This window comes from Variovorax sp. (genome assembly GCF_965279555.1).
Taxonomy (GTDB): domain Bacteria; phylum Pseudomonadota; class Gammaproteobacteria; order Burkholderiales; family Burkholderiaceae_C; genus Variovorax.
Genome location: NZ_OZ257247.1, coordinates 167,170 through 224,840 on the forward strand (window position 1 = coordinate 167,170; position 57,671 = coordinate 224,840).

The window sequence follows — 57,671 nt, forward strand, 5'->3', positions numbered from 1 at the left end:
TCGGCGACGCCGCCTGGTCGCTGGAGCAGGTGCTCAACACCTGGCTGGCCGACCAGCGCGCGGCCACGCCCGAGCTGCTGTCCGGCACCGAAAGAACCCTGCGCGAATTCAGCGAATGGGTCGAGGCCATCGCGTCCGGCCAGCCGCATTCGTGGCAGGCCGCTCCGTTCAGCCGCGTAGCCAACGCACTGCTGGCCGGAGAGCCCGTGCCGCCGCCGGTGCGCGTGGCCGATGCCGAGGCCCTGGCGGTCGCGGCGCGTCACATTGCCGCCGAGACGCCCGTGGTGGCGCCGGCCGTGGCGCCGCTGCCGATGCCGGCGCTGCCGGACCTGCCCGACCTGTCGCTGACGCCGGAGCCGGTGTCGCCCGCAGCCCATGCCGCCCCCGAACCCGCACCGGAACCCGCGCTGGAGCCCCTCGACTGGGCCGAGCCCGTGTCCGCGCAGCCTCCCGAGGCCGACGACGATTTCGCGTCGACCGACTTCATTGATTTCGAAGCCAAGCAGAACACCGAACCCGCACCGTTGCTGAGCCTGCCCAGCGGCGACGAGTTCGACTTCCTCGCGCCAGCAAAGACGCAGGCACGCGCCGAGCCCGAACCGGAGGTGCAGCCGCCCGCCAAGCCCGAGGTGCCGGCCGAACCCGTGGCCAGCGTCGAGCCCCAATCGCCTGAGGCGCCCAGCCTGCCCGACCTGGCCTGGGAGCCCGAGCTGGAGCCAGTGCCCGTTCAGGCTCACGAGCCCGAAGTCATCGAAGCGGCACAGCCGCCGTACGAAGAAGAAGAGCCGGAACTGCAGCTGGCGGCCGAGCCCGAGCATGAGCCTGCCGCTGTGGTTGAGCCGGAGCTGGAGCCCGTTGCCATCGAGCTCGAAGTCGAGCCGGAGCCCGAACCCGCGCCGGTCATCGCCGAAGTGCTCGCACCCATCGTCGAAGCGCCTGCCGCGCCCGTCGAGCCGCAGATCCTCGTCGCAGACGAGCTGCCGGAGCCGGTCGAGGCCCAGGCTGCCCACCAGGTGCAACAGCCGCAGCAGGCAGTCGAGGAAATCGCCGTTTCCTCCAGCGCCGAAGACCAGGTCAAGGTGATCGGTCCGCTGCGCATCGGCATTGCGCTCTACAACGTCTACCTCAACGAAGCCGACGAATGGTCCCGCCAACTGGCGACCGATGTCGGCGAATGGGCGCTCGAATCGCATGAGCGCCTGCCCGACTCGACCGTCGCGCTGGCCCACTCGCTGGCCGGCAGCTCGGCCACCGTCGGCTTCCACAGCCTGTCGGGCATGGCCCGCCTGTTCGAATCCGCGCTGCAGCACCTGCAGATGCAAGGCGGCGGCACGCGCGAGCAGGGCATGGTGCTGGTGGCCGCGGCCGACGAGCTGCGCCGCCTGCTGCACCAGTTCGCGGTCGGCTTCCTGCGCGACCCGGCCGAGGGCACGCTGCAGGCGCTGCGCGACATCGCCAATTCGCCGATGCCGACCGAAGTCGCCATGCGCGCCGAAGCCCGGCCGCTGCAGCAGGTGGTGTCCACCGAAAGCATCGCCGACGTGGCGCTCGACGACTCCGAGGACGCCATCGACCTGGCCGACGCGGTCGACGTCGACCTGTTCCCGATCTTCGAGGAAGAGGCGGCGGAACTGCTGCCCCAGCTCGGCGAATCGCTGCGCCAGTGGGCGCACCACCCGGACGACAGCGCGCCGCGCGCCTCGGTGCTGCGCACGCTGCACACGCTCAAGGGCAGCGCGCGACTGGCCGGCGCCATGCGCCTGGGCGAACGCGCGCACCGCATGGAGTCCGAGATCGAACTCCTGGGCTCGCAAGGCGCCGAGCGTGCCGACATCGAAAAACTGCTCGGCCGCCTCGACGCGCTGCAGGCCACCTTCGACGCGCTGCGCGCGGCCGACGACGCCACGCAGGTCGAGCTGGCCCAGCTCGTGGCGAGCGCCAGCGCTTCCGCGCCCGCCGCCCAGCTGGTGCAGGTCGCGCCCGAAGCCGGCGTGCCGGCCAACGACGAAAACGCGGCTCCCGTGCCGGGCGACGAAGACGACACGGCCGGAGACATCGCACCGGCCACGGCATACGCGCTGCAACCGCGCCCGGCGCCCACGCTGCTCGCACCGCTGCGCGCCGTGTCGAGCCAGGCCGTGCGCATCCGCACCCAACTGCTCGACCGCCTGGTCGCGCAGACCGGCGAGGTCATCATCACGCGTTCGCGCCTGGAGGCCGAACTGGGCCAGCTGCGCGGCTCGCTGTCCGACCTCACGGGCAACCTGGACCGCCTGCGCCAGCAGCTGCGCGACATCGAGGTGCAGGCCGAAAGCCAGATGCAGTCGCGCCTCGCGCAGGCCAAGGATTCGCAGCAGAGCTTCGACCCGCTGGAGTTCGACCGCTTCACCCGCGTGCAGGAACTCACGCGCATGATGGCCGAGTCGGTGAACGACGTGGCCACCGTGCAGCGCACGCTGCAGAAGACGGTGCAGGCGACGGAAGACGACCTCAGCGTGCAGGCGCGCCAGACGCGCGAACTGCAGCGCGGCCTGCTGCGCACGCGCATGGTGGAGTTCGAAGGCATTTCCGACCGCCTCTACCGCGTGGTGCGCCAGGCTTCCAAGGACACCGGCAAGCAGGTGCGCCTGGACATCGTCGGCGGCTCCATCGAAATGGACCGCGGCGTGCTGGACCGCATGACGCCCGCCTTCGAGCACCTGCTGCGCAACTGCGTGGCCCACGGCATCGAGGACGCGGCGGCACGCGAGAAGGCCGGCAAGGACGCCAGCGGCCTGATCGTCATCGACCTGCACCATGAAGGCAACGACGTCTCGGTGAGCTTCCGCGACGACGGCGCCGGCCTGGACAACAAGCGCATTGCCGAGCGCGCCCGCGTGCTGGGCCTGATCGGCGCCGACCAGGAGCTGTCCGCCGAGGAAGCCACCGAGCTGATCTTCAAGCCCGGCTTCTCGACGGCAGGGCAGGTTTCCGAGCTGGCCGGCCGGGGCATCGGCATGGACGTGGTGCGCGCGCAGATCGCGGCGCTCGGCGGCCGCATCGAAACCCACAGCAAGCCGGGCCAGGGCACCACCTTCAAGCTGGTGCTGCCGCTGACCACCGCCGTGACGCACGTGGTGATGCTGCGCGCGGGCGAGGTGTCGATCGGCGTGCCGTCCAACCTGGTGGAACTGGTGCAGCGCGTGAGCGGCACCGACCTGGAAGCCGCCTACCTGCACAACAGCCATGCCTTCGGCAGCGAGCAGGTGCCTTTCTACTGGGCCGGCGCGCTGCTGCAGGCTTCTGCCCGCAGCGAGCAGGCGGCGGCCAAGAACAACACGCTCGTGGTCGTGCGAAGCGCGGCGCAGCGCGTGGCACTGCACGTGGACGAAGTGCTGGGCAACCAGGAAGTCGTGGTGAAGAACCTCGGCCCGCAGCTGGCACGGCTGCCGGGCCTGGCCGGCATCTCGGTGCTGGCCTCGGGCGCGGTGGCGCTGATCTACAACCCGGTGGCGCTGGCGGCGGTGCACGGCGAGCAGGCGCGCGAGCGCCAGGCTGCCGCGCTGGCGGCGGCGCCGGCCCGCACTGCATCGGCCGAGGCGGAGCAGGGCGTGCCGCAGGAGCCGGCGCTGCTGGCCCCGGTGGCGCCGCAGATTCCGCTGGTGCTGGTGGTGGACGACTCCATCACCGTGCGCCGCGTCACGCAGCGCCTGCTGCAGCGCGAAGGCTATCGGGTGTCGCTCGCGGCCGACGGCCTGCAGGCACTCGAACGGCTGCAGCAGGAGCGCCCGGCGGTGGTGCTGTCGGACATCGAGATGCCGCGCATGGACGGCTTCGACCTGGCCCGCAACATCCGCGCCGACGCCGGCCTGGCCGAGCTGCCGATCATCATGATCACCTCGCGCATCGCCGAAAAGCACCGCGACTACGCGCGCACGCTGGGCGTGAACCACTACCTGGGCAAGCCGTATTCGGAAGAAGAGCTGCTGCGCCTGGTGCGTGCGTACACGAGCGAGCCGGCGCTGGTGGCGGCTGCCGCCTGAGGTTCGCGCCTGCCCGGAAACGGAAAGGGGCCTCGCGGCCCCTTTTTCATTTCTGCAGCGCCTTGGTCCGCGCCACGCCGTAGCGCTGCAGCGTCTTCTCGCGCGCCTCGGCATGGTCGACCACCGGCCTCGGGTACGTTTCGCCGAGCTTGATGCCGGCGGCTTCCAGCTCCACCGGCGACGCCATCCACGGCGCGTGGATCGCCGCGTTCGACAGACCCGCCAGCTGCGGCAGGTAGCGGCGGATGAACTTGCCTTCGGGGTCGAAGCGTTCGCTCTGCGTCACCGGGTTGAAGATGCGGAAGTAGGGCTGGGCGTCGCAGCCGCTCGAGCTGGCCCATTGCCAGCCGCCGTTGTTGGAGGCCAGCTCGAAGTCGTTCAGGTGCAGCGCGAAATAGGCTTCGCCGCGCCGCCAGTCCAGCCCCAGGTCCTTGCACAGGAAGCTCGCCACCACCATGCGCAGGCGGTTGTGCATGTAGCCGCTCTGGTTGATCTGCAGCATGGCCGCGTCCACCAGCGGGTAGCCGGTGCGGCCCTGGCACCAGGCGTCGAACAGCTGGTCGGCGTGCTTGCCGTGGTGCCACTGGATCTTGTCGTACTCGGGGCGGAAGCTCTTCGACTCGCCGCCCGTGTGCACGTACGGGAAGTGCGCCAGGATCTGGAAGTAGAAGTCGCGCCAGATCAGCTCGCTCAGCCAGGTTGCCGCCCCGGCATTGCCCTGCAGCGAAAGCTGGTGCGCCAGGCTCGCCATCTGCCGGATCGACACCGTGCCGAAGCGCAGGTGCACACCCATGTAGCTGGGGCCGCGCACCGCCGGGAAGTTGCGCGCGTCGTCGTAGCGGTCGATGCGCTCGAAGAAATCTTCGAACAGCGCGCCGGCGCCCTTGGTGCCGGTCGGTATTCCCAGCGTCGACAGGTTGCTTTTCTCGAAGCCGAGTTCGCCCAGCGAGGGCACCGGCTCGCGGTAGGCCTCGGGCGGCGGCGCCAGCGCGTCGGCGTGGCCGCGCACCGGGTACGACTTGAGGAAGAAGGAATCGACCTTGGCCAGCCAGGCCCGCTTGTAGGGCGTGAACACCGTGTACGGCTGGCCGGTCTTGGTCATGACCTCGTCGCGGTCGAAGACGGTCGAGTCCTTGTAGGTGTGGAAGGTGACGCCCGCGTTGGCCAGCGCGCCGAACACCTTGGCGTCGCGCTCCAGCGCGTCGGGCTCGTCGTCGCGGTTGGCGAACACGGCCTGCACGTCGAGGTCGCGGGCCAGCGCCGGGATTTCCTGCACCGCCAGGCCGTGCCGCACGATCAGCCCTCCGCCCAGCGCGCGCAGCTCGGCTTCGAGCTCCACCAGCGATTCGCGTATGAACTCCACCCGCCGGTCGACCGTGGGCAGCGGGTCCAGGATCGCCTTGTCGAAGATGAAAACGCAGACCACCTGGCGGCAGGCCCGCAGCGCGCGGTAGAGGGCGGCGTTGTCGTCCACGCGAAGGTCGCGGCGGAACCACATGAGCCCTTTGGGATAGGTCTTGTCGACGGCCAGTAAAATCGGAGGCATATGGCTGCCGATTCTGCCCCGATGAACCTCACGCATCACTTTTTGATAGCGATGCCCGGGATGGAAGACAAAACTTTCAACCGCAGCGTCGTGTACCTCTGCGAACACAGCGAGCGCGGCGCGCTCGGGCTGGTGATAAACAAACCCAGCGACATCAACCTCAAGGTGCTTTTCGAGAAGATCGAACTGCACCTGGCCCGCCCGGAGCTGGGCGAGGCCCCCGTCTTCCAGGGCGGCCCGGTGCAGACCGAGCGCGGCTTCGTGCTGCACGAGCCGGTCTTCACCCAGGCCGAAAAGCCCGAGGAATCGGTCTACGCCTCGACCATGACCATCCCCGGCGGGCTCGAGATGACCACTTCCAAGGACGTGCTGGAGGCCCTGGCCACCGGCGCCGGCCCGCGCAAGGTGCTGGTCTCGCTGGGCTATTCGGCCTGGGGCGAGGGCCAGCTCGAGTCGGAACTTGCCGAGAACAGCTGGCTTACCGTAGGCGCCGACCCGGCCGTGATCTTCGACACCCCGGTCGACCAGCGCTACGACAAGGCGCTGCTGCTGCTGGGCCTGGAGGCCTGGAAGCTCTCGCCGCTGGCCGGACACGCTTGAGCGCCGTCATGCCAGACGCTCCTGCTCCCGGCGCTTCCGCTTCCCCTTCCGTTCCCGCTGCCGTTCCTGCCCATTTCCAGACCTTCCTGGCCTTCGACTACGGCCTGAAGCGCACCGGCGTGGCCAGCGGCAACCGGCTGCTGGGCACCGCCACCCCGCAAGCGACCATCAAGGCCGAGGGTGCCGACGCCCGCTTCGCACAGGTCGAGGCGCGCATCAAGGAATGGCAGCCCGACGCACTGGTGGTCGGCGTTCCTTATCACCCCGACGGCGCCCCGCACGAGAACACGCGCCGCGCGCAGAAGTTCGCGCGGCAGCTGCGGGGCCGTTTCAATCTCCAGGTGTTCGAGGTCGACGAGCGCTACAGCACCACGGAGGCCCTGTCGTCAGGCGCCCGCGATGCCGATGCCGCCTCCGCCTGCATCATCCTGGAGCAATTCCTGAGGAGTCTCACGTGAGTTCAATTCCCGATGCCGAAGCGCTTTACAAGACGCTGCTTGCCGGCGTAAAGACGCTGATGCGCCCTGAAACCAGGCTGGTCGGCATCACCTCCGGCGGCGCCTGGCTGGTCGAGCGGCTGCAGAAAGACCTGGGCCTGCCCGGCGCGCCCGGCGTCATCTCGTCGGCCATGCACCGCGACGACTTTGCGCGGCGCGGCCTCTCGGCCAGCGCGCAGACGGCGCTGCCCTTCGACGTGAACGGCACCGACGTGCTGCTGCTCGACGACGTGCTCTACACCGGCCGCACCATCCGCGCGGTGCTCAACGAGCTGTTCGACTTCGGCCGCCCGGCCTGCGTGCGGCTCGCGGTGCTGGTCGATCGCGGCGGGCGCGAGCTGCCGGTGGCCGCGGACTTCGCCGCCACCACGCTCACGCTGCCTGCAACTCAACTGCTGGCACTCGCGCGAGCCGACGACGGCGCCTTCAGCCTGAAGGTAGAGGAGAACCGCTGATGCTCTACAAGCGAAACCCCCAGCTCAACAAGCACGGCGAGCTGATCCACCTGCTGTCGATCGAGGGCCTGCCCAAGGACATCGTCACGCACATCCTCGACACGGCCGCCAACTTCACGAGCGTGAGCGACCGCGAGGTGAAGAAGGTGCCGCTGCTGCGCGGCAAGAGCGTGTTCAACCTGTTCTTCGAGAACAGCACGCGCACGCGCACCACCTTCGAGATCGCGGCCAAGCGCCTCTCCGCCGACGTCATCAACCTCGACATCGCGCGCTCCTCGGCCACCAAGGGCGAGTCGCTGCTCGACACCATCGCCAACCTGAGCGCGATGGCGGCCGACCTGTTCGTGGTGCGCCACAGCGAGTCGGGCGCGCCGTACCTGATCGCGCAGCATGTGGCGCCGCACGTGCACGTGGTGAACGCCGGCGACGGCCGCCATGCGCACCCGACGCAGGGGCTGCTCGACATGTACACGATCCGCCACTACAAGAAAGACTTCTCGAACCTCACGGTCGCGATCGTTGGCGACGTGCTTCATTCGCGCGTGGCGCGCTCCGACATCCATGCGCTCACCACGCTGGGCTGCGCCGAGGTGCGCGTTGTCGGCCCCAAGACACTGGTGCCCGCCGACATGGCCGGCATGGGCGTGCGCGTGTTCCACACGCTCGAAGAGGGCATCAGGGACTGCGATGTCGTCATCATGCTGCGCCTGCAGAACGAGCGCATGAGCGGCGCGCTGCTGCCGTCGTCGCAGGAGTTCTTCAAGACCTTCGGCCTCACGCCGGAGAAGCTGCAACTGGCCAAGCCCGACGCCATCGTGATGCACCCGGGGCCGATCAACCGGGGCGTGGAGATCGACTCCGCCGTGGTCGACGGCAAGCAGAGCGTGATCCTTCCGCAGGTCACCTTCGGCATCGCCGTTCGTATGGCGGTAATGAGCATCGTCGCAGGTAACGAAGCATAGACATGTCGCTCGCCCCCAGTCTTCGCGCACTTCGTGTCGCTTCGCCAACCCCCTGCCGGGGGCAACACCAGCGGCCCGGCAAAGCCGGTTCCACGGTGTTTCCCGAAAAGGCCATGACTGTCACCGGAAGTACAGACGCATGAACATCCACATCACCAACGGCCGCGTCGTCGACCCCGCATCGCGCACCGACAAAAAAGCCGACATCGCCATCGCCGACGGAAAGATCGCCGGCATCGGCGCCAGCATTCCCGCCGGCTTCAAGGCCGAGCGCACCATCGACGCCACCGGCTGCATCGTCGCGCCCGGCCTGGTCGATCTGGCCGCACGCCTGCGCGAGCCCGGCTACGAGCACGAAGGCATGCTCGAAAGCGAAATGGCCGCGGCCATTGCCGGCGGCGTGACCAGCCTCGTGTGCCCTCCCGACACCGACCCGGTGCTCGACGAGCCCGGCCTGGTCGAGATGCTCAAGTTTCGCGCCGAGAAGCTGCAAGGTGCCCGCCTGTTCCCGCTGGGCGCGCTCACGCGCAACCTTGCCGGCGGCGTCCTGACCGAGATGGCCGAACTCACCGAGGCCGGCTGCATCGGCTTCGGCCAGGCCGACGTGCCGCTGACCGACACGCAGGTGCTGCAGCGCGCGCTGTCGTACGCCAGCACCTTCGGCTACACCGTGTGGCTGCGCCCGCAGGACCGCGACCTGGGCAAGGGCGTCGCCGCCAGCGGCCCGCTGGCCACGCGGCTGGGCCTGGCCGGCGTGCCGGTGTCGGCCGAGACCATCGCCATCTTCACCATCGTCGAGCTGATGAAGGCCACCGGCGCCCGGGTGCACCTTTGCCGCATTTCCAGCGCGCGCGGCGTGGCGCTGGTGCGCGACGCCAAGGCGCAGGGGCTGCCGCTGACCTGCGACGTCAGCATCAACTCGCTGCACCTGGCCGACACCGACATCGGCTACTTCGACAGCCGCGCCCGCCTGAACCCGCCGCTGCGCCAGCAAGGCGACCGCGATGCGCTCTCGGCCGCGCTGGCCGACGGCACCATCGACGCGCTGGTGTCCGACCACACGCCGGTCGAGGCCGACGCCAAGACGCTGCCGTTCGCCGAAGCCGAAGCGGGCGCCACCGGGCTCGAACTGCTGCTGCCGCTCGCGCTGCTGTGGAGCGTGCGCAGCGGTGCCGGCATTGCGCGCGCCATCGAGGTCGTGACCTCGGCACCCGCCCGCCTGCTGGCCTCAGCCGACGCGGACACCGGCATCGGCCGCATCGTGGAAGGCGGCGTGGCCGACCTGTGCATCGTCGACCCGGCACTCGAATGGCAGGTGCGGCCCGACGCGCTCAAGAGCCAGGGCAAGCACACGCCGTTCGCCGGCTATCCGATGCAGGGCCGCGCGCGCCATACGCTGGTGGCGGGCCGCGTAGTCCACGGCTAGAAATGAAGCTCACCCCCAGTCTTCGCGCACTTCGTGTCGCTACGCCAACCCCCTTGCAGGGGGCAACACCGGCGGCCCGGCAAAGCCGGCTCCGCGGTGTTCCGCGATCACGCATTGAAAGCTGAGAGGACGCACGCCCTATGCTTCATTCTCTGAAGGCCTGCTCGCGTCTGCTGCACGCGGTGGGGCACGCGGTGGTGGGTTGGTGGACCATTCGCCACAAGTTCCCCAGCCTTCCGCAGGAAGAGCGCAATGCGCGCGTGCAGGCGTGGTCCAGACGCATGCTGCAGATCATGGGCATCACGCTCAAGGTGCAGGGCACGCCGCCGGCGCAAGGGCCGGTGCTGCTCATCTGCAATCACCTGTCGTGGCTCGACATCACCTGCCTGCACGCGGCGCGCCATGTGCGCTTCGTGTCGAAGTCGGACGTCAAGAGCTGGCCGCTGATCGGCACGCTTTCCACCGGCTCCGGCACGCTCTACATCGAGCGTGAGCGCCGCCGCGACGCGCTGCGCGTGGTGCATCACATGACCGAGGCGCTGCGCCAGGGCGACCTGATCGGCGTGTTTCCCGAAGGCACCACCAGCGACGGGCGCGGGCTGCTGCCGTTCCATGCCAACCTGCTGCAGGCGGCCATTTCTTCGGGTGCGCCGGTGCTGCCCGCCGCGCTGCGCTTTGCCGATGCCGCCACCGGCGAGACCAGCCAGGCGCCGCGCTACATCGGCGACGACAACCTGCTCGCCTCGCTGTGGAACACGCTGCGCGCGCCGCCACTGCTGGCCATCGTGCGCTACGGCGAGCCGCAGGAGTCGCACGGCCGCGACCGGCGCGAATGGGCGCTGTCGCTGCATGAAGACGTGCAGCAGCTGCGCCGCGAAACCCACTGACCCGCTCACCGGGCGCGGCCCAAAAAAAACGCTCCCGAAGGAGCGCTTAACGACGCGGATGCGCCGTGAGGAGGAACCGTCTCTCGAGCAACCGGGGGATGTTTCCTGTGAGGGTCAGAGAATGCCGAAGATCTTCAGGCCGATGATCACGATCAGGGGCACGCCGCAAAGCCAGAGGATGATGCTTTTCATAGTTCAGGTCTCCAAAGCCAACTAAGTAAGACTCAAGATTCGCCGCAGCGGCGGCCGGCGCATGCGGGAGAAAGCTAGTCAAGCGCGTGGGCGAGTGCCTACAACTGTCCCGATTCGCTCTGCGGTGGCGCGCCGGATTTCCTCTTGGGCCTGAAGGCGCCGGGCTGCTGGTCGGTCCAGCGCCTGAAGGCCTGGCGGAAGTTGGAGCCGTCGCTGAACCCCAGCCGGGCTGCGATTTCTTCCTGCGTCAGGTCGGTGTCGCGAAGGTAGGCAATGGCCTGGTCCATCAGCACGTTGGAGCGCAGCCCGCGAAAGGACGTGCCGGCCTCCTTGAGCCTGCGCCGCAAAGTGCGGGGATTCATCTCCAGTTCGCCGGCGATGTCCTCGATGTCTGGCGCGGGCCTTTCCGCATGCTGCGCCGCAAGCAATTCGCGCACGCGCGCTTCGATGCTGCCTCGGGCGGAGAGCTTCTTCAGCAGCAATTCGCAGCCGGCGCGCACCATCGCCATGCTCAGCGCATTGGCGTGCGGAAGCTTGCGCTCGAGCAGGGCCGGATCGAAATGGAAGCTGTCGACCTGCTGGCCGAAGCTCACGGGAATGCCGAAGAAGCGCTCGTACAGGTGCGCATGCGCGGGCGCGGCATAGCGCAGCGAAACCTCGAGCGGCTTGAAGTCCGGACCGAAGGCGGCTTCGGACAGCCGGTAGCCCATGCAGATGGCGAATTCCATGGACAACTGGTATTCGGTACTGCGCGGATCCGAGACCAGCAGCGGCGTGTAGGTCCACCAAGCCTTTCCGTCCGCCTCATGGATATCGAACGCGACCATGGGGCCCAGCACCCACTGATACTTGACCACGAACTCGGCCAGCTCCCGGTAGGTTCGGGCACTGGTCATGCCCAGGCCCCAGACACCCAGCGAGGCCAGGCTGACACGTCGGCCCGCCTCGAACGCTGCTTCCGGCCCGGGCGACAGCGCCACCGCATTGCGAAGAATCGTCTGCATCTGCGCATAGGAAACCTTCTTCGAATGCGACAGCAACTCGCTTTCGTCGAGGCCCGTGCCGCACAACAGCGCGGATGCCGACGCGCCGCTTTGCGTCAGCGCCATGACGCAGGCGGCAGTGCCGTGCATGGGGTAGCAGCGATCTTCAGGCGGGGCAATCAGATTGCGACGGCTTCCGAACCTCATATGTGCATGAACGGTTTCGCTGGTGTGGATCGGGAGCTCGCATTGTCGCTGCCAATTGCAACGAATTGGCACCAAAAGTTGAGCTTTGGTCGTTAACAGGGGGTTAACTTCAACCAGCTTCTTAGGTCGGCACGAAGCCCAGCCTGCGCGAGATCTCCAATGCACAAGCCTTCAGCGGCACGGCCACGCGGCCGTTCCAGTCGCGGTCGAAGGTGGCTTCCGGGCCCATGGCCGTGATGCCCAGCACCAGGTTGTTGGTGGAGTCGAACACCGGCGCGCAGAAGGCGTCGATGCCCGGAATCGGCTGGCCCAGCGTGCGCGACATGCCGTGCAGGCGGGTTTCGACCAGCAGCGCCTCGATCTGCGAGTGCGACAGCTCGGTGGTGGAGCCGCGGCCGTCCGCCGGGCGGGTGCGCGCCAGGTCCTCGAGCATCATCTTCTCGACTACCTTGGGCGGCAGGTAGGCCGCGAACAGACGCCCCGTGGCCGTGTAGGCGAGTGACATGACGGTGCCGGTGCGCAGGTTCACGTGCAGCGGGTGGATGGGCTCCTCGAGCCGCACGACGGTCGGGCCGAAGTTGCCCCACACGGCCACCGCGATGCTCTGTTCGGTCTCCGAGGCCAGCGCCTCGATGAGCGGCGACGCCTCCTTGATCGGGTCGAGCCGCTGCAGCTTGGCCAGCCCCAGCTGCAGGGCCAGCGGCCCCAGTTCGTAGCGGCCCGCGCCGTCCTGAACGACGAAGCCGACCTTCAGAAAACTGACGAGGTAGGGGTGCGCCTTGCCCACGGGCACGCCCGCGGCCTTGCCCAGGTCGCGCAGCGCCATAGGCGCAACGTGCCGACCCAGCGCCACGAGCAACTGCGTTCCGATTTCGACTGACTGAATGCCACGTCTTGGCTTTTCCATGGGGCGCCCGGCGTGGGGAATGAGGGTGGGGGCGAGTATATCCATCAGGGTTTCTACTGATATTGTCACAGTCAATCGATGATGACTGATCATCTGATAGTAACTAAACGACTTGACCATATCAATCTCGCTACCTAAACTCCGCCGCAACTTAAGTCGTACACAAACAGGCGAAACAGGCAGAGATGGAACAGAACACTTTTGAATGCGACGTCCTCGTCGTCGGCAGCGGCGCTTCGGGCATGTCCACCGCCATCACGGCGGCTTCGCAGGGGCTGAAGGTGCTGGTGGTCGACAAGGAGCCGCGCTTCGGCGGCACCACCGCGCGTTCGGGCGGCTGGCTGTGGATTCCGGGCACGCGCCTGGCCACGGAGCAGGGCATCCACGAGCCCGAGGGCGCCGCGCTCGCCTACATGAAGCACGAGACCACCACGCACTTCGATGCGGCGCGCGTCGGTGCCTTCCTGGACATGGGCCCCAAGGCCATCGACTTCTTCACGCGCAACACCTGCGTGCAGTTCGACATGCCGCCCGTGTTCCCCGACTACCACGCCGAAGCACCCGGCGGCCAGCAGGGCGGCCGCTCGATGGTCACGCGTCCGTTCGACGGCCGTGAACTCGGCAAGCGCGTCAAGCTGCTGGCGCCGCCGCTGCCCGAGCTGACCGTGTTCGGGATGATGTTGGGCTCGGGCCCCGAGATCAAACACTTCATGCGGGCCTTCAAGTCGCCCACCTCGTTCTGGTACGTCACCAAGCGCCTGACCCGGCACTTCCTGGACGTGCTGGGCCACGGCCGCGGCATGACGCTGACCAACGGCAACGCGCTGGCCGGCCGCCTCGCCAAGGCCGCGATGGACCTGGACATTCCCGTGTGGCTGTCGTCGCCGGTGAAGAAGCTGGTGGTCGAGTACGACGGCGTCTCCGGTGCGGTGGTGCAGCACGAAGGCAAGAGCGTGCGCATCGTCGCGAAGCGCGGCGTGGTGCTGGCCTGCGGCGGCTTCCCATACGACGTGGAGCGCCGCAAGCAGCTGTTCCCGCACGCGCCGACCGGCAAGGAGCACTACTCGCCATCGCCTTCCACCAACACCGGCGACGGCCTGCGCCTGGCCGAAGCCGTGGGCGGCCGCGTCGACGGCACCATTCCGCACGCCGCCGCGTGGGTGCCGGCCTCGGTCACCACCCGCCCCGACGGCACCAAGGGCGTGATGCCGCACTTCATCGACCGCGCCAAGCCCGGCGTGATCGCGGTCACGCCCAAGGGCAGGCGCTTTGCCAACGAAGGCAACTCGTACCACGACTTCGTGCAGGCGATGGTCAAGGCCTGCGAAAGCGACGGCGAGCCCGAAGTCACGGCCTGGCTGCTGTGCGACCACAAGGCGCTGCGCAACTACGGCCTGGGCTGCGTCGCTCCCGCGCCGCTGCCCATCGGCCGCCACCTGAAGAGCGGCTACCTCAAGCGCGGCGCCACCGTCGGCGAACTGGCCAGGGAAATCGGCATTGCGCCGGCCACGCTCGAAGCCACCGTGCAGGAGTTCAACAAGGGGGCGCGCACCGGCGACGACCCTGCCTTCGGCAAGGGCAGCAAGGCCTACAACCGCTACCAGGGCGATGCCAACGTCACGCCCAACCCTTGCGTCGCGCCGCTGGAGAACGGCCCGTACTACGCCATCAGGCTGGTGGTCGGCGACATCGGCACCTTCGCGGGTCTCGTCACCGACGAGAAGACCCGCGTGCTCGACGCCAACCGCCAGCCGATCAAGGGCCTGTACGCCGTCGGCAACGACGCGGCCAGCGTGATGGGCGGCAACTACCCCGGCGCGGGCATCACGCTCGGCCCGGCGCTGACCTTCGGCTACGTGGCGGGCCTGCAGCTCGCGCAGGCCGAGGCCGCGGCAACGGCGCAACTGAAGGTCGAGCAGCGCGAAGCCGTGCCGGTGAGCCGCAAGGCCTGAGCTCTGCGCCAGCCGACGCATCCGCATTCCGTACATACATACATAGAAAGAAGGAGACACCGATGGCCTTTCCCTCCAACGTCGCGCCGCGCCTGCTCGAAGGCCGCCTCGCCCTCGTCACCGGCGCCGGCCAGGGCAACGGCCGCGCGCTTGTCCTCGGCCTGGCGCAGGCCGGCGCGCGCGTGGTCGTGACCGACATGAACGAAGCCACCGTGCGCGAGACCGCGCAGCTGGTGCGCGGCGAAGGCGGCGAAGCCTGGTCCTTCGTGCTCGACGTGACCGTGCCCGAGGCCTGCCATGCGCTCGCCGAGCGCGTGGGCAAGGACATCGGCAACGTCGACCTGCTGGTGAACAACGCCGGCATCATCATCCGCGAGACCACCGCGAGCCCGAACGCCGCCGCCAACTGGAAGAAGACCATCGACGTGAATGTGCACGGCACCTTCAACACCACGCTGGCCTTCATTCCGGTGCTCAAGCAGACGAAGGGCTCGATCATCAACATCGCCTCCATCGCAGCCTATGCGGGGCAGGGCGCGAGCCTGGGCTACTCGCCCTCCAAGGGCGCCATCAAGATGCTGACGCAGTCGCTCGCGCAGGAGCTGGCGCCTGCCGGCGTGCGCGTCAACGCGCTCGCGCCCGGCGTCATCGAAACGCCCATGACCGCCGCCACGCGCGACAACCCGGGCCGCCTCGAATCGTTCATGACGCGCATCCCCATGGGCCGCGTCGGCCAGACCGAAGACCTCGTCGGCCCGGTGATCTTCCTGGCCAGCGACATGTCGCGCTACGTCACCGGCATCGTGCTGCCGGTGGACGGCGGCTTCCTCGCCGTCTGAGCCGCTTGCGCTTTCCCATCGCTTCCCCGTCCGTCAATCCATCAGGAGACAAAAAATGAAAACCCTTCGTCTGTACAAGACCCTGCTCGCCACGGCCGCGTTCGCTGCCTTCACCGCCGGCGCCTCGGCGCAAGACATCAAGCTGGGCTACAACGGCGACCTGTCGGCATCGCCCTCGGCGCAGAGCGGCCAGGCCGCGGTGCTGGGCATGGAAGCGGCCATTGCCGACATCAACGCCGCCGGCGGCGTGCTGGGCAAGAAGCTGGCGCTGGTCACGCGAGACGACGTGTCGGCGCCGCCCAAGTCGATCCAGAACATGAGCGACCTGATCGACAACGAGAAGGTGGTCGCCGTGTTCGGCCCCACCAACTCGGGTAACGCGATGGCGTGGAAGCACATTGCCAACCAGAAGAAGATTCCCGTGCTGGGCAACGTGGGTTCGGGCACCGACATCACCAAGCCCATGAGCCCCGGCGCCGACAACTACATGTTCCGCGTGTCGATGGTCGACCGCGAGCAGGTGGCCGCGCTCATGGCCTACGTGAAGAAGAACACAGCCGGCTCCAAGGTGGTGGGCCTCATGGCCGAGACCACCGGCTACGGCCAGGGCGGCCTGAAGGACATGGAAGAAATCGCCAAGCTGCAGGACATCAAGATCGCGGCCACCGAGCGCTTCGGTGTCGGCGACACCGACATGACCTCGCAGCTGAGCAAGATGAAGGCCGCCAACGTCGACACCGTGGTGGTGTGGGCGCAGGGCACGCCCATCGCGCAGCTGGTGCGCAGCATGGAGAAGATCAACTACTTCCCGCTGACGCTCACCTCCTGGGCCGCCGACAACATCACCTTCTACGACGCGGCGGGCAAGGCGCTGGCCGAGAAGCCGATCTTCATGCGCACCGTGAGCGAGACGCGCACGCCCGCGCAGCAGAAGCTGTTCGACCGCATCGGCAGCAAGCTGAAGGCGCCGGGCTCGTTCTCTTTCGCGCTGCACGGCTATGACTCGATGCAACTGCTGGCCCAGGCCATGAAGCAGGCCAACAGCACCGACGGCGCCGCCGTGCGTGCCGCGCTCGAAGACCTGAAGACGCCGGTGCAGGGCGTGCTCAAGACCTACGACAAGCCCTTCAGCAAGACCAACCACGAAGCCCTGACCGCCAAGGACCTGGTCTGGATCCGCTGGAAGGACGGCAAGCTGCTGCCCTACAGCGACGCGCTGATCGACGGCCTGAAGCCGGCCGACTTCAAGCAGTAAGCAAAGCAAGAAGCAAGAAGAGACACAGACCATGGTTGTAGCGCTCCTGCAGGCGCTCATCAGCGGGCTCGCCGTCGGCGGTGCCTATGCGCTGGTGGCGCTCGGATTCAGCATCACGTTCACGACGACCAAGACGCTGAACTTCTCGCACGGCGAGTTCGTCTCGGCCGGCGCGTTCATCGGCATGAGCGCTCTGTTCCTGGTGCTGGGCAAGCCTTTCGACTCCACCACCTTCGGCGACGCCATCCCCGGCGCGGGCGCGCAGCTGTTCGCGCTGGTGGCCGCGCTCGGCGTGATGGGGCTGCTGGGCTGGCTGCTCTATGTGCTGGGCGTGCGCCCGTTCGCGGGCCGCCCCGGCATGGCCTGGGTGATGAGCACCCTGGGCTTCGGCGTGATCCTGCAGAGCGTGGGCCTGGCCATCTGGGGGCCCAAGCCCGTGGTGGTGCCCGCGCCGGTGGGCGACACCGTGATCCGCATGTTCGGCGTGGGCGTGCGCCCGCAGGAACTGCTGACGCTGGGCGTTGCCGTGGTCGTGATGCTCGGCTTCGACCGCGTCATGAACCGCACCATGGTCGGCAAGGCCATGCGCGCGGTGGCGCAGAACGGCAACGTGGCCAGCCTGATGGGCATCAACACCAACGCGATGATGATCGGCGCCTTCGTCGTCAGTTCGGCGCTGGCGGGGTTGTCGGGCTTCCTGCTCGCGCCCATCGCGCAGGCATCGCTGTTCATGGGGCTGACCGTGGGGCTCAAGGGTTTCTCGGGCGCGATGATCGGCGGGCTGAGCAATCCGCGCGGCTGCGTGATCGGCGGCTTTTTGCTCGGCGTGCTCGAGTCGATGGTCAACCTGTGGCAGGCGCAGTGGCGCGAGGTGGCGGTGTTCGCGCTCGTCATCCTGGTGCTGGCCTTCCGGCCCACGGGCCTGTTCGGCCGCTCGACGGTGGAGAAGGTATGAAGCGCCTCGCCCACCCCGCCGGCGTGGTCGCGTTCGCGGCCGTGCTGATCGGCATCGTGTCGATGTCCGGCAACGACTACTACCTGCGCATCGCCTTCATGATGTGCGTCTATTACCTGTGCGCCGCCGGCATGAACGTGCTGGTCGGCTACGCGGGACAGAAATCGCTCGGCCAGGCCGGGCTGTTCGCGGCCGGCGCCTACGGCGTGGCGCTGCTGACTTCGCGCACCGACATGGATCCGTGGCTCGCGCTCGCGCTGGCCGCCGTCATCTCTGGCCTGTGCGGCGTGCTCATCGCGTTGCCTTCGCTGCGCGTGAAGGGGCCGTACCTGGCCATGGTCACGCTGGCCTTCGGCATCGTGGTCGAGAAGCTCGTGGGCGAATGGACCGACGTGTTCGGCGGCGCGCAGGGCATCTACGGCATCCGGCCGCTCACCTGGAAGGGCGCGCCGCTGGACACCACGCAGTGGGTCATCCTCGGCATCGTGCTGTGCGCCGCGCTGCACCTGCTGCTGCGCAACCTGTTGGGCGGGCGCTTCGGCCGCGCGCTGCTGTCGCTGCAGGCGGACGAGATCGCCTCGTCTTCCGTGGGCGTGCGCGTGTACCGCGCCAAGGTCATGGCCTTCGTGGTCGCAGCCGTCACCTGCGGCATCGCGGGCGCGCTGGTGGCGCAGCAGAACCAGTACATCAACTCCGACTTCATCACCTTCCACCTCTCGATCTTCATCCTGCTGCTGGTGCTGTTCGGCGGCGCGGGCTCGATGTACGGCCCGCTGGTGGGCGCGGTGCTGCTCACGCTGACCGACGCGCTGCTGGCGCGCTGGCCCTCGGCGCAGCACTTCCTGTACGGCTTTTTGCTGCTGTTCGCGCTGTATGTCATGCCGGGCGGCGTGGTGGGCCTGTTCAACAAGTGGTTCATGAAGTCGCGCCATCGCGGCGAAGGCACCGGCGGCAACGGCATACCGGGGCAGATCGGCCCCGGCGGCGAAGGCGAGCTGCTGGTGGTGCAGGGCGTGACCAAGTCTTATGGCGGCGTGAAGCCCGCGCAGGACGTGTCGTTCCGCCTGCAGCGCGGCCACATCCATGCGCTGATCGGGCCGAACGGCGCGGGCAAGAGCACCATGATCAACATGCTCACCGGCGTGATCGAACCCGACGCGGGCGTGATCCGCTTCCTGGGCCAGAACATCGTGGGCCAGCCGGCGCACACCATCTGCTGCCTGGGCATGGGCCGCACCTTCCAGAACCTGCGTCTGTTCGCAGACCTGTCGGTGCTCGACAACGTCATGCTGGGCCGCCATAGCCGCATGAGCAATGGCTTTCTGTCGTCGCTGCTGGCGTGGCCCACCGCCGGCAAGCAGGAGCGCGCCACGCGCGAACGCGCCCTGCAGCTGCTCGACCTGGTGGACCTGGGCCACTTGGCGCACTGGCCCGCCGGCAGCCTGCCCTACGGCCTGCAGCGCCGCGTGGAACTGGCGCGCGCGCTGGCCACCGAGCCGCAACTGCTGCTGCTCGACGAGCCCGCCGCCGGCCTGAACCCGCAGGAGACGGCCGAGCTCGGCGAACTGCTGCTGCGCATCGGCAAGTGCGGCGTGTCGATCCTGATGGTGGAGCACCACATGGACCTGGTGATGTCGATTTCGGACCACGTGATCGTGCTCGACTACGGCATCAAGATCGCCGAGGGCAAGCCCGCCGAGGTGCAGGCCAACCCGCGCGTGGTCGAGGCCTACCTGGGCGTCGACGACGAGGAAGAAGAGGCACTGGCCACGGCCATGCCAGCCTGAGCAGAAAGACCGAAACCATCATGCTGAAAATCGAATCGGTGAAGGTCTCGTACGGCGCCATCGAGGCCGTCAAGGGCGTGAGCCTGGAAGTGCGCGCGGGCGAGGTCGTCACCATCATCGGCGCCAACGGCGCCGGCAAGAGCACGCTGCTCAAGAGCATCGTCGGGCTGGAGCCCGTGGCCGCGGGCCGCGTGCTGATCGACGGCAACGACTGCACGCACGTGCCCTCGCACAAGCGCGTGGGCCTGGGCGTGGCGCTGTCGCCCGAAGGCCGGGGCGTGTTTCCCGACCAGACGGTGCGCGAGAACCTGATGCTCGGCGCCTACTCGCGCCGCAACGACAAGGCTTTCGTGGAGGGCGCCATCGAACGCGAGTTCGCGCGCTTCCCGCGCCTGAAGGAGCGCCAGCACCAGCCCTCGGGCACGCTGTCGGGCGGCGAGCAGCAGATGCTGGCCATTGCCCGCGCGCTCATGAGCGAGCCGCGCCTGCTGCTGCTGGACGAACCCTCGCTGGGGCTCGCGCCGCTCATCATCAAGGACATCTTCGACGCCATCCGCCAGCTGCGCAGCTCGGGTCTCACCATCCTGCTGGTGGAACAGATGGCCAAGCAGGCGCTGGGCGTGGCCGACCGCGCCTACGTGCTCGAAACCGGCTGCATCACGCTCGAAGGCTCCGGCCGCGAGCTGCTCGACAACCCCAAGGTGAAGTCCGCGTACCTCGGCTCGCACTGACTCCACCGCTCACTTCAAAGGACATCCAATGACCGCCACCACCAAGAAATTCGCCAGCCAGGCCGACCTTGAAGAAAAGAAGGTCTCGTTCACCCGCCTCTCGGAGAACGCCTACGCCTACACCGCCGAAGGCGACCCGAACACCGGCATCTTCATCGGCGACGAAGCCGTGATGGTGGTCGACACCCAGGCCACGCCGGCAATGGCGCAGGACGTGATCCGCCGCATCCGCGAAGTCACGCCGCTGCCCATCAAGTACGTGCTGCTGAGCCACTACCACGCGGTGCGCGTGCTGGGCGCGTCGGCCTACTTCAAGGAAGGCGCCGAGCAGATCATTGCCAGCCGCGACACCTACGACCTGATCGTCGAGCGCGGCGAGCAGGACAAGGCCAGCGAGATCGGCCGCTTCCCGCGCCTGTTCCGCAATGTCGAATCGGTGCCGCCGGGCCTCACCTGGCCCACGATGACCTTCGACGGCACCATGAGCGTGTGGCTGGGCAAGAAGCTCGAAGTGAAGATCGCGCAAGTGGGCCGCGGCCACACCAAGGGCGACACCATCGCCTACCTCGAAGACCAGAAGATCTGCTTTGCCGGCGACCTCGTCGAATACCAGAGCACCGCCTATGCCGGCGACTGCTACTTCCGCGACTGGCCCACCACGCTCGACCGCCTCGCGGGCTTCGGCTTCGAGAAGCTGGTGCCCGGCCGCGGCGCCGCGCTGGAAAACGCGAGCGACGTGCGCAAGGCCATCGCCTCCACGCGCGCCTTCATCTCCGACGTGTACACGCTGGTCAACAGCGGCGTGGCCGCGGGCAAGACGCTGAACGTGATCTACAAGGAAACCGTGGCCGCGCTGCGCCCCACCTACGGCCACTGGGTGATCTTCGACCACTGCATGCCTTTCGACGTGACCCGCGCGTACGACGAAGCCACCGGCCACGTCCACCCGCGCATCTGGACCGCGAAGCGCGACATCGAGATGTGGAACGAACTGGAAGGTTGACCACCCCCAGCCTCGCCCACTTCGTGTGGCTCGGATACCCCCTCGCGGGAGCGCACCCTGCGGCCCGGCAGAGCCGGTTCCGCGGGCGCTCCCGAAAGGCCCACGCTTCGCGGGGCGCGCACTGCTCCTTGAGCATCTGAAATGAAACAGTCCACACCGCCACCTGGCGCGACACCCGCCGCCGTGCAGGGCTGGATGCTCCTGGCCATGGTGCTGTGGGGCGTGAACGTGTCCGCCGTGAAGGCGCTGACCACGTCGTTCGAGTCGCTGCCGCTGGCCGCGCTGCGCATGGTGGTGGCTTGCGTGGCGCTGTCGGCCATCGTGGTGTGGCGCCGGGGCGGCGTGCCCGCGCTCGGCGCGCGTCAGCTCGCGGCCATGACGGGCTGCGCGTTCCTCATGGTCTATGCCAACCAGATCCTGTTCGCACAGGGCCTGCTGCGCTCCACGGCCACCAACGGCGCGCTCATCATGGCGCTGAGCCCGCTGGTGTCGGCGCTGATGGCCGCGCTGGTGTTTCGCGAACGCTTCACGCCCCGGCGCATGGCGGGCGTGGCGCTGGGCTTCGCGGGCGTGGCGGCCGTGGTGCTGAGCCACCCCGGCGCGGGGCTGTCGCGCGCCGGCATCGGCGACCTGATGCTGGCGCTGGCCGTGGTGAGCTTCGCGGTCGGCGGCGTGGGCGTGCAGCGGCTCGCGCGGCAGATCGACCCGCTGTCGATCAGCTGGGTCATCTACATGATCGGCACCGCGATGCTGGTGGTGCACACCCTGCTCGGGCCTTCGCGGCTGGGCACGGCCGAGCTGTTTCCCGGCGCATGGCCGTGGGCGCTGGTGCTGTTCTCCGGCATTGCCGCCACAGCGGCGGGCAACCTCATCTGGAACCGTGCGATCTCCGTCATCGGCGTGGCGCGCACGGCCGTCTTTCTTTACTGGGTGCCGGTGTTCGGCGTCGCGTTCGCGGCGCTGCTGCTGGGCGAAGCGTTGACGTGGTGGCACCTGCTCGGCTTTGCCGCCGTGATGAGCGGCACCTGGCTAGGCACGCGGCCCGCCACCACCGTGCCCCAAGCGGCGCATTGATTCCTGCCCTCCAATGTCCGACTCTCTCCCCCTGCTGTTCCAGCCCCTGCAACTGCGCGGCCTCACGCTGGCCAACCGTGTCGTGATCTCGCCCATGTGCCAGCACGCCGCCGACCGTGGCCATGCCATGCCGTGGCACATGGTGCACCTGGGCAAGTTCGCGCTCGGCGGTGCGGGGCTGATCCTTACCGAAAGCACCGCGGTCGATCCGCGCGGGCGCATCGGCACGGCCGACCTCGGGCTGTGGAATGACAGCCAGATCGCGCCGCTGAAGGCCGTGGTCGACTTCGTGCACGCGCAGGGCAGTGCCATCGGCGTGCAGCTTGCGCATGCGGGGCGCAAGGCCGGCAGCGAGCCGCTGTGGGAAGGCGGCGCGGCGCTAAGCGACTCACGCATGGCAGCCGATGAGGAACCCTGGGAGCGCCTGGGGCCCAGCGCGCTCGCGGCAGGGCCGGGCTGGTCGGCGCCACGCGCGCTGGACGCCAACGGCATTGCCTCGGTCGTGAAGCATTTCGTCGATGCGACGGTGCGCGCGGACAAGGCGGGCTTCGACGTGGTCGAACTTCACTTCGGGCACGGCTACCTCGTGGCGAGTTTTCTGTCGCCCAACGCCAACCACCGTGGCGACGCGCTCGGCGGCAGCCGCGACAACCGCATGTGGCTCGCGCTGGAAATCGCGCAGCGCGTGCGTGCCGCATGGCCTGCGCACAAGCCGCTGTTCTGCCGCCTGTCGGCGGTCGACGGTACGCTCGACGGCTGGAGCCTGGACGACTCGGTGGTGCTCGCGCGCGAACTCAAGCGCTGCGGCGTCGACGTGATCGACTGCTCATCGGGCGGGCTCACGGAAGAGACGCGCGCGCTGCCGGTGCCGCGCGGTCTGGGCTTCCAGGTGCCGTTCTCGGCACGCATCCGGCGCGAGGCGCAGGTGTCCACGCAGGCCGTCGGCATGATCGTCGACGCGCAGCAGGCCGAGGCCGTGCTCGCCGCCGGCGACGCCGACCTGATCGCGCTCGGCCGCGAGGCGCTGTTCGACCCCTATTGGCCGCACCACGCGGCCGCCGCGCTCGGCGCGGACCCCGGCTATGAGCGCTGGCCGGTGCGCCACGGCGTGTGGCTGGCCAAGCGCGCCCCGGGGCTTGCGCGTGCGCGGGCCGAAGCGGAAGCGGCATCCAACGACAAGGAGACAAGCACGCAATGACCGAGCCGACCAGCACCGCTGCAACCGCCACCACCAACCTGCGCATGGGCCTGATCCGCAAGAAGCCCGCGTGGACCGACGAAGCCTTCCGCACCCACTGGCGCGACAGGCACGGCCCGCTGGTGGCGCAGTTGCCCACGCTGCGCGGCTACCGGCAGAACCTGGTGGTCGACCGGCTGCAGCGCGGCATCGATTTCGCGCGCGGGCCGTGGGACTTCGACGGCTTCTCGCAACTGCGCTTCGACGAGGCCGCGCAGGCGTCGCAAGCCTTCGGCCACGGTGAGCTGGCCGCGGCCATCCGCGCGGACGAAGAGCACTTTCTGGGCGGCCTGCACATCGTGAGCGTCGCGCAGACCGAAGTCATCGCGCTGCCGCCCGAGCCCCATGGCCTGCTCAAGCGCATCTCGCTGCTGCGCCGGCCGGCCGCGCAATCCGAAGAAGACTTCTGTCGCGAATGGCGCGTGCATGCCGACCATGTGCGCCGCATGCCGGGCGTGAGCGGCTACCGCCAGAACGTGGTGACCGCGCGCGAGTTCGTGAAGGGCACGCCCTGCGGCTACCCGGAACTGCCCATCGACGGCATCGTCGAGCTGTGGTTCGAGAACACCGAAACCCTGAACGCCGCCTTCGCGTCGCCGCAAGGGCAAGTGACGATGGCGCATGCGCTCACCTTCCTGGCGGAGATCACGGCCTTCGTGGTGGAAGAGCACCGCGTGGTGTGAGGCCCCGGGGGGCCATCCCTGGCGCACTGCGCTCAGAAGTTCTTCAGGGTGTCGAGCTGCAGTTGCGTCAGGCCGCGCTGGTAGAGCACGTCGGTGCGGAAGTTCGCGGCAATCGCTGCGGCCTGCGTGTCCACATCGGTGGCGCGGGCCGCGGTGCTCGTGGCGCCGATCCAGGTGTTCGTGCCCGTCAGGATCAGAAAGTTGGCCAGCGTGACCGTGCCGCCGGCCGGCACCGTGATGTTGAAGTCCACCGTCACCGTATTCCTGCCGTCCTGTGTGTTGAGCATCGAGGCGGAGGTGTAGTCGACGCCGTCCGCCGTGCCGAAGACGATGCCTGCGTCGCGGCCCAGGCCGTTGCCGTCCCACACCGACAGCGCCTTCTGCGGCGCGCCTGCCGGCGGGTAGATCACGCCGGCGCCGTAGGAGCCGAGGAAGCTGGCATAAGTCACCTTCGCCGTGATGGACGACGCCGTGGGATTGTGGAAGGTGTCGGTCATGCGCCCCCACGACTGGTTGGGTTGCGCGTAGAAAGTGCGCTGTACTTCGAGCCCACGCAGTGTCCTGATGCCCGAGCGGATGTTCTGCACGCCCCGCGTCTGCGACACGGTCCAGCCGGACAGGCCGGCGCTGAAGTCGCCGTTGACGACGAACTCGCGGGGCGGACGTGCGTTGTCACTCACCGACACCATCTCGATGGACGTGCCTTGGCCACGGTTGCATTGTTCGAACGACAGCACGACCACCTGGCCGGCGAATTCCGTGAGCCGGACGTACCCCCACGAGCCTGACTGGACGCCGGCTTCGGTCTTGAAGATCGTCTTGAGCATCCCGCCGCTGGTGTCGCGCACCACCACCTGCATGAAGGCCGGCTCCGAAACGCCATCGCCGCTGCCAACGAAGTTGCCGCGCTCCACGCCCCATATGCCGCTCCAGCTGAAGTCCACTCGGCCAACGGCCTGCCGCAGGTCCAAGGTCTGCTGCAGCCGTGCATCGGGCACCGCATGCAGGAACGCAGCGACACCGTTCGATTGGAACTGCGGGTCGGTCGTGGTCGAGACGACCTTCATGCCGTCTGCCTCCGTCATCTCGGGGCCCAGCGCTGTCAGCTCGCTGAACTTCTGGTCGTTGTCGAAGCCCTCCGACCTGCTGCCCACTTTCACATTCAATGCCAGCGCACCCGCGAACTGGCTGTTCCAGCCATCCCCGATGCAGAAGTCGGGCCGCAGGTCCCAGAAGTTCGCCTGGCCGGGGCCGACACCGGCATCGCTGTCTTTGTTGGCGATGCTTTGCGTGAGGATGGTCGCTGCAGGCAGCAAGGTCGGCGTTGCAAGCTCGGGGCCGGCCGGCGGTGCCGGTGGGTTGGGTGCGGGCGGTACCGGCGGTTGCGGCGGTTGCGGCGCGGGCGGCAGTGGCGCGGAAGGCTCGCCCGGGGCGGGTGCGGGTGCGGGCGGCGCACCGACCGGTGGAAAGACGAAACCACCGGCGCCTCCGCTGCCACCGCCACCGCATCCGCTCAACACCGCGATACCCACTGCGGTGAGCGCAAACCTTCTCCGATCCATGATCGATCTCCTCGTTGCTTCTTCTGAAGACAGTTCCAAAGCGGCGCGCCGATTGCGGCCGCGAGGCGCCGATTGAAACGGCTTCGCTGTCTTCAGACCATCGCGGGAACGGGGGAGGGCATGGTGCATTCGCCGCACCGAATAACCCATTCATGGGATTGACGCTGCCGGCGCCGTCGCGACACTGGACCCGCCAAAAAAACAATCCGTGGACATGCCCCCGCCCGCATGGCGCCAGGCAGTTCCAGAGCACCCGCGTACCCTTGACCTCACATCCCATTTCCGTCGACCTGAAGGGCGGCTGGTCCTGCTCGTTCCACTTCAAGCAAGGCGTGAGCGGCGGCTATGCCGGCGTGGCCGAGATCGCGCTGGACGGCCTGCGGCATGGCGAGGTCGTGATCATGGCCCAGCCTTCGCTCGACGCCGCGGTGGCGCGCATGAAGCTGCGGGCCAGCCAGTTCGTCAGCGTGCGGTCGGTGGACGGGACGCACAAGCCGTGGCGGGAGCGGACGGAAGCGCAAAAGTAATATCCGGCCTCGACAACACTGGAGCATCAGGCATGGGACGGATCTTCTTCATCGGCATCGTCATGGCCGCCGCCGCGTGCGCGGCATCCGCCCAGACGCGCAAGCCGTTTCCACCCGGCGTGGTGGGCGTGATGCGCATCGACGCCGGCACCGAATACGTGTTTCTCGACCGGCCCACCACCGTGGGCGGCGCATGCAAGGGGTGGAAGGCGGTGTCGATCCAGGCGCCGGGCCCGGCCGGCTCGGGCATCACCAACCTCATGTGCTGGAAGGAATCCAACGGGCAGCTGCTGACCGCGACCGAAGCCAAGGTCACGCCGCAAATTGCCTCGATGGACCTGATTCGCTGAGGCGGCCGCTCAAGCCGGCAGCAGGCGGTCTTTGGGCGTTGCCGACAGCCGCGCCTTGCGAGCCGAAGAAGAAGCATCCGCCCGCGCCGGCAGCCACTGCGCATCTTGCTGCGCGGCCTCGCCGTCGCCCGGCAGCACGAACTGGCTGATCAACGCTTCGAGGCTGCGTGCCTGGTCGCGCAGGCCTTGCGACGCGGCGGCCGACTCTTCCACCAGCGCCGAGTTCTGCTGCGTCATGCGGTCCAGCCGAGAGACCGCTGTGTTGATCTGGCCGATGTCTCGCGTCTGCGCGTGCGTGGCCTCGGTGATGTCGTTCACCGTGCCCGCCACCTGCTGGATCGACGCCATGATGCGGCTCATCGTCTGGCCCGCGTTGTCGGCCAGCTGCGTGCCGGCCTCGATGCGCTGCACCGAGTTCTCGATCAGCCCCTTGATCTCGCGCGCCGCCGCCGCAGAGCGCGTGGCCAGCTGCCGCACCTCGGCCGCCACCACCGCGAAGCCCCGGCCCGAATCGCCGGCGCGCGCGGCTTCCACCGCCGCGTTGAGCGCGAGGATGTTCGTCTGAAAGGCGATGCCGTCGATCACGCCGATGATGTCCGCCATCTTGTGCGACGCGCGGTGAATGTCCTGCATCGTGCCGACCACCTGCGACACCACCTCGCCGCCTTGCGCCGCCACCGTGGCCGCGGCGCCCGCCATCTGCTCGGCCCTGCCCGCTGCCTCGCTCGACTGCGCCACGTTGCGCATCACCAGTTCCAGCGCGGCGGCCGTCTGCTGCAGGCTCGACGCGGCTTCTTCCGTGCGCGATGAGAGTTCCGAATTGCCCTGCGCCATGTCGCCGGCCGCCACGCGCACGTTCTGCACCGACTCGCGCACCCGCTCGACCAGTTCGCGCAGCGCGCCCTGCATCGCGCCCAGCGCCAGCAGCATCTGCCCGGCCTCGTCGCGTGCGTGGCCCTCGATGTCTTGCCGCAGGTCGAGGCTGGCCACGCGCTGGGCCGTTTCTCCGGCCGCGCGGATCGGCCTGCTGATGCTGCGCACCAGCCACTGCGCCAGCACAGCGCCCACCAGCAGCGCCGCCGCGCAGAACACCACCAGCGCCAGCCGCGCCGAAGCGCTCAGGCCGTCGATGCGGGTGTCGGCTGCGTCCATTGCATCGCGCTGCGCCTGCGCGAGCCTGGACACCGCCGCCAGCAGCGCGGCCGAGCCCGGCTGGAAGCGCTGCGAATAGACATTGCGGATGCGCTCCGTCAGGCCCGAATCGCGCGCCGCGATCAGCTCTTTCACGGTCGCCTTGAAGCCGGTGCCCGCGGTTTCTATCTGCGCGAGCAGCGCACGGTCGGGTTCGGACTTCAGGCGCTGGCCGACCTGCTGCATCAGCTCGTTGTATTGCTTCTCCGTCGCCTGGATGTCGGCGGCCAGGATCTCGCCGACCTCGGGCTCGGAGCTCAGCGCCATCGCCTTGTAGCGCTCGGCGTTGATCGCCTGCAGGCGATAGGCGTCGACCACCAGGCGTTCGGACACGCCGTTCTGCTGGATGGCTTCATGCGTGGCACCAGTCACCTTGGCCAGCGACCAGATGCCGATGCCCGAGCCCGCAAGGGTCAGCAGCAGCACGACGCTGAAAGTGGCCAGCAGCCGACGGCCGAGGATGTTGAGGGAGCGGGGAGGGCGTGGGTCGGTGGCGGAAGTCACGGGGGCTGCGATGAAGAAGGCTGGGAACGTTCCCGCGCCCGATTGGAGCGGCGCCGTGTTACCGGGATTTAACAGTTGGGGCGGCAGGGCTTTGCGGCCTTGTTTTCTTCGTCTTTTCTTCAGCGTGCGAGGAACACGCCGATGGCCACGATCCATGTCGCGCCCAGCGCTATTGCCAGCCACGCAGACCATTGCATCAGCAGCTCTTTCCAGCGCGGCTGATCGTGCGGGCATGGGTCGAGCAACGTAAGCAAGGCCTGGCCGCCGCCCATCGTCGGCAGCGCAAGCAGGTTCAGCGCGGCGAACTTCGCTGCGAGCATGCCGAGCAACGATGCGAAACCGAGCGACCCCACATGCGTCGCGCCGCCGAGCAGGCGCTGCGCGGTGGAGAGCGGCGAGAGAGCGCCCGTGACGATCTGCGGAAAGCCGTTGACGAGGCTGCTCCATGCCGCGTCGGGCCGCAACGCGAAGGCCACGGCAATGAGCGCCGCAATGCCCGACAGCGGCAGCATTACGCGCACTGCGCGCGGCTGGGTGTCGAAGGCGTCGTCGGCCCAATCGGGCGCGGCATTGTCCGGCTTGGTGTCGGTGAGCGTGTTCTTGAGCACGACAGCGCCGCCGAACGGCAACGCGCGCAGGCGGAAGATGCCCATGGACAGCAGAGTCGGGCCAAAGCCCAGCGACACCTCGCGAACCGCAATGCCGAGCACGCGCGCGAGGACGGCCATCACGGTGATGTGAAGGGCGGCCAGCAGGGCGATGGCGGCGATGAACTGCAGGGCGAGGGACATGGCGGAAAGAAGGCAGGGAACACGAGCGGGTGCTTGCGGTGCGGGCGATGTTAGCTTTGGGGATAGTCATCGCTCATGGGCCGCTGCCGCCCATTGCGCCATCGAGAAAGTTCTGCATGAGAGCCTGTCTGTTGCTCGTGTTCGGCGCATGGGCTTTGAGCTTCAACGCCGTGGCCGCGAACTACCCTTGCTCGGGAGGCAAGGGCGGTGTGTCGCATTGCTCGGGTGAATTGTTCGTCTGCAATGACGGCTCGATCAGCGGGTCGAAGAAGGTCTGCACGGGGCCACAGGGCGGCGGGGGCGCGGTGCGCAACTTGTTGGCACCGCAGCCGCCCGCCGGCACTGGCGATTGCTCTTGCAGATCGGGGCGCATATGCACCGGGCCGCGCGGTGGGCAGTACTGCCTGAGCGACAGCGGGGCGAAGAGCTACGTGCGGCGGTGAGCGATCGGCCTGTGCTGCCTACCGCTCTCGCGGGATGCAGACCTGAATCAGGTTCATCACATCTCTCGCCAATTCCGAGGCAAGCCAGAACACGTTGCCGCGATGTTCGGGGCCTGCGTCTTCCTGCTGCGGCGGGCCGTTGCCGTGGCAGTAGCAGAGCAGCGAATAGAGCTGCGTGCTCTTTTCCTCCAGGAGCGTCACTGCGTCGGGCGGGGCGTCGGCGTGAGCTAGGGGCGTGGAGGGGCGGGCTATATTCCGGGTAGCCATTTGGGGTGCTGCCTTTCGAAAGTTGGGCACTTCGCTTGGTCAGACGGCTGGGGTGTTGACGCATCCCGGCCGTCGCCTTTTGAGACCTCGCATTTGCATCGATGCGGCTATGCGCCGATGACCCGCTGCGAGGCGGTGCGGTTCATTCGTTCAGGTGCTTGAAGGGGATGCGCTCCTTGCCCACTTGGTGGGGTGTTGGGGGACGAGGGCGTTTACTTTAGAGAGGAACGGGGCTGTTCAGGCGATGGGAAATGCCCAGTAGTTCTCGGATCGGATGGGAAAGTGACTCGGGGAGATGTCACGTCACTAAGGGCTGACCTTTGTTGGCCCTCACCAGAAGGCAAGAGGAGTGCCGAGGCCCGTGATTGGCAAAGATCTGCGCTTGCTGTCGGCGCGCTCAGGCTTGCCCGCGAATGATCGCAAGCCGGTTCGGCGGCGCATCTGGAGCCAGGAAATCTGGAATCGTGTGCGGCGTTCGGCGCGGCCGAGTAAGAAACTCCACCTGCCATTCCGCCACTCGCCTCGTCTTCACGTGTCGGTACTTGCCGGGAGAGGGCTCGTCGATGTACTCCTCTTGCACGATCAGTGCGAGCGGCTTTTCCGTACCGACAGTGGCCTCGGTGAATGCTTGAGCTTCCGCGAACGATGCAAATGAATAGTAGTAGTCACTTCCATCCTCGAGATCCTCCGCGCCGCGCTCGGGATGACACCACACGCGGTACTCCAGCACGGCGTCCCAGACGTAGCCACCGCCGGACATCGCAAAAGCAGGGTATGAACCAACCAGTGTTGGGTCGAGGACGTCGGGGTAGGAAGGTGTCATTGGCTTTGATCGTGAAGGTCACGGCTGCTCTGGGGCTTCCACAGTATGGCGTTCGCCCGTCTAGGTCGATTTCAATTCCCTTACCCCGCGTTCTTCCAGTTGAATCTCGCGCTGCGAGGGGTTAGGCCGCGAGAGGAAGGGGGTCTAGCTGTAGGGTTTCCGGAACCTTGAGCATGGGTGACATGACAAGCAGTTCAACGCCTACTTTTTTCACCTGTGCCGTGTAGTTCAGTGCCTTACGTGTACCGGGCAACCCGCCATAGAGTTGCCGAATTGCGGGCACGTCGTCGTAGGTCAGCATCCACGGTTTTGTGATGCCACGTACAGCCTTGGCCAGTGACGCATGGTCGGCGGCGGTGTAGAAGCTTGTATAGAGTTCGGGCCCCTTGTCGAAGTATGGCGGATCAATGTTGACCAAGCTATGGTCGGGCAGCTTACGCACCACGTTTCCGATATATAGCCTAGCGTCTTGGCATGTGAGGCGAATCTGATCACGGTAGATAGCGAGTCTCCGCACCTTCCGTATCAGGTCGGCTCTATTGAACCTGCAGTCCAGCAGGTAGTTGCCACTTTGATCCAAGCCGCCGATTACGCCCCCTTTCAGAATGCCAGAGCGATTGGTGCGATTGAGGAATAGTGTCGAGAAGCCAAGGGCCAGTTTCGAAACCCTCGCCTTGTGCTGTATCGCCCGTTGGCGGTGCCATTCTTCAATCGTTACCGGCGTGGTTTGGATCAGCTCGCAAAGATCGTCGGTTGCAGTTAGAACAGAGTCCCAAAAGTTAAAGATGGCCGGATCGATGTCATTGATCCATGCCTCAGAGATCGCACCTGCGACGAGCAAACGGCATGCGATCCCAGCGCCTCCAGCAAACGGTTCGCAATATATGCACTGCGCTAGTTCGTTGACACCCATGATGTCTTGCACAAGCGGTGTCATCTGAGTCTTGCCGCCTGGGTAGCGTAGCGGCGTATCTGTTACAGGCATAAAGCGGGGATGCTAAAAAAGGAGATTGATCGTGGAGTCACGTCATGTGGCTCAGCAGGTATTCCAGCGCGGGCTGGAGGGTCTCCCAGTTGCTTCGATTGTCTGCTCCGGAGGGAATTGAACCACCGTGAGTACCGTTGCTGAGCATGTCGTAGGAGTAGACGGACTTCTTGTCCGCTGTCTTCGTCAAAACCGTCGCGATGCCCTTGCTCGGCGGATCATTGGAGGCTTTTGCGTGAGTAATAACCCGCTGGGCGACATCCGAAAACTCACCTTGAGCGCCAACACCATGTTGCTTCGCATAGCGATACACAATTCTCTCGAGAATGACTCGAATCAGATAGTTGCAACTGAAGCGGTACTGATCGGGGTCAAGCTCTTTGCCTTCAGTCACAAGTCGCAAAAGGATGGGGTCACGAACGGGCACTACAAAGCTACTGAATATCAGATGTTTACGCTTTCCTGGATGTTGCAAACTACGTGGCCGGGTTACCAACTTTGTCGCAGGCTGGGTGGCCGGCTGTCGAGCAGGATCGTAGGGAGTTAAATCGCGCGTTTTGGGAGAGAGCCCTTGATTTCTTAAGCTTTCGGCATAGGTTTTTCGTTCTGCTGCAGACGAGCGGGAGTGAACCTCGGCTTTGACGCCGGGCGAGCCGGGCTCTTTCGCATCCTTGAGAAACTGGCGTAAGGCTGCGTCAAACTCTTCCGGCGGGGCATTGGTCAAGCAATCTTCGGTGTTGAGAAGTGCCAGTGCCGTTCGCACGTTTGGCAGGTATCGAGTCACCGTCGTAATCGAAATCAGGGCACGTTCTTCAGCACTTATTAGCTCTCGAGTGACCGCATAGGTCAAAAGAGCTTCGGCTTGGCGATTTGGATTCTTTGGGCGTGTAGTGCCAGTCTCGCCTTCACGGTTGAAACGGGCCTTTTGTGTGGGTCCCCACGTCAATGTACCCAGACCATTCTGAGGCCCTTCGTGCTTGACGGACATCCAGACTCGTGCCTTGGGCTGTTCATGGAAGAGGACGGCTTGAATTTGGTCCGGAATGGGGCGGCCGGTTGAGGCCAATCGCTGGAACGTCTTCCGAACTGCCAAGGTTGGCGAGCGTTCGGGGTCGCGGAGAAGTTGCATTGCACACAGCCGGCGGTTGCCCTCGCGAATAACGTAGTGGCCCGGCAACTTCGAGTGTTCAATGATGCCAAGCCTATCAAGCGGATTCTGGCCGTGCTCCGCTAGGTGGGTTGCCAAGATCGCGGTCTCGGACTCGGCACCAAAGAGAGCTCGAATCTTCTCTTCATCGTTTTCTGGCTCCCCTCTTGGGTTCACCGGATCAAAGTGAAGTTTGTTGAATTGAACTAGAACATCTTCGTGCTCGACTTGATGCACCCGCTTCTTTGTCGCCATCGGCTCCGCTCCTCGATATGTCCGTTGTTTTGCCACCCGCAAATGTGGGTGACTAATTGTCACACGCTGGAGCAGATCGGCTGTTGGATGATGACAAATCCGAAATCATCGAGGGTGTTTCAAGTACGCGTTCAGTTTGCGCCTCTTGGCGCTCTTGTCGGCACTGGCAGTTCATCGGCTGCAAGGCCGGGAAAAATTTCAGACGTGTGCTCAAGTTGGGCGGCAGACAGCCGAGTGCGATCCCTTCCATCTGATTAGTGGTCGCGAATCTGTGCCGGGCAGACCTGAGGCACCGGCGAGGACTGAAGGGCTGGCCGCAGTCACCCTTCGGTGCTCAGAAGCTGCGCTTCGTCGAGGAAGGAAACTCCCCCTCGGATCTAAAGCGTTTGTCAAGTTCGAAGCACACTTGAACTACAAAGTGGCAGAACGTTGTGCGAGATTGCCGACGGCGGGGCACAGTGATGTCTACGACCTGATGGGGCATGTAAACGGGCCGAAGCGTTTGAAGCGTGCTGAGTCCAAAGCGATGCGCATCTATAAGATGTTGAATAAACGAGCGTGTCGCAGATACTGCGCCGGCCTATCGGCGATAGCAGCAAAGCGACCGATGGCCTGTGCACGTTGGCTGAAAAATTGAGAGGCCGAAGGGCGTACGCGGCTTCTGGCGTTTTCAGATGGCTGTAAATGCCAGTAAATTAAAGCATGCCATCTATTGATTTAATTAAATTTTCAACGATTCCTTCCACATCGTTTGCCTGCCTTCTGGCTTCTCGATAAAGAGCTTCCATTACCTTGAATGATGATGGCATGATCTCCTTGAGTTCCTCGTCACTAAAGCTGTCAATCCATTCGCTAGAAATAAGATTTTTTCCATTCGTGATTGAAAGAAAATAATCCGGATCGGCTTCATAGTCATAGGACGATGCATCCTGGATTATGCTTAGTTTGAATTTCCCCAAAGTCGTGGCGTAAGAATTGTTAGTTTCCTTTTCCCATTTGATTTCTTTTTCTTTTGTTTTGTCGGACAGCCGATTTAGCAGTGTTGCGACTCGATCAAGCTCCATTTTTTACCTTTCTTAATTTTGCAGAATTCGCCTTATCTGCGAAGTCTATCGCCATTTTTGCTTGCCGGTATTTTGCTTTTGCCTTGGTTTCATCATCTTTTAGATGCTTGAAATCATGTGGGCCTTTTCTTGCAAAAACCTCAATGCTTTCCATTAACTCTATTAATTCAGAGTCAATTTTTTCTGTCATTTTTATCTCTGCCGAGATTGCAACAATTTCATCTTGGAGGTGAGCTAGGCGACTCCAATCATCAGAGTTGTAAACATCTCTTGCGACTTTTAGTCGACTTGATAAATCCGTCAGTCTTGAAGTTATTTCAATTTGGTCTCGGCTTTTTAGCGCTGTGCTTGCCGCAATTTTGGCGGCTTTTTTTGCAGAGGTGGCCTGAAAAGCCGCGTAAATTGTAATTAATATTCCAAGTAGGCCGGTAATGTCTCCAACGTGATAGGTAGTCAAAGATGACCCGAAACTTCCGAAGGCATCTTTAGAGGGCTCTTGCTTTAACTCTGGTCTTGGAGTTATGCCTTCTTTGAGTGACGGAGTAGGTGCAATGTCTGGGTTCTTTTCTGCCAAAATCACCTCGTATTTTTTGTCTATTGCTCTTGGTGGCAAGATTTGTAAATCACAATGAGCGAATGTACCTTAGTCTTGAGTTCGAGAGAGTGGGGGATTCCCGTTCTTCGCTGACTTCAGAGGCGGAGCATATCGATCGAGAACGCGCTGCTGCAGTTTTCTGCAGAGCATCTCGACATGGCATCGTTGACGACGAATTTCAGCGCAGGCACCTACTCAGTGCGCTTAGCGCGGAAAGTTGATTCCACACATATCATTTTTAAACAATCGCCACGAAGACTGGGGCCATGAAACGCTCAGACGTTCATGAAGGAGCAGTGGGACCGCCGTACATGAAATTCTGGGGGGCCACGCTTTATGAAGCTGCAGGGAGCGGATACCGGAAGAAGGCTATTTCCGTCTGCGCGTCGCAGCCCGCAGACTTGCTGCATTGCCGCGCGGATCGAAAATCCGTTCAGCTAGCGTGTCACGATGTTTGATAAGAGTGCCTGCGGAGGGCATTCGAGCAGCGAATGAGGTGGCCATTTGCCTCAAGTCAAAAGCCTCTAAAAATCAACGGCTTGCTGGTGCCTTCGACAGGAATCGAACCTGTATCTGAGTCTTAGGAGGACCCCGTTCTATCCATTGAACTACGAAGACGGAGGGTGGCGGCCCGCACTTTACCAGCTTGGCGGCGCGCCTTCCCTGCACCGGACTTCGATCAGTCGTACTTCACCGTATAGATCAGATCCAACCCGCTCGTCTGCCCCGCCTGCCCCCGCAGCGTGAGCTTGGTGGTCAGGTCGTAGAAGATGAACAGCGTGCCGAAGGTCCCGCCGATGCTGCGCTCGTAGGTGATGTAGAAGTCTTTCGACAGCCGCTTGCCCAGCGTCACCGCCGATTCGCGCAGGTCGCCCCCGCTGCCCGGTCCCTTGAAGCCCAGTTCGTCCAGCCCGAAGCGGCTGGCCAGGCTGCCGCCCGAGCCGCTGCCGCCGATCTTGCCGAGCAGCGACAGCGCGGCCTGCTGCAGCAGCGCCGATTCGCCGCCGCTGGTGGCGGATGCGCGGCCCAGAATCACCCATGACAGGGTTTCTGCGTCCGACAGGGCGGGCTCGGAGTACAGCTTCACGCGTGGCGACTGCGCGGTGCCGGTGATCTGCACGCCCGCACGCTGCGACAGGTTCGGGCGGATGGCCAGGATGTCCAGCGCGGGGTTGTCGAAGGGGCCGTTGAAGCGGGCCACGCCGGTTTCCACGTCGAGCTGCTGGCCGTAGGCGCGGTACTGGCCCTTCACGGTCTTCACTTCACCGGTGATGCGCGGCGGCGCGTTCAGCAGGGTGCTGCGGATTTCCAGGTCGCCTTCCAGGCGGGTGGTGATGCCGCGGCCCTGCACCGCAAAGTCGTCGCCCAGGTCGAAGTTGACGACGATGTCCGGCGGCTTGGCGGTCTGCGGCTTCGCGGCCTGGGCATCGGCACGCTCCGATTCGCGCTGTGCCGCCTCGGCGGCCTCGCGGTCCTTGGCGGCGGAACGCACGACGACGTCGCTGCCCAGGCTGGGCGCGGTTTCGTCGGGCAGGATGATGACGGCGCGGTCGGTCTTGAGCTTGCCGCGCACGGTGAACTGGCCGTTGTCCAGCCTGGCCTGCAGGTCGCCCGACAGCGTGACTTGCCTGTCGGTGCGCACCAGCACCCGCAGCGCGCGCAACTGGCCCTGCATGGCCATGCGCACGCCCGATGCGGTGCCGCTGGCCGGGCCCCAGCTGAGGTCGCCGCTGGCCGAGAGGGTGCCGCCGTCGGACCGGGCCTCGCTGGCCGCGGTGCTGCGGTTGCCGCTCTGGCCGGCAATGCGCGCGGAGCTGCCGGCGCCGCCCTTGAGCGTGAATTCGGTGATCTCGACGCGCTCGCCGTTCAGCGAGGCGCGCAGCCGGCCGTCGCGCAGGTCCAGCCCTTCGACCGGCGCGCGCAGCGCGAGCTTGTCGGCGCCCAGGGTGCCGTTCCAGCGCGGCACGGCGCGGTTGCCCGACAGGGTGGCGGCTGCGTCGAGCGTGCCGGCAATGCGCCAGCCCGGCGGCGCGAGCATCGACCACACACCCAGGTTGGGCAGGCTGGCCTTGATGGTGCCGCCCAGCGGCGCGTCGGGCGCCCACTGCCAGCCGCCAGCGCGCTGCTGCACGCGGGTGTCGATGTCGGCGTTGATCTTGCCGGCGCGTTCGCTGTCCCACGCCAGGGTGGCACGCACGGCGTCGCCCTGCGCGTCGAGCCGCAGCTCGGCCTGGCGCAGGCCGGCCGGGGTGCTGGGTGCTTCCACGCCGTTGGGGGCGGTGGCCGAGTTCATGGTGCGTTCGCTGGCGGTGCCCGTGCCGGTGCTCACGATGCGCGTGACCAGCGCGGCCTCGCCGGCCTGCACGCGGATGTCGCCGCTCTGGCGTGCGATGCGGGCCTTGGCGCGCAGCGTGTCGCCGGCGTCGATGTCCCAGTCGCCGTCGAACATCAGGTCGCCGCTGATGCCGTATTCGCCCAGCGTGGTGTTGGCGCCGAGCGCGCCGGCCCAGGCCATCGGCAGGCCCTGCAGCTGGCCCTTGGACTGCACGCGGAACACGCGGTTGGGCGCCGCGCCGCTCTGGCTGAAGCGCAGCGGCTGCCAGTCGATGCGCACGGTGCCGGGCACGGGGCCGCGCAGGGTGGCAGCGGCGGCGGAGGCTTCCACGTCCAGGCGCGCGGCATTGCCGCTGGTGCTGCGGATGGTGGCCGTCACTTCTCGGCTCAGTTCCAGCACCCAGGGGGCGCCGGGGCGGGCGCTGTCCTGGGCCTGCAGGCGCAGGCTGGCGAGCGCGGCGCGCCACTGGTCGGTGCCAGCGAGGCCGCCGCTGGCGCGGGTGTCGATGGTGAATTTCTGGGTGCCGGTGGTGGCTTCGCCCTGCAGCGTGAGGCTGGCTTGCGCGAGGCTGCCAGCGAGTTCGGCGCGCAGGCCGTTCAGCTGCACGGCGGTGGCGGCGGCGCCGGGCTCCGAGGCCGGCAGGTGCAGGTCGAGCCGGGGCACGCCGAGCATGGCCTTGAGCGTCGGCTCGGCAATGCCGCGCTGCGCCGGCGCGTTCGCGTTCTGCAGGCGGCGCTGGATGGTCTGCCAGCCGCCCTGCCAGCTTGCGTCGAGCTTGGCCGAGCCCTTGGCGCTGGCGTTCGCGAACACGTTCGACAGCCCTGGCAGGCCCTGCACCCAGCGCTGCACGGCGTCGGCATCGTCGATGCTGGCCTTGATGTCGCCGCCGCCCGTGGTGGGCGCGATGCGGCCTTCGACCTGCGCGCTGCCGCCCGGCAGCACGAGGTTGAGCTTGCCGCTGCCGGCCTGGTCGGCCACGCGCACCTGCAGCTTGCCGTCGAGGCTGGCGCGCTGTGCTTCGATGCGCAGCGTGCGCAGGTCGAGCACCTGGTCTTTCCACTGGCCCTGGGCCAGTGCGCGGTCGAGCGCGAAGCCGGGCAGCGCCTTGCTGCCGGCGCCGCCTTCAGCGCGCAGCGCGGCGTCGAAGCTGATGGTGCTTTCTTTCTGCTCCGCCTTGATCGTGCCGCTCACCGGCGCGCCGGAAAGCTCGCTGTACAGCGAGCCGGGCCGCACGCCGCGCACGGTGGCCTGGGCCTGCCAGGGGGCGGGCGCGGGGCTCCACTTGCCGGCCGCGTCGATGCGGCCGCCGCCTGCGCGCACGGTGGCTTCGGGAATGGTCCAGCTGGTGCCGTCGAAGCCGACGCGGGCCTGCACCTGTTCGACTGGTAGCTTCTCTTCGTCCCACGGGCCGGCCACGCTGTTGCGGATGTCGGCCGAGGCCTTCCATGCGGCCGGGCCGGTGTCGGCGTCGGGCGTGAGTTCGACGGTGCCGGTGAGCCGGGTCTCCGGCGCGCCGGGCCACAGGCTGGAGGCGTCCACGTTGCGCAGGTCGGCCTTGGCGTCGATCACCGGCTGCGGCAGCCACGGCGCGATCTGCGCCTGCAGCCTGGCTTCCATCGGGGCGTCGGCGTTTTCCTCGGCGGGCTTGAGTTCGGCGGCCACCTGAAGGCGCGCCTCGGTGCCTGCGAGCGTGCCCTTGACGGTGGCTTCGGCCAGCACGTCGATGTCGTGGTCTTCGGCCAGCGGCGCCTTCACGCGCCCGTTGAGCGAGGCGTCGATCGCCATTGGCGCGGGGCCCTGCAGCTTGACGCGCGCGCTGTAGTGGCCGTCGGCAATGTCCACGCCCTTGACCTCGAGCGCATGCTCGGCGGCCTTGTAGCTGTAGCTGCCCGACAGGTTGAGCGCCTGCAGCGCGGGCGGGCCGGCCCAGCGCACTTCGTCGATGCGGAAGGGCACGTCGACGTCGACCGGAAGCGCGAGCTGCTGCAGCGGCTCTGTGGGCTTGTCGCTCGGCGGGCCGCGCTTTTCTATCAGCACCTGCCTGGCATGCACCTCGCCGAGCTGCACCTTGCGCTGGAACAGCGGCGCGAGCTGCCAGCCGATGGTGGCGTCGTTCACTTCGACGGCGATGCTCTCGCTCTGGTACTTGAGCCAGCCGATGTGGCCGCCGGTGCGCAGCGAGCCGGTGACGTCGCGGCTCTCCAGCGTCTGCCCGGCCGGCAGGCGCTGCGCCGCCTGTGCGAGCGCGAAGGCCAGCGACTTGTTCGAGCCCAGCCACCACCACGCGCCCGCGCCCAGCAGCAGCACGGCCACGAGAAGGCCGAGCACGGTCCAGGCGAATGCGCGCAGCGCGCGGCGCGTGCGCGAGCGCCGCACGACGGGGGGCGGCGTCGGCGTGGCGGCGGGATCGGTGTTGTTGGCGTCGGTCTGCATCGGCAGGCAATCAGAAGTTGAAGCCGAGGCGGAAGTGCAGGCGGAATCTCTTGCTGTCCACGCCGTAGGCGAGGTCGGCCTGCACCGGCCCCACCGGGCTGCGCCAGCGCGCACCCACGCCCACGCCCACCTTGGGCTTGAGCTCGGCGGGCTTGTCGGCCACGGCGCCGGCATCGACGAACATCACGCTCTCCCAGTCGGTGAGCTTGTTGTTGTAGACGAAGGGGCGCTGCCACTCGACGCTTGCCACGCCCAGGTAGCGGCCGGCCACGGTCGTGCCGTCGGCGCGAACGGTGCCGATCTGCTTGTAGCTGTAGCCGCGCACGGTGGTGTCGCCGCCGGTCAGGAACATCAGCGTGGAGGGAATCTGCGCGGTGTCCTTGGCCGCCACCGCGCCGCCTTCGAGCCGCAGTTGGACGCGGCTGCGGCGCGCGTTGGTTTCCTTGTCGTCGCTCGAGCCCAGCGGCACCACGCCGAGCCAGCGGGCGTAGGTGCGGGTGAAAGGCGTCTGCTCGCCGGTGAGCGTGTAGCCCGCGGCCACTTCGAGCGCAAGGCCGAAGCCGCGCGAGGGCGCGGAGTTGTTGTCGAAGTAGCGCCCGGTCCAGCCCCAGTTGGCGGTGACGGCGGAAGCCGAGGGCGGCGCATTGGTGCCGCGGTTCTGCGAGTAGTCGTACTGCAGGAAGTAGCTGCGGTCGATGTGGTCGCTCGACTTGTTGCGCCCGCCGCGCAGGCGTCCGCTGTCGACCACGTAGCTGCCCGACTGCTCGCTTTTCAGCTCCGCGCCGGAGAACCAGCGCCAGCCGTGGTCGTCGGGAATGGCGTTGAGCTCGGTGCTGAGCGACTTGATGTCGCGGTCTACCGACAGTCGCGACACCGCGCGCCAGCCGAGCAGCGGCACCTGGTTGTGGATGTGGTCGACCGACAGGCGCGGGCCGTTGTCGGTGGTGAAGCCGGCGCCCAGCACCACCTTCTGCAACGGCGCCTCGCGCAGTTGCGCGATGACGGGCGCGGCCAGCGGGTTGCCGCTTTCGGTGTCGAGCGTGAGGAACACCGAGTCGTAGTAGCCGCTGCTGGCCAGCCTCTGCTGGGCGTCGAGCAGCTTCTGCTGGTCGTAGTCCTGGCCGCTGGGCAGGCGGGCGATGCGGCGCGCGCCGTCGGGGTCGTAGCGCTGGATGCCGTGCAGCACCAGCGGACCGAACTTGTAGGCCGGCCCCGACTGGTAAGTGACGCTCAGGCGCGCTTCGTGGCGGTCGGCATCGACCTCGGCGCGGCTGATTTCGATATTGCCGGTGGGAAAGCGCTTGGCCGTGAGGCTGCGCAGCGCGGTGGTCTTGGCCTCGTCCCAGGCCTGCTGGGTGAAGGGCTGGCCGGCGCGCAGGGCCCAGCCGGTGCGGATCGAATCGCGCTGGGCTTCGGCCGTGGCTTCATTGGCAATGGGGCCGCCGTAGCTGATCTGCACGTTGCTCACCTTGGTGATCTCGCCGGGCGAGACGCTGATGACGATTTCGCGCGGGGCCTTGGCGCCCTGGGGCGTTTCGTTGAGTTCGAGCGTCAGCGTGGGGGTGAAGTAGCCGAGGGTGCCCAGCAGCTCGCGGGCATTGGCTTCGGCGGCCACCATGAGGCGGGAGATTTCGGTGGCGCCGAGGTCGTCGAGCTCGCGGTAGCGCTGGATTTCCAGGTGCAGCGCGAGGTAGTCGCGCACGGCCTCGGGGCCGCGCACGTCGACGGTGAAGGCGTCGCGCTTGTCTGCCTTGTCCTTCTTGTCGTCTGTGTTCTTGTCGTCTTTGGTGGTATCGGCGGCGCTGCCGCCGCGCACGAGGCCGGCCACGGGCTTGCCTTCGGACGGCTCCTTCTTCGGCAGCAGGCTGCAGCCTTGCAGAAGCAGGACGCCGGAAAAAAGCAAAGCCGGCCACCACGCCGGCAAGGAAACTGGAACCACCCTGAACATGGGCGGATTCTGACAGCAAGCCCGGCCGGTTCCTGAAGGCCCCGCCAGATCGCCGGCTTCGTCCTACTTACTTCGACAGCATGCGCATGGCCTCTTCGAGGCCGCGCAAGGTCAGCGGATACATGCGGTTGGACATGAGCTGCTGCATCACCGCGATGCTCTGGCGGTACTGCCACACGCCCTGCGGCTCGGGGTTGATCCACGCGAACTTGGGGAATGTGTGGGTGAGGCGCTGGATCCATTCGGCGCCGGCCTCTTCGTTGTTGTATTCGACGCTGCCGCCGGGCTGCAGGATCTCGTAGGGGCTCATGGTCGCGTCGCCGACGAAGATGAGCTTGTAGTCCTTGTTGTACTTGCGCAGGATGTCCCAGGTCGCGAACTTCTCGGAGAAGCGGCGCTTGTTGTTCTTCCACATGAAGTCGTACACGCAGTTGTGGAAGTAGAAGAATTCAAGATGCTTGAACTCTGTCTTCACGGCCGAGAACAGCTCTTCCACGCGCTGGATGTGTTCGTCCATGGTGCCGCCCACGTCCATCAGCAGCAGCACCTTGACGTTGTTGTGGCGCTCGGGCCGCATCTTGATGTCTAGGAAGCCGGCGTTGGCCGCGGTCGAATGGATGGTGTCGTCGAGGTCCAGCTCTTCCTCATGGCCCTCGCGCGCGAACTTGCGCAGCCGGCGCAGCGCGACCTTGATGTTGCGCGTGCCCAGCTCCTGCGTGTCGTCGTAGTCCTTGTAGGCGCGCTGGTCCCACACCTTCACCGCGCTCTTGTTCTTGCCCGCGCCGCCGATGCGGATGCCCTGCGGGTTGTAGCCGCCGTTGCCGAAGGGCGAGGTGCCGCCGGTGCCGATCCACTTGCTGCCGCCCTCGTGGCGCTCCTTCTGCTCCTCGAAGCGCTTCTTGAGCGTTTCCATGAGCTCGTCCCAGCCCATCTTCTCGATCTTGGCCTTCTCTTCGGCCGTGAACTCGCGCTCCAGCGTCTTCTTGAGCCAGTCGAGGGGCACTTCCTTGGTGAAGTCGGTCAGCATCTCCACGCCCTTGAAATAGGCGGCGAAGGCGCGGTCGAACTTGTCGTAGTGCTTCTCGTCCTTCACGAGCGCGGTGCGCGAGAGGTAGTAGAAATCGTCGATGCCGTAGGCGCCGTCGGAGTTCGGCCCCACCACGTCGGCCTGCAGGGCCTCGAGCAGCGTGAGGTATTCCTTGACCGACACCGGCAGCTTGGCCGAGCGCAGGGTGTAGAAAAAGTCGATGAGCATGGGGTGCTCCTTGTGTGTCTGTCAGTCAGCCGCGCGGCTTGTCGAGCAGGTACAGCAGCTGTGCCTTCACCTCGGGCCATTCGCCCGCGCGCAGGCTGTACATGACGGTGTCGCGGATGGTGCCGTCGCGGCGCATCGCATGGCCGCGGATCACGCCGTCTTTCTTCGCGCCCAGGCGCTCGATGGCGTGCTGCGACGCAAAGTTGAAGTTGTCTGTGCGCCAGCCCACCACGTTGCAGCCCAGCGCGTCGAAGGCATGCGTGAGCATCAGCAGCTTGCAGGTGGTGTTGACGTGGGTGCGCTGGCAGCGCGCGGCGTACCACGTGTAGCCGATCTCCACGCGCTTCACCGCCGGCAGGATGTCGTGGAAACTGGTGCTGCCGAGCACTGTGCCGGTGGCCTCGTCGGTCACGGCGAAGGCGAAGCGGTCGGCGGTCTTGAGCGCGGTCTCGATGTAGGCGCGCGTGTCCTGCGGCTCGGGCACGGAGGTGACGCGCAGCTTCCACAGTTCGCCGTCGGCGGCCGCGGCGCGCAGGCCTTCTTCGTGTTCGAGCGACAGCGGCACCAGCGCGAGGCCGCGGGCCTTCAGCGTGACAGGTTCGACGAACGCCATCTTCAGCACCTTCTCTTTGTGATTCTTCAGCCGCGCGGATCGCCGTACTTGTGCACGTACCAGACGCGCGCGGCCTGTGCACCGGCACCGCCGCCCAGGCCGATCAGCGCAATGCCGAAGAGCTCGCGCTTGTTGTACTCGCCGCTGCCGAAGGCGTCGAGGCCCAGCAGCAGCCCGAGCCCGCGACCTAGCATTGCGCCCACCATGAAAAGCACCGCCTGGGCAATGCCCAGTTTCATGAGCTGCTTGGTGGAGTGTTTCTGGCCGCTCATGGGTTCAGCGGTTGTTGCGTTGCATGAAGACGAGCTTCTCGAAGAGCGTCACGTCCTGTTCGTTCTTGAGCAGCGCGCCCACCAGCGGCGGCACGGCGACCTTGTCGTCCTTGCTCTGCAGTGCCTCGAGCGGAATGTCTTCGGCCACCAGCAGCTTGAGCCAGTCGAGCAGCTCGGAGGTGGAGGGCTTCTTCTTCAGGCCGGGCAGGTTGCGCACGTCGTAGAAGGTCTTCATCGCGGCGGTGAGCAGCTCCTGCTTGAGGCCGGGGAAGTGCACCGCGACGATGTGCTTCATCGTCTCCGCGTCGGGGAACTTGATGTAGTGGAAGAAGCATCGGCGCAGGAAGGCGTCGGGCAGTTCCTTCTCGTTGTTCGAGGTGATGAACACCACGGGCCGGTGCTTGGCGCGGATGAGTTCGCGCGTCTCGTAGCAGTAGAACTCCATGCGGTCGATTTCTCGCAGCAGGTCGTTCGGGAATTCGATGTCGGCCTTGTCGATCTCGTCGATCAGCAGCGCCACCGGCTGGTCGGCCGTGAAGGCCTGCCAGAGCACGCCCTTGATGATGTAGTTGTTGATGTCGCTGACGCGCTCGCCGCCGTCCAGGTCCTTGAGCTGCGAGTCGCGCAGGCGGCTCACCGCGTCGTATTCATACAGGCCCTGCTGTGCCTTGGTGGTCGACTTGATGTGCCACTGCAGCAGCGGCAGGCCGAGCGACTGGGCCACTTCCTCGGCCAGCATGGTCTTGCCGGTGCCGGGTTCGCCCTTGACGAGCAGAGGACGCTTGAGGGTGATGGCCGCGTTGACCGCGAGCATCAGGTCTTTCGTGGCGACGTAATTGTCTGAGCCCTGGAATTTCATGAGTGAGATGAGTGGGACTGAGGCCGGGGTGGAGAAAAGAACACACTCGATTTGCGTCGTGCGGCCTCAGGGTTGGCCTGCACAGGGTTCCAGGGGACCCCTGCATATAATCGAATGTTGATCCGAAAAACTGTACTCTCCACGAGATTGTGCGCGCAAAATGAACAAGTTGTTGACCACGATGTTTGCCCTTGCTGTCGCTTGCGTGACGGTCTCGGCTGAAGCCCAGCAAGTCACTGGCAAGGCCCAGGACGGAGCAAAGAAGGTAGCCATGTGCGTGGGCTGCCACGGCATCATCGGCTACCAGGCCAGCTTCCCCGAGATCCACAAGGTGCCGATGATCGCCGGCCAGAGCGCCACCTACATCACGGCCGCGCTCACCGCGTACAAGGGCGGCGACCGCAAGCACCCCACCATGCGTGCCATTGCCGACACGCTCACCGAGCAGGACATTGCCGACCTCGCTGCCTACTACAGCCAGCTCGGCCTGAAGGACGGCGGCGCACCGCCCGCCACGCTGGCCAAGGCCACGCCCGCCAACGTCGAGGCGCTCATCACCCGCAACGCCGACAACAGCTGCACCAAGTGCCACGGCGCCAACTTCAACACGCCGAACGACGGCACCGTGCCCAAGCTGGCCGGCCAGCATGCCGACTACCTGTTCGTCGCGCTCAAGTCCTACCGCGTGAAGAACAACCCGCACCTCGGCCGCTCCAACGCGGTGATGGGCCAGCAGGTCGAAGAGAAGAAGTTCACCACGGCCGAGCTCAAGACGCTGGCCACCTACATCAGCTCGCTGCCCGGCGAACTGAAGACGGTGCCCGAGTCGCGCATCCACCACGGCGCCGAATAAGCAGCCCCGCTTCAAAACAAAAATGCCCGCTGAGAGCGGGCATTTTTTTGTCCGGGATTTCCCTGAGATCAGATGTCGAAGAAGGCCGTCTCGTCCGTACCCTGCATGCGGATGTCGAAGCGGTAGGTCACCGCGCCGCCTTGCTCCACGCGCTCGGCGATCAGCGTGTGACGGCGCTCGGCCGGCACGCTCTGCAGTACTGCGTCTTTCGCGTTGGCTTCGGCTTCATCGCTGAAGTACACGCGCGTGAACGCATGCAGCAGCAGGCCGCGCATCAGCACGATCACATTGATGTGCGGCGCTTCGCCGGGCGACTCTGCACCGGGCTTCACGGTGTGGAACACGAAGCGGTTGCCCTCGGTGGTGCCGGTGCCGACGCGGCCGAAGGCGCGAAAGCCGATGGCGCGCGCTTCTTCGGGCGTCTGCGGATAGCGGCCTTCGCCGTCGGGCTGGCTGATCTCGACCAGCGCGTCGTTGATCGGGTTGCCGTCGCCGTCGATCACGCGGCCTTCGAGGCGGATGCGCTGGCCGCTGGCGTTGTCGAGCGCGAGCACGGCATCGAAGGGCTGGTCGAAGTCGTAGCCGTACTGCGTGGCGGTAAGGCCGTAGGCGAAGTACGGGCCCACGGTTTGCGAGGGGGTCTGGCCGAAGTCGGCTTCCTGTGCGGTCATCAACATGGTTTGCGTCTCCTGGCTCATCGAGTTTCGAAAGGCGTTTCGTCTGCGCCGCGCAGCACGATGTCGAACTGGTAGCCCAGTGCGTAGCCTTCTTCGGTGATGTCGAGGCTGAAGTCGGCGATCAGGCGGTTGCGGTAGCGCTCGGGCGTGCCGGTGACCATGGGGTCGTACTGCAGCAGCGGGTCGCCGGGGAAGTACATCTGCGTGACCAGGCGGCTCGCAAAGCTCTGGCCGAACAGCGACAGGTGGATGTGCTGCGGACGCCAGGCGTTCGGATGGTTGCCCCAGGGATAGGCGCCGGGCTTGATGGTGAGGAAGCGGTAGCGGCCTTCGCTGTCGGTCAGGCAGCGGCCCGCGCCAAGGAAGTTGGGGTCCAGCGGCGCGTCGTGCTGGTCGACCTTGTGCACGTAGCGGCCCGAGGCGTTGGCCTGCCAGAGTTCGACCAGCGTGTTGGCCACCGGACGGCGGCGGTCGTCGAGCACGCGGCCCGTGAGGATCATGCGTTCGCCCAGGGGCTCGCCGTTCTTGCGTGCATTGCGCGTGAGGTCGTGGTCGAACTCGCCGATGCTGTCGTGGCCGTACACCGGCTGCTGCAGCTCGCCGAGCGAGGCCTTCAGCGGAATCAGCGGCTTCTGCGGGCCGCGCTTCACGGTGGACTTGTAGCCGGGGTACACGTAGCTGGGATGGGCTTCCCAGTCGCGCGGGGTGAGGATGGGCGAGCTGCCCTTGGTCTTGGTCAACATGAACGTTGTCTCCTGTCGTGGGACGAATCCGGAAGCCCAGATTCTCGAAGCACCGTTCGATGATGTAAATTGAAGATTGCTCCGTTATCAATAACCAGCAGGCATTGAAAATCCCGACCGATCTTCGCCAGGACTTCTTGCGCAACGTGCAGTTGCGCCATCTGCGCTGCCTCGTCGCTGTGGCGCAGGAGCGGCACCTCGCGCGCGCTGCCGAGCGGCTGGCGCTGAGCCAGCCGGCGGTGTCGAAGACGCTGTCCGAACTCGAGGCCATCGTCGGCACCCGGCTGGTGGATCGCAGCAAGGCCGGCCGGCGCGGCGTGCAGGGCCTCACGGCCGCCGGCGAGCAACTGCTGGCGCATGCGCTGCGCGTGCTGGAGGCGCTCGACGCCAGCGCGCAGGCGGTGGCGCCGGCGGCGGGCGGGCGCATCGAGCGGCTGCGCATCGGCGCGCTGCCGAGCGTGGCGCCGGCCCTGCTGCCGACGGCGCTGGCGCGGTTGCGCGACGGCTGGCCGCAGGTGCAGATCGTGGTGAAGAGCGCCGCCAACGGCGCGCTGCTCGACGAGCTGCGCGCCGGCGAGCTCGACCTGGTGGTCGGCCGCATGAGCGATCCGCGCCTGATGGGCGGCCTGAGCTTCGAGCTGCTGCACACCGAGCCGCTGGTGTTCGCGGTACGGGCGGGGCATCCGCTGGCGCTGAAGGCGGCGTCGGTGCAGGCGGTGCTCGGCTATCCGCTGGTGGTGTACGGCGAAGGCACGATCCCGCGCCACAACACCGAGAGCTTTTTGTCGGCCCGCGGCCTGGTGCTGCCGACCAATGCGCTGCAGACGCTCGACGTGGCGGTGGCGCGCGCGCTGGTGGCGGTGTCCGATGCGGTGTGGATCACGCCGCTGGGCGCCGCGCGTGGCGAACTGGCCGAAGGCCGCCTGGTGCGGCTTCGCATCGAGACGGCGGGCACCGAGGAGCCGGTCGGCCTGCTGCAGCGCAGCGATGCCGAGCCTTCGGCATTGCGCGCCGCGATGGCCGCGCTGCTGCGCGAGGCGGCCAAAGAGCAGGGGGCGGTGCCACCAGCGGCCAGACAAAAGCGCGGCGGCTAGCCGGTTTTCGCCAGGAACGCCGCGGAACCGGCTTTGCCGGGCCGCAGGTGTTGCCCCCTGCAAGGGGGTTGGCGAAGCGACACGAAGTGCGCGCAGCCTGGGGGTCAGTCCTTAGTCGCCCGGCGCTGCACGCAGGCGACGTAGCCTTCGCCGTCCGGCGGCCTGCCGGCGCGCTGGCTCTCCCACATCATCTGGCCCAGGCAGTCCATTGCCTCGTGGTGCGCATGCAGCAGCGAGCCGCGCCGCGCGGCCAGCAGCTCGACGGCCTGGCGGATGCCGCGCGGCTGGTCGATCGAGCACTGCTCGCTGATCGACAGGTGCATCGACAGATGAAGGAACGGGTTCTCGCGCCCGTTCGATCCGTCATAGACCCGCGCGACCGCCGCGTCGGCATCGGCCAGGTCCTCGTGATATTCGGGGTGCTGGTCGATCCAGCCGGCGGCGATGGTCTCGAGCGCTTCCATCGGCAAGCCCTGCCGGTGCTTGGCGTACACGTCGCAGAAGAAGCGGCGCACGTCTTCCTGGGAGGGGTTGAACATATATAGATAGGTGCGAGAAGGGTAGGGAAGGCGAAGAGGGGTGAAGACGGGTGAGGAGGTCAGCCGAAAGGTCGCTTTTTCGGGGGCTCGATGTGTCCGGCGTTCCGGTGACGAAGCGTTACGCCGTAACGTAACGAATCGCGAAATGACCTGCTTACGAGCTGTTTCCACACATGGCCGGCAGGCCGTCAAAAAGAAAAATATCCATAAAAATCAACAGGTTGCGTCATCGGCAAGCAGCTTGGCACGGGGCTGGACCAAAGCGGCACGCTAGTTGCCCCTTAGTAGGCATCTTTTGTCACAGAGGCTGCCATGAACGCTCCACAAGCATCGACCGTTTCGACCGAAGGACTTGCCGCCGCCAATGGCGCAGCTCCTGTTGTCATTGCCCAGGCCACCGTTACTCCGCTCGGCACTCCCGGCGCGTTGAGTTCGGCGGCGCCCGCTGCTGCTGCCGGTCCGGCCAGCATCGGGACATTATCGAATGCCACGCCCGGCGTCGCAGTGATGCGCGACGGTGTCCGCATTCCGGTCGATGGCAATCAGACCCTGATTGCCGGTGACCGCGTGATCGTGCCGCAAGACGGCCACGCCAACGTGCTGTTCCCCGGCTCCGCCACCAACAAGGCGCCGCTGGCCGGCGTCTTCACCGGCGGCACCGACGCCACCATCGGCTCGACCAAGCTGCCGGGCGGCCTCGAACAAGTGAATGTGGATGTCGCCTCGGGCGACCTGCAAGTGACCCCGCCCGACAGCGACGCCGACGCGGCCGCGCTGGCGGTGACCAAGAAGCTCGCTGCCGGCAGCGGCATCGGCCTGGGCGAATTCGCGCTGGGTGCCCTGGGTGCCGCGGCACTGGGTGCCGCGCTCAGCGGCGGTGGTGGTGGCGGCGCGTCCGGCATTCCGCTGCTTGTGTCCTCCGGCGATCCGAACACGCCCACGACCCCGACCACGCCCACCACACCTGACTCCGATGCGGACGCGGACTCCGACGCGGACTCGGATGCCGATGCCGACGGCGACGCGGATTCGGACGCCGACTCGGATGCAGACGCCGATGCCGATGCCGATGCCGATGCCGACTCGGACGCCGATGCAGACGCGGACGCTGATTCGGATGCCGACGCCGACGCGGACTCCGATTCGGATGCCGACGCCGACGCGGACTCCGATTCGGATGCAGACGCTGACGCCGACTCCGACTCGGATGCCGACGCAGATGCCGACTCCGATGCAGACGCCGACGCTGACGCCGATTCGGATGCCGACGCCGACGCCGATTCGGATGCTGACGCGGACGCAGATGCCGACTCGGATGCAGATGCAGACGCCGACGCCGATGGCGACCACCTCCTCGATCCGGGCGACGGCCTCGTCAGCCATGTCGTCGACGGCGTCAGCGGCGCGCTCGGTCTCGGCGGTGCGCTCACCCCCGTGACCCACGTGGTCGATGGCGTGACCGACGTCCTCGACAATGTGCTGTCCCCGCTGCTCGGGACCACCTTCACGCCCAACAACCCCAACGAGTTCGACCCGGTCGACAACACCGTCACCGACGTCACTCACCTGCTGGGCGGCGCGCTGAGCCCGGCGCTCGACGGCCTGCTGGGCGCCGGCGCCACCAACCAGATCCTCGGCACGCTGAACCAGCAGGTCGACTACCTGACCGACGCGCTGCACAACGGCCTGGAGAACCTCATCGGCGACCACGGCATCGTGAGCGGCCTGACCGGTGCCCTGGGCCTCGGCGGCGTGACCGACCAGCTGCTGGGCAAGGACGGCGTCATCGGCGACGTGCTCGGCAACGTGCTGGGCGAAGGCAGCCTCGTGTCCGGCCTGCTCAGCGACAAGGGCCTGGTCGGCGGCCTGCTCGGCCAGGACGGCCTGGTCGGTGGCCTGCTGGGCGACAAGGGTGTCGTCGGCGGCCTGCTCGGTGAAGTGCTGGGCAGCGACGGCCTCGTGGGTGGCCTGCTCGGAGACAAGGGCGCCATCGGCGGCCTCACCGGCGGCCTGCTTGGCGAACAGGGCCTGCTGGGCGGCCTGCTCGGCGAAGGCAGCGCGGTGGGTGGCCTGCTCGGTGACGACGGCCTCGTCGGCGGCCTGCTCGGCGGCGACGGTGCGCTGTCCAACCTGCTGGGCAGCGACGGCCTCACCGGCCAGCTGCTGGATCACGGCGGCCTGGTCGACAGCCTGCTCGGCGAGCATGGCGTGGTGTCCGGCCTGATCACCGACAGCCCGCTCGGCGGCCTGCTCGGTGGCGACAACGGCCTGCTGGGCGGTGCCCTCGGCGGCCTGCTCGGCGACAAGGGCGTGGTCGACGGCCTGCTGGGCGACAACGGCGCGCTGGGCGGCCTGCTCAGCAATGACGGCCTTCTGGGTGGCCTGCTCGGCGACAACGGCGTGGTCGGCGGGCTCCTGGGCGGCGACGGCCTGCTCGGCGGCGTGCTCGGCAACGACGGCCTGGTGGGTGGCCTGCTGGGCAACGACGGCCTCCTCGGCGGCGTGCTCGGCGACAACGGCCTGGTCGGCGGCCTCCTGGGCAGCGACGGCCCGGTGGGTGGCCTGCTCGGCAACGACGGCCTCGTCGGCGGCCTGCTGGGCGACAGCGGCCTGGGCAGCGTGCTCGGCGGCGACGGCCTCGGCGGCGGACTGCTCGGGCCGGACGGCCTGGTCGGCGGCCTGCTGGGCAACGACGGTCTGGTCGGTGGCCTCCTGGGCAGCGACGGCCTGCTGGGTGGCGTGCTCGGCGGTGTGCTGGGCGGCATCGGCAACGGCGGCACGCCGGGTAACGGCGCAGCGCTGCTCGACCCGGTCGACAGCGTCGTCGGCAGCGTGGCCAACGGCCTGAACCACGGCGTTCTCGGCGACCTCGGCCTGGGCGACGTGCTCACGCCGGTGGTCGGCCTCACGGACAGCCTGACCGACACGGTCGACGGCCTGCTCGGCCCGGTGCTCGGCACTTCCTTCAACTCGAACAGCCCCAACGTGCTCGACCCGGTCGACAGTGTGGTGAGCCAGGTGACCGACGGCGTCGGCGGCCTGCTGAGCCCGCTGACCGACCAACTGCTGGGCACGGGTACGACGACCGCGGTGCTGCATGCCGTCGATACGCAGGTGGACTACCTCACGGACGGCGTGGCGAACCTGCTGAACGGCGGCGTGCTGGGCGGTGTGCTCGGCGGCGACGGCGGCCTGCTCGGCGGCGTACTGGGTGACAACGGCGTGCTGGGCGGCGTTCTCGGCGGCGACGGTGGCCTGCTCGGCGGCGTGCTGGGTGACAACGGCCTGCTCGGCGGTGTGCTCGGCGGTGACGGTGGCCTGCTTGGCGGTGTGCTCGGTGACAACGGCGTGCTGGGCGGTGTGCTCGGCGGCGACGGCGGCCTGCTTGGCGGCGTGCTGGGCGACAACGGCGTGCTGGGCGGTGTGCTCGGCGGCGACGGTGGCCTGCTCGGCGGCGTGCTGGGTGACAACGGCCTGCTGGGCGGTGTGCTCGGCGGCGACGGCGGCCTGCTCGGCGGCGTGCTGGGTGACAACGGCCTGCTGGGTGGTGTGCTCGGCGGCGACGGCGGCCTGCTCGGCGGCGTGCTGGGTGACAACGGCCTGCTGGGCGGTGTGCTCGGCGGTGACGGCGGCCTGCTCGGCGGTGTACTGGGCGACAACGGCATCCTGGGCGGCGTACTCGGCGGCAGCGAAGGCGGCCTGCTCGGCGGCGTCCTCGGCAGCGATGGCCTCGTGGGCGGCCTGCTGGGCGGCGGCACCGACGGTGGTCTGCTCGGCGGTGTGCTGGGTGACCACGGCGTCCTGGGCGGCGTTCTCGGCGGCAGCGAAGGCGGCCTGCTCGGCGGCGTCCTCGGCAGCGACGGCCTCGTGGGCGGCCTGCTGGGTGGCGGCACCGACGGTGGCCTGCTCGGCGGTGTGCTGGGCGATCAAGGCGTCCTGGGCGGCGTTCTCGGCGGCAGCGAAGGCGGCCTGCTCGGCGGCGTCCTCGGCAGCGATGGCCTCGTGGGTGGCCTGCTGGGTGGCGGCACCGGCTCGGGTGGCGCGCTCGGTGGTGTCCTCGGCAACGACGGCCTGGTCGGCAGCCTGCTGGGCAACGACGGCCTCGTCGGCGGACTGCTCGGTGGCCTGCTGGGCGGCAGCAGCCCGGTGGCCAACATCCTGCAGCCGGTGAGCAGCGTCGCCAGCGGCGTCACGGACACCGTCAGCTCGGTCGCCTCGAACGTCACGCACGCGGCGTCCGATGCAACGGCGCCGGTGACCGACATCCTGGCCGGCGCGTCCCATGCGGCCGCACCGGTGACCGATGTCGTCACCAGCGTGGTGAACACCGTGGAGCACGTGACCACGCCGCTGGTGACCGACGTCGTGACGCCGATCACCAGCCTGGTCGAACACAGCCCGGCCGGCAGTGCGCTGTCGCCGGTGACCAACATCCTTCACGGCCTGTTGGGCTGATTCACAAGAACAGCAGAAGGAGGGGTGGGGAGCGGAAGCACCAGGGACAGGCCGCCACCGGCCTGTCCCGCGAAAGGATTGGATATGAAAAAGAATTTCCGGATACTGGCCATCGTCGCACTCGGAGCAATCCTGGTCGGCTGCGCGGCCCCCAAGACCGGTCGCGACGACGCGACCTACTACTACTCGAACAAGGGCGCGAGCGCCGTTGCGAAGGTGGAGCCCGCTGCGCCGCCGCCGGTGCAGAACGGCCCGGCGGGCGTGTCGAAGATCGTCTACTTCGACTTCGACAAATACAACATCAAGTCCGAGTACGTGAAGATCGTCGAGGCGCACGCGAGCTACATGCGCAACCGGCCGTCGAGCCGGGTTGTGATCGAAGGCAACACCGACCAGCGCGGCGGCCGCGAATACAACCTGGCGCTGGGCCAGCGCCGTGCCGACGCCGTGCAGCGCGCGCTCATGCAACTGGGCGTGCCGGCCGAGCGCGTCGAGGCCATCAGCTGGGGCACGGAGAAACCCGCGTCGCTCGCAACCACCGAGGAGGGCTATCAGCTCAATCGCCGCGCCGAATTCAGCTACCGCTGAAGCCGGTGCCAAGCGATGACTTCGACGGCAGTTTCCGGTCCGCGCACACGTCGAGGCATGGGCAGATGACGGGCGCGACCGGTTTCCCGCATTCGATCGGGGCCGCATGATGTCTTTCCAGGATCAGCTCCACGCCTGCCACGAACGCCTGGTGTCGGTGTGCGCGGCATTGCCTGCCCCGTACCCGGCGTTCACGCTCTTCTTCTCGGTGAGCGACGGCGCGCAGCGTGCCCACGTGGTGCATGCGCGCGCCGCCGACTTCGAGACGGCATGGCGCGAGGGCGCGGAGTCCGTCGGGCGCTGGGTGCGCGAGCGCGGCATCGTGTCGCCGTGGCTGCGCATCGACTGGGTCGAGGGCGCGAGCCCGATGGAGTGGGTGCAGTTCAAGACGCAGCTCACCGCGGTCAAGCGCAACTACTTCCGCCTCGGCCTGGCTTTCGACCAGGACTTCGAGATCGCCTTCACCGAGCAGGAGCTCAATGCCAACGCCATGCTGTGCGGCGACTCGACCATCGCGCACTCGGTGGTGAACCCGCGCAACTTCGAGGTCTACGGCCTGGCCCGCTTCGAGCGCGCGCCGCCGCTGGACATGCCGGCCGAGCAGCCGGTCTACCTGCTCGCGATGGTGGGCGTGTTCTGCCAGCCCGACGGCGTGGTGCACAAGCTCGTCGGCACGGGGCTCGACGCGGGCCGCCGGCAGCTGCCGGCGCTCAACCCGCAATCGGTGCTCGACCTCGTGCGCAGCGGTTCGTCGTACCTCGCGCGGCAGGTGCAGAGCGACGGCCTGTTCGTGTACGGCTACTTCCCGTGCTTCGACCGGCGCATTCCGACCTACGACGCCATGCGCCATGCGAGCGCGGTCTACGCCATGCTCGAAGCATGGGAGCTCACGCGCGACGAGACCCTGCGCTCGGCCATCGACCGCGCGATCGACCACATGACCAGCTGGCTGATCCGCGACTACACGCTGGCCGACGGCCGCGCCGCGGCCTTCCTGGTGGACACCGGCGGCGAGATCAAGCTGGGCGGCAACGCGGCCTGCGTGCTCGCGCTCGTGAAGTACTGCGAGCTGATGGACACGCGCCACTGGCTGCCGCTCATCGACAAGCTCGCGCTCGGCATCGCGTCGCTGCAAGACCCGGAGACCGGCCGCTTCAACCACGTGCTGCATGCGACCGACCTCTCGGTCAAGCAGGCCTCGCGCATCATTTACTACGACGGCGAGGCGGTCTACGGCCTCATGCGCCTGTACAGCCTCACGCGCGACCCGCAGTGGCTGGCGGTGGTCGAAAAAGCCTTCGACTATTTCATCGCGGGCCAGCAATGGCAGTCGCACGACCACTGGCTGAGCTGCTGCGTCAACGAGCTCACGCACTGGAGCCCGCAGGAAAAATACTTTCGCTTCGGCCTGCAGAACGTGGCGGGGTACCTGGACTTCGTGCTCGACCGCAAGACCACGTTTCCGACGCTGCTCGAACTCATGCTGGCCGCGCAGCAGATGCTGCAGCGGCTCGAAGGCATGCCCGCGATGCGGCACCTGCTCGACGAGCTGGACACCGAGAAGTTCTACCGGGCGCTCGACTACCGCGCGCACTACCTGCTCAACGGTTTCTTCTGGCCCGAGATGGCGATGTACTTCCGCCGGCCGTCGACGGTGGTGGGGTCCTTCTTCATCCGGCATCACTCGTTCCGCGTGCGCATCGACGACGTCGAGCAGTACGTGTCGGGCTTCGTGGCCTACCACCGCTACCTGCTGGAGCGCCGCGCGCTGGCGGCGGCCAGCGGTGTGGGCGGCACCGGCGGCGGCGCGCGCGACGACGGCCCGGCCTGGACCGCGAGCGAGATGGCTCGCGTCACCGGCGGCGAGTGGGTCGTCAAGCCCGAGGACGGCTGGCGCGCCAGCGGCGTCACGCAGCGCTCCTTCATGCGCAAGGGCCGCGTGGTGTTCGACCACCAGACGCGCCCGTCGAAGACGCCGCTGGCGGCCGTCACGCTCAAGGGCGTGCTGCAGCCTGCCGCCGCCGTGCTGTGTACCGACCCCAAGCCGCACCTCGACAAGCGCGTGCCGGTGCTCAAGGTGCAGAACGTGCTGCAGTCGGTGCTGCTGCTGGGCGACCATGCGCGCTGCGAATTCACCGGCCGCGTGTGCGGCGTGCTCGGCAGCGGCGCCGGCAGCGGCACCGTCACCGCCATGCTGGCCGGCGCGCTCACCGTGTGGGGCGAGGTCGCGCAGCCTGAAGGCAACATCAGCCTGCCTTCAGGCATCGCCTGGAACATGACCTGCATGCCGCGGCACGCGGCCTACTGGGTGATGGAGATGGGTGCATCGCAGATGCCGGCCTCGGCGCAACTGGTGCGGCCCTCGCTCGTCGTCGTGACCGGGCTGTCGGCCGCGTCGCAAAAGCACCGTGGCCCTTCGGAAGCCGCTGCGCGGCTGGACAGCCGCATCTTCCAGGCAATGGCCCCTGGCGACAGCGTGGTGCTGAACCGCGACATGCCCGAGTTCGCGACCTTCGCCGACGCCGCCATGACGCAGCAACTGCAGATCGTGACCTGCGGCGAGCACAAGGACGCCGACGTGCGCCTGCTCGCCTTCGACCACGGCGAGGTGCAGGCGCTGGTGATGGGCGAGCCCTTCCAGCTGCGGCTCAATGCGCCGGGCCGCCATATGGGCGCGAGCGCCATCGCGGCGCTTGCCGCGCTGCAGGCGCTGCGCCTGCCGCTGGCCGCGGCGGTCGAGCCCTTTGCGCACTTCGAGCCGCCGGGCGGGCGCGGCGCGCTGCACACCATTCACATCGGCGGCGGCAGCTTCAAGCTGATCGACGAGACCTACGACGCCAACCCGAGCTCGATGCGCGCGGCGCTGGAGATGCTGTCGCAAGCCCCCTGCGAGCCGGCTCGCCGCGTGGCGATCCTCGGCGACATGCAGGAACTCGGCCCCGCCGCGCAGCGCCACCACCTCGACCTGGAGGCGGAACTGCTGGCCTCGCAGCCCGATCGCGTGCTGCTGTGCGGCCCGCTGATGCGGGCGCTGCACACGCGCATTCGCACCAAGGTGCGCTCGCACTGGTTCGTCGATGTGTCCGACCTGTCCACCGCGCTCGGCGGCCTCCTGCAACCGGGCGACTGGGTGCTGGCCAAGAGTTCGGCGGGCATCGGTCTTTCCCGGCTTGCCCGGGTCTTGAAAGCATTGCCATGAGATGGAACGCGTTATTGCATTCGCCCTACGAGCATGAGGCACTGGCAGCGCCACGACGCTGGTGGCTGGGCTGGCTCCAGCTGCTGTGCGCATGGGTGCTGTGCATGCTGTTGTGCGCCAACATCGCATTGGTGTTCGCAGAGGGTTTGCCCCATCAAACGAAAGCTGTCAGGTCAGGGAGTCCGGCCGGTTGCGCGGTAACGGGAAGCGCCGCGCAACCGGGACCGGAGCAGTCTGTGAAAGCCAAGCCGTCGAAGGTGCGCGTGCCTGTGTGCTGAGTCGCGTGGAGAGTGAATTTTTGCCTTGTAACAGCTGGGTAACAGTTGATAATGAGGCAGGCGTCATTGCACGACGGATCGGCTTTTTCCCATGATCAAGTTCCTCTTGCCCAGCCAGTTGGTTGCCGACACGCCAGACGAACCTGGTGCCAGTCCCTATGCGGGCGCGTTGCATGAAGCGTTTCGCGCGGCCTATCCGCTGGTCAAGGGCGCGGCGTGGCGCTCGCTCCCCATCAGCCTGTTCGGGCTGCTGCCTTCGATCTTCCTGCTGCAGGTGTATGACCGCGTGCTGTCGCGCAGCGGCACCTCGACGCTCGCCGCTCTGGTGAGCGGCATCTTCTTCTTCCTGTGCATCGAGTTCTGGCTGCGCACGCGGCGCTCGCGCCTGCTGCGCAACGCGGGCGCCATCATCGACCACGGCGTGTCGGGTGCATTGCTGAATTCGATGCTGTCGCGCCCGCTGCGCGCGCTGGAGTCGCGGCCCGCGTCGTCGTGGCAGCTGTACTTTCGCGACGTGGGTTCGGTGCGCGGCACCGTCACCGGCGGCCTCGCGCAATCGATCTTCGACCTGCCCATGGCCATCTTCGCGCTGATCGTGATCGGCATCGTCGCGCTGCCGGTGCTGCCGGTGGTGGCCGTGTTCCTGGCCATCATGTCCTTCCTGGCGTGGTGGTGGGCCGACGAAGTGCGCACCGGCCGTGTGGAAGAGGTGCAGCGCGGGCGCGGCCTGGACCGCATCACCTCCGAGATCTGCCATGCGCGCGAGACGCTGAAGACGCAGGCCAACGACGGTCCCACCATCGAGATGTGGCGCCAGACCTACAAC

Annotated in this window: 46 protein-coding genes and 1 tRNA gene (2 of these 47 only partly in view); 25 read left to right on the top strand and 22 right to left on the bottom strand. The window is 67.0% G+C overall.

The genetic code is table 11. The features are described 5' to 3' along the window. Positions 1–4,022, top strand: partial view of an Hpt domain-containing protein gene (locus ACQY8B_RS00825; protein ID WP_422084966.1) — the 3' portion only. 2,158 nt of this gene lie to the left of the window's left edge; only the last 4,022 of its 6,180 coding nucleotides appear in the window; its start codon lies beyond the left edge, outside the window; its stop codon occupies positions 4,020–4,022. Between the two features lie 46 nt (positions 4,023–4,068). On the opposite strand, the gene ACQY8B_RS00830 is transcribed toward ACQY8B_RS00825, so the two are convergent. Beyond that, entirely contained in the window at positions 4,069–5,568 is a 1,500-nt protein-coding gene (locus tag ACQY8B_RS00830; protein ID WP_422084967.1) for a cryptochrome/photolyase family protein, read from the bottom strand. On the opposite strand from ACQY8B_RS00830, the gene ACQY8B_RS00835 reads away from it, so the two are divergent. The 6 genes from ACQY8B_RS00835 to ACQY8B_RS00860 all read left to right on the top strand — a co-directional run bounded on the left by ACQY8B_RS00835 (position 5,569) and on the right by ACQY8B_RS00860 (position 10,395). Next, entirely contained in the window at positions 5,569–6,168 is a 600-nt protein-coding gene (locus tag ACQY8B_RS00835) for a YqgE/AlgH family protein (RefSeq protein WP_081268859.1), read from the top strand. 8 nt (positions 6,169–6,176) lie between these two features. Beyond that, the gene (ruvX, locus tag ACQY8B_RS00840) at positions 6,177–6,626 is read left to right on the top strand and encodes a Holliday junction resolvase RuvX (protein ID WP_422084968.1); all 450 of its coding nucleotides are present in this window, start codon (positions 6,177–6,179) and stop codon (positions 6,624–6,626) included. After that, a complete protein-coding gene (pyrR, locus tag ACQY8B_RS00845; RefSeq protein WP_422084969.1) occupies positions 6,623–7,120 on the top strand; it encodes a bifunctional pyr operon transcriptional regulator/uracil phosphoribosyltransferase PyrR in 498 nt (165 codons plus the stop codon). The genes ruvX and pyrR overlap by 4 nt, the downstream gene beginning before the upstream one ends. Next, the gene (locus tag ACQY8B_RS00850; RefSeq protein ID WP_081268856.1) at positions 7,120–8,082 is read left to right on the top strand and encodes an aspartate carbamoyltransferase catalytic subunit; all 963 of its coding nucleotides are present in this window, start codon (positions 7,120–7,122) and stop codon (positions 8,080–8,082) included. Before pyrR ends, ACQY8B_RS00850 begins: the two co-directional genes overlap by 1 nt. A gap of 139 nt (positions 8,083–8,221) precedes the next feature. Further along, the gene (locus ACQY8B_RS00855; RefSeq protein WP_422084970.1) at positions 8,222–9,508 is read left to right on the top strand and encodes a dihydroorotase; all 1,287 of its coding nucleotides are present in this window, start codon (positions 8,222–8,224) and stop codon (positions 9,506–9,508) included. Between the two features lie 140 nt (positions 9,509–9,648). Further along, the gene (locus ACQY8B_RS00860; RefSeq protein ID WP_422084971.1) at positions 9,649–10,395 is read left to right on the top strand and encodes a lysophospholipid acyltransferase family protein; all 747 of its coding nucleotides are present in this window, start codon (positions 9,649–9,651) and stop codon (positions 10,393–10,395) included. A 290-nt stretch (positions 10,396–10,685) separates the two neighbouring features. Here the strand turns inward: ACQY8B_RS00860 and ACQY8B_RS00865 are convergent, their stop codons facing one another. Together ACQY8B_RS00865 and ACQY8B_RS00870 are read right to left on the bottom strand one after the other, a co-directional pair. Further along, positions 10,686–11,720 (bottom strand): AraC family transcriptional regulator, encoded by a 1,035-nt coding sequence (locus tag ACQY8B_RS00865; protein WP_422084972.1) that lies wholly within the window; start codon positions 11,718–11,720, stop codon positions 10,686–10,688. A gap of 178 nt (positions 11,721–11,898) precedes the next feature. Beyond that, positions 11,899–12,684, bottom strand: coding sequence for an IclR family transcriptional regulator (locus ACQY8B_RS00870; protein ID WP_422084973.1), 786 nt, complete (start codon positions 12,682–12,684; stop codon positions 11,899–11,901). 185 nt (positions 12,685–12,869) lie between these two features. Between ACQY8B_RS00870 and ACQY8B_RS00875 the strand changes: the two genes are divergently transcribed. The 10 genes from ACQY8B_RS00875 (at position 12,870) to ACQY8B_RS00920 (ending at position 24,200) form a co-directional block, all read left to right on the top strand. Beyond that, positions 12,870–14,636: an FAD-dependent oxidoreductase gene (locus tag ACQY8B_RS00875; RefSeq protein WP_422084974.1), complete on the top strand. Its 1,767-nt coding sequence runs from the start codon at positions 12,870–12,872 to the stop codon at positions 14,634–14,636. A gap of 62 nt (positions 14,637–14,698) precedes the next feature. Then, positions 14,699–15,475 carry an SDR family NAD(P)-dependent oxidoreductase gene (locus ACQY8B_RS00880; RefSeq protein ID WP_422084975.1) on the top strand — a complete coding sequence of 259 codons (777 nt, stop codon included), beginning with the start codon at positions 14,699–14,701 and terminating at the stop codon, positions 15,473–15,475. Positions 15,476–15,530: 55 nt separating this feature from the next. Then, the gene (locus tag ACQY8B_RS00885; RefSeq protein WP_422084976.1) at positions 15,531–16,730 is read left to right on the top strand and encodes an ABC transporter substrate-binding protein; all 1,200 of its coding nucleotides are present in this window, start codon (positions 15,531–15,533) and stop codon (positions 16,728–16,730) included. 31 nt (positions 16,731–16,761) lie between these two features. Continuing rightward, complete coding sequence (locus ACQY8B_RS00890) at positions 16,762–17,685, top strand: branched-chain amino acid ABC transporter permease (protein WP_198087395.1); 924 nt, start codon at positions 16,762–16,764, stop codon at positions 17,683–17,685. Continuing rightward, on the top strand, positions 17,682–19,472 hold the full coding sequence (locus ACQY8B_RS00895) for an ABC transporter permease subunit (RefSeq protein WP_422084977.1): 1,791 nt from the start codon (positions 17,682–17,684) through the stop codon (positions 19,470–19,472). Before ACQY8B_RS00890 ends, ACQY8B_RS00895 begins: the two co-directional genes overlap by 4 nt. 20 nt (positions 19,473–19,492) lie before the next feature. After that, on the top strand, positions 19,493–20,203 hold the full coding sequence (locus ACQY8B_RS00900) for an ABC transporter ATP-binding protein (protein WP_422084978.1): 711 nt from the start codon (positions 19,493–19,495) through the stop codon (positions 20,201–20,203). 28 nt (positions 20,204–20,231) lie between these two features. After that, complete coding sequence (locus ACQY8B_RS00905) at positions 20,232–21,206, top strand: MBL fold metallo-hydrolase (RefSeq protein ID WP_422084979.1); 975 nt, start codon at positions 20,232–20,234, stop codon at positions 21,204–21,206. A 141-nt stretch (positions 21,207–21,347) separates the two neighbouring features. Further along, the gene (locus ACQY8B_RS00910) at positions 21,348–22,280 is read left to right on the top strand and encodes a DMT family transporter (protein WP_422084980.1); all 933 of its coding nucleotides are present in this window, start codon (positions 21,348–21,350) and stop codon (positions 22,278–22,280) included. A 13-nt stretch (positions 22,281–22,293) separates the two neighbouring features. Continuing rightward, positions 22,294–23,478, top strand: coding sequence for an NADH:flavin oxidoreductase/NADH oxidase (locus tag ACQY8B_RS00915; protein WP_422084981.1), 1,185 nt, complete (start codon positions 22,294–22,296; stop codon positions 23,476–23,478). Further along, a complete protein-coding gene (locus ACQY8B_RS00920) occupies positions 23,475–24,200 on the top strand; it encodes an EthD family reductase (RefSeq protein WP_422084982.1) in 726 nt (241 codons plus the stop codon). Before ACQY8B_RS00915 ends, ACQY8B_RS00920 begins: the two co-directional genes overlap by 4 nt. Before the next feature lie 32 nt (positions 24,201–24,232). Here ACQY8B_RS00920 and ACQY8B_RS00925 read toward each other — a convergent pair whose 3' ends face one another. Further along, entirely contained in the window at positions 24,233–25,762 is a 1,530-nt protein-coding gene (locus ACQY8B_RS00925) for a hypothetical protein (protein ID WP_422084983.1), read from the bottom strand. A gap of 263 nt (positions 25,763–26,025) precedes the next feature. Here ACQY8B_RS00925 and ACQY8B_RS00930 point away from each other — a divergent pair, with 263 nt between their 5' ends. Together ACQY8B_RS00930 and ACQY8B_RS00935 are read left to right on the top strand one after the other, a co-directional pair. Next, positions 26,026–26,289, top strand: coding sequence for a hypothetical protein (locus ACQY8B_RS00930; RefSeq protein WP_422084984.1), 264 nt, complete (start codon positions 26,026–26,028; stop codon positions 26,287–26,289). Between the two features lie 32 nt (positions 26,290–26,321). Continuing rightward, a complete protein-coding gene (locus tag ACQY8B_RS00935) occupies positions 26,322–26,639 on the top strand; it encodes a hypothetical protein (protein ID WP_422084985.1) in 318 nt (105 codons plus the stop codon). A gap of 9 nt (positions 26,640–26,648) precedes the next feature. Here ACQY8B_RS00935 and ACQY8B_RS00940 read toward each other — a convergent pair whose 3' ends face one another. From ACQY8B_RS00940 to ACQY8B_RS01010, 15 genes are all read right to left on the bottom strand, one after another. Next, positions 26,649–28,334 carry a methyl-accepting chemotaxis protein gene (locus ACQY8B_RS00940; protein WP_422084986.1) on the bottom strand — a complete coding sequence of 562 codons (1,686 nt, stop codon included), beginning with the start codon at positions 28,332–28,334 and terminating at the stop codon, positions 26,649–26,651. Positions 28,335–28,453: 119 nt separating this feature from the next. Further along, positions 28,454–29,125, bottom strand: a complete 672-nt coding sequence (locus tag ACQY8B_RS00945) for a site-2 protease family protein (protein WP_422084987.1) — start codon at positions 29,123–29,125, stop codon at positions 28,454–28,456. A gap of 461 nt (positions 29,126–29,586) precedes the next feature. Next, positions 29,587–29,769 (bottom strand): hypothetical protein, encoded by a 183-nt coding sequence (locus tag ACQY8B_RS00950; protein ID WP_422084988.1) that lies wholly within the window; start codon positions 29,767–29,769, stop codon positions 29,587–29,589. A gap of 463 nt (positions 29,770–30,232) precedes the next feature. Beyond that, a complete protein-coding gene (locus tag ACQY8B_RS00955; RefSeq protein ID WP_422084989.1) occupies positions 30,233–30,658 on the bottom strand; it encodes a GCN5 family acetyltransferase in 426 nt (141 codons plus the stop codon). Positions 30,659–30,779: 121 nt separating this feature from the next. Next, on the bottom strand, positions 30,780–31,595 hold the full coding sequence (locus ACQY8B_RS00960; RefSeq protein WP_422084990.1) for a DNA adenine methylase: 816 nt from the start codon (positions 31,593–31,595) through the stop codon (positions 30,780–30,782). An 85-nt stretch (positions 31,596–31,680) separates the two neighbouring features. Then, entirely contained in the window at positions 31,681–33,045 is a 1,365-nt protein-coding gene (locus ACQY8B_RS00965; protein WP_422084991.1) for a hypothetical protein, read from the bottom strand. A gap of 695 nt (positions 33,046–33,740) precedes the next feature. After that, a complete protein-coding gene (locus tag ACQY8B_RS00970; RefSeq protein WP_422084992.1) occupies positions 33,741–34,109 on the bottom strand; it encodes a hypothetical protein in 369 nt (122 codons plus the stop codon). Next, a complete protein-coding gene (locus ACQY8B_RS00975) occupies positions 34,099–34,689 on the bottom strand; it encodes a hypothetical protein (RefSeq protein ID WP_422084993.1) in 591 nt (196 codons plus the stop codon). Before ACQY8B_RS00975 ends, ACQY8B_RS00970 begins: the two co-directional genes overlap by 11 nt. A 558-nt stretch (positions 34,690–35,247) precedes the next feature. Further along, positions 35,248–35,322 (bottom strand) — tRNA-Arg (locus ACQY8B_RS00980). Positions 35,323–35,383: 61 nt separating this feature from the next. Beyond that, complete coding sequence (locus ACQY8B_RS00985) at positions 35,384–39,472, bottom strand: translocation/assembly module TamB domain-containing protein (protein ID WP_422084994.1); 4,089 nt, start codon at positions 39,470–39,472, stop codon at positions 35,384–35,386. A 10-nt stretch (positions 39,473–39,482) separates the two neighbouring features. Continuing rightward, the gene (locus tag ACQY8B_RS00990; RefSeq protein ID WP_422084995.1) at positions 39,483–41,420 is read right to left on the bottom strand and encodes an autotransporter assembly complex protein TamA; all 1,938 of its coding nucleotides are present in this window, start codon (positions 41,418–41,420) and stop codon (positions 39,483–39,485) included. A 67-nt stretch (positions 41,421–41,487) separates the two neighbouring features. Next, positions 41,488–42,675, bottom strand: a complete 1,188-nt coding sequence (locus ACQY8B_RS00995) for a vWA domain-containing protein (RefSeq protein ID WP_422084996.1) — start codon at positions 42,673–42,675, stop codon at positions 41,488–41,490. Between the two features lie 25 nt (positions 42,676–42,700). Next, positions 42,701–43,288, bottom strand: coding sequence for a GNAT family N-acetyltransferase (locus tag ACQY8B_RS01000; protein ID WP_422084997.1), 588 nt, complete (start codon positions 43,286–43,288; stop codon positions 42,701–42,703). A 26-nt stretch (positions 43,289–43,314) separates the two neighbouring features. Further along, positions 43,315–43,560: a hypothetical protein gene (locus ACQY8B_RS01005; RefSeq protein WP_422084998.1), complete on the bottom strand. Its 246-nt coding sequence runs from the start codon at positions 43,558–43,560 to the stop codon at positions 43,315–43,317. Between the two features lie 4 nt (positions 43,561–43,564). Continuing rightward, positions 43,565–44,419, bottom strand: a complete 855-nt coding sequence (locus tag ACQY8B_RS01010) for an AAA family ATPase (RefSeq protein ID WP_422084999.1) — start codon at positions 44,417–44,419, stop codon at positions 43,565–43,567. Positions 44,420–44,579: 160 nt separating this feature from the next. On the opposite strand from ACQY8B_RS01010, the gene ACQY8B_RS01015 reads away from it, so the two are divergent. Continuing rightward, complete coding sequence (locus tag ACQY8B_RS01015) at positions 44,580–45,272, top strand: c-type cytochrome (protein WP_237676073.1); 693 nt, start codon at positions 44,580–44,582, stop codon at positions 45,270–45,272. 68 nt (positions 45,273–45,340) lie between these two features. Here ACQY8B_RS01015 and pcaG read toward each other — a convergent pair whose 3' ends face one another. Next, positions 45,341–45,949 carry a protocatechuate 3,4-dioxygenase subunit alpha gene (pcaG, locus tag ACQY8B_RS01020; protein ID WP_422085000.1) on the bottom strand — a complete coding sequence of 203 codons (609 nt, stop codon included), beginning with the start codon at positions 45,947–45,949 and terminating at the stop codon, positions 45,341–45,343. Positions 45,950–45,966: 17 nt separating this feature from the next. Beyond that, positions 45,967–46,692 (bottom strand): protocatechuate 3,4-dioxygenase subunit beta, encoded by a 726-nt coding sequence (gene pcaH, locus ACQY8B_RS01025; protein WP_422085001.1) that lies wholly within the window; start codon positions 46,690–46,692, stop codon positions 45,967–45,969. A gap of 104 nt (positions 46,693–46,796) precedes the next feature. Between pcaH and ACQY8B_RS01030 the strand changes: the two genes are divergently transcribed. Then, on the top strand, positions 46,797–47,786 hold the full coding sequence (locus ACQY8B_RS01030) for a LysR substrate-binding domain-containing protein (protein ID WP_422085002.1): 990 nt from the start codon (positions 46,797–46,799) through the stop codon (positions 47,784–47,786). A gap of 104 nt (positions 47,787–47,890) precedes the next feature. Here ACQY8B_RS01030 and ACQY8B_RS01035 read toward each other — a convergent pair whose 3' ends face one another. After that, the gene (locus ACQY8B_RS01035; RefSeq protein ID WP_081271722.1) at positions 47,891–48,325 is read right to left on the bottom strand and encodes a DUF1841 family protein; all 435 of its coding nucleotides are present in this window, start codon (positions 48,323–48,325) and stop codon (positions 47,891–47,893) included. Positions 48,326–48,637: 312 nt separating this feature from the next. On the opposite strand from ACQY8B_RS01035, the gene ACQY8B_RS01040 reads away from it, so the two are divergent. The 4 genes from ACQY8B_RS01040 to ACQY8B_RS01055 form a co-directional block, all read left to right on the top strand. Further along, on the top strand, positions 48,638–52,780 hold the full coding sequence (locus ACQY8B_RS01040; RefSeq protein WP_422085003.1) for a hypothetical protein: 4,143 nt from the start codon (positions 48,638–48,640) through the stop codon (positions 52,778–52,780). A gap of 84 nt (positions 52,781–52,864) precedes the next feature. Beyond that, positions 52,865–53,368 carry a peptidoglycan-associated lipoprotein Pal gene (gene pal, locus ACQY8B_RS01045; RefSeq protein ID WP_422085004.1) on the top strand — a complete coding sequence of 168 codons (504 nt, stop codon included), beginning with the start codon at positions 52,865–52,867 and terminating at the stop codon, positions 53,366–53,368. Positions 53,369–53,474: 106 nt separating this feature from the next. Further along, positions 53,475–56,567 (top strand): glutamate ligase domain-containing protein, encoded by a 3,093-nt coding sequence (locus tag ACQY8B_RS01050; RefSeq protein ID WP_422085005.1) that lies wholly within the window; start codon positions 53,475–53,477, stop codon positions 56,565–56,567. 369 nt (positions 56,568–56,936) lie between these two features. Then, positions 56,937–57,671 carry the 5' end (the start) of a peptidase domain-containing ABC transporter gene (locus ACQY8B_RS01055; RefSeq protein WP_422085006.1) on the top strand. Its footprint extends 1,083 nt past the window's final position, so the window shows 735 of its 1,818 coding nt (coding positions 1–735); the start codon lies at positions 56,937–56,939; the stop codon falls past the right edge of the window.

Bases quoted from the DNA above. Each gene is read 5' to 3' on its own strand.
- ACQY8B_RS00830 (WP_422084967.1), bottom strand. From the start codon at position 5,568: ATGCCTCCGATTTTACTGGCCGTCGACAAGACCTATCCCAAAGGGCTC.
- ACQY8B_RS00835 (WP_081268859.1), top strand. From the start codon at position 5,569: ATGGCTGCCGATTCTGCCCCGATGAACCTCACGCATCACTTTTTGATA.
- ruvX (WP_422084968.1), top strand. From the start codon at position 6,177: ATGCCAGACGCTCCTGCTCCCGGCGCTTCCGCTTCCCCTTCCGTTCCC.
- ACQY8B_RS00850 (WP_081268856.1), top strand. From the start codon at position 7,120: ATGCTCTACAAGCGAAACCCCCAGCTCAACAAGCACGGCGAGCTGATC.
- ACQY8B_RS00855 (WP_422084970.1), top strand. From the start codon at position 8,222: ATGAACATCCACATCACCAACGGCCGCGTCGTCGACCCCGCATCGCGC.
- ACQY8B_RS00860 (WP_422084971.1), top strand. From the start codon at position 9,649: ATGCTTCATTCTCTGAAGGCCTGCTCGCGTCTGCTGCACGCGGTGGGG.
- ACQY8B_RS00865 (WP_422084972.1), bottom strand. From the start codon at position 11,720: ATGCACGGCACTGCCGCCTGCGTCATGGCGCTGACGCAAAGCGGCGCG.
- ACQY8B_RS00870 (WP_422084973.1), bottom strand. From the start codon at position 12,684: ATGGAAAAGCCAAGACGTGGCATTCAGTCAGTCGAAATCGGAACGCAG.
- ACQY8B_RS00875 (WP_422084974.1), top strand. From the start codon at position 12,870: ATGGAACAGAACACTTTTGAATGCGACGTCCTCGTCGTCGGCAGCGGC.
- ACQY8B_RS00880 (WP_422084975.1), top strand. From the start codon at position 14,699: ATGGCCTTTCCCTCCAACGTCGCGCCGCGCCTGCTCGAAGGCCGCCTC.
- ACQY8B_RS00885 (WP_422084976.1), top strand. From the start codon at position 15,531: ATGAAAACCCTTCGTCTGTACAAGACCCTGCTCGCCACGGCCGCGTTC.
- ACQY8B_RS00890 (WP_198087395.1), top strand. From the start codon at position 16,762: ATGGTTGTAGCGCTCCTGCAGGCGCTCATCAGCGGGCTCGCCGTCGGC.
- ACQY8B_RS00895 (WP_422084977.1), top strand. From the start codon at position 17,682: ATGAAGCGCCTCGCCCACCCCGCCGGCGTGGTCGCGTTCGCGGCCGTG.
- ACQY8B_RS00900 (WP_422084978.1), top strand. From the start codon at position 19,493: ATGCTGAAAATCGAATCGGTGAAGGTCTCGTACGGCGCCATCGAGGCC.
- ACQY8B_RS00905 (WP_422084979.1), top strand. From the start codon at position 20,232: ATGACCGCCACCACCAAGAAATTCGCCAGCCAGGCCGACCTTGAAGAA.
- ACQY8B_RS00910 (WP_422084980.1), top strand. From the start codon at position 21,348: ATGAAACAGTCCACACCGCCACCTGGCGCGACACCCGCCGCCGTGCAG.
- ACQY8B_RS00915 (WP_422084981.1), top strand. From the start codon at position 22,294: ATGTCCGACTCTCTCCCCCTGCTGTTCCAGCCCCTGCAACTGCGCGGC.
- ACQY8B_RS00920 (WP_422084982.1), top strand. From the start codon at position 23,475: ATGACCGAGCCGACCAGCACCGCTGCAACCGCCACCACCAACCTGCGC.
- ACQY8B_RS00925 (WP_422084983.1), bottom strand. From the start codon at position 25,762: ATGGATCGGAGAAGGTTTGCGCTCACCGCAGTGGGTATCGCGGTGTTG.
- ACQY8B_RS00935 (WP_422084985.1), top strand. From the start codon at position 26,322: ATGGGACGGATCTTCTTCATCGGCATCGTCATGGCCGCCGCCGCGTGC.
- ACQY8B_RS00945 (WP_422084987.1), bottom strand. From the start codon at position 29,125: ATGTCCCTCGCCCTGCAGTTCATCGCCGCCATCGCCCTGCTGGCCGCC.
- ACQY8B_RS00955 (WP_422084989.1), bottom strand. From the start codon at position 30,658: ATGACACCTTCCTACCCCGACGTCCTCGACCCAACACTGGTTGGTTCA.
- ACQY8B_RS00960 (WP_422084990.1), bottom strand. From the start codon at position 31,595: ATGACACCGCTTGTGCAAGACATCATGGGTGTCAACGAACTAGCGCAG.
- ACQY8B_RS00965 (WP_422084991.1), bottom strand. From the start codon at position 33,045: ATGGCGACAAAGAAGCGGGTGCATCAAGTCGAGCACGAAGATGTTCTA.
- ACQY8B_RS00970 (WP_422084992.1), bottom strand. From the start codon at position 34,109: ATGGAGCTTGATCGAGTCGCAACACTGCTAAATCGGCTGTCCGACAAA.
- ACQY8B_RS00985 (WP_422084994.1), bottom strand. From the start codon at position 39,472: ATGCAGACCGACGCCAACAACACCGATCCCGCCGCCACGCCGACGCCG.
- ACQY8B_RS00990 (WP_422084995.1), bottom strand. From the start codon at position 41,420: ATGTTCAGGGTGGTTCCAGTTTCCTTGCCGGCGTGGTGGCCGGCTTTG.
- ACQY8B_RS00995 (WP_422084996.1), bottom strand. From the start codon at position 42,675: ATGCTCATCGACTTTTTCTACACCCTGCGCTCGGCCAAGCTGCCGGTG.
- ACQY8B_RS01000 (WP_422084997.1), bottom strand. From the start codon at position 43,288: ATGGCGTTCGTCGAACCTGTCACGCTGAAGGCCCGCGGCCTCGCGCTG.
- ACQY8B_RS01005 (WP_422084998.1), bottom strand. From the start codon at position 43,560: ATGAGCGGCCAGAAACACTCCACCAAGCAGCTCATGAAACTGGGCATT.
- ACQY8B_RS01010 (WP_422084999.1), bottom strand. From the start codon at position 44,419: ATGAAATTCCAGGGCTCAGACAATTACGTCGCCACGAAAGACCTGATG.
- ACQY8B_RS01015 (WP_237676073.1), top strand. From the start codon at position 44,580: ATGAACAAGTTGTTGACCACGATGTTTGCCCTTGCTGTCGCTTGCGTG.
- pcaG (WP_422085000.1), bottom strand. From the start codon at position 45,949: ATGTTGATGACCGCACAGGAAGCCGACTTCGGCCAGACCCCCTCGCAA.
- pcaH (WP_422085001.1), bottom strand. From the start codon at position 46,692: ATGTTGACCAAGACCAAGGGCAGCTCGCCCATCCTCACCCCGCGCGAC.
- ACQY8B_RS01035 (WP_081271722.1), bottom strand. From the start codon at position 48,325: ATGTTCAACCCCTCCCAGGAAGACGTGCGCCGCTTCTTCTGCGACGTG.
- ACQY8B_RS01040 (WP_422085003.1), top strand. From the start codon at position 48,638: ATGAACGCTCCACAAGCATCGACCGTTTCGACCGAAGGACTTGCCGCC.
- pal (WP_422085004.1), top strand. From the start codon at position 52,865: ATGAAAAAGAATTTCCGGATACTGGCCATCGTCGCACTCGGAGCAATC.
- ACQY8B_RS01050 (WP_422085005.1), top strand. From the start codon at position 53,475: ATGATGTCTTTCCAGGATCAGCTCCACGCCTGCCACGAACGCCTGGTG.